Below are 41,296 nucleotides of genomic sequence, written 5' to 3'. Positions count from 1 at the left end.
CCTCCCCCCCCCCCCCCGCCCCTATCCTTTACCGCTTCACCACGATCGGCTTGATCCCGAGACCCGACGGCAAGCCGCGCGCCGCTTCCTGCGCCGCCGCGCGGCTCTCGAACGGCCCGCCATACAACCGGTTCACCGACCCGCTCGGCACCACTTCGATGTCGCCCAGCGCCAGCCCGGCGTCGGCCAGCAGGCGGCCCATTTCCTGGGCCTTGTCGGCCTGGCTGAAGGACCCGAGCTGCAGGTAGAACTGGCCGGAGGCCTTGCCCGCCTTGGCTGCTGCCGCCACCGCCGGCAAGGCCTGCGCCACGGCCGCGCTGTCGGACTGCATGCGGTCTTCCAGCATCAGCGCCGCAATCTCCGGCGGCACATCGGCAGCGGGCACGGCGGCCTGCGCCGCCGAAGTGGCGGCGCGCCGTTCCGACGCCAGGCGAATCTCGTCGCCCGGGAACAGGCGCTCGATCTCGACTTCGTGGCTGCCCTTGCCCAGCAGGCCCAGTTTCAGCGCGGCGGTGTAGGACACGTCGACCACGCGGCTGGCGTGGAAAGGCCCGCGGTCGTTGATGCGCACCACCACCGAGCGGCCGGTGGCCACGTGGGTGATGCGCGCGTAGGAAGGAATCGGCAGCGTCGGGTGGGCCGCCGTCATCTTGTACATGTCGTAGGGTTCGCCCGAGGAGGTCTTCTGGCCGTGGAACTTCACGCCATACCAGCTGGCCACGCCCTTCTGGACGAAGGGCTCCTCGTTCAGGAGCGGGGTATAGCTCTGGCCGAACACGGAATACGGCCGGTTCGCCCACTTGGCGTAGGGCTCGGCCTTGACCACGGCGTCGGGGGTGAATTCCAGGCCGTCCGGGATGTCGGTACCGGGGCCGTCGTCCTTGTAGTAGCCGCCGCGGCCGGAGTTGGCCGGCGGCAGCTTGGGGTTGATCGCCCCCGGCTTGGTGACCTTGTGCTTCCACGGTAACGGGACCAGAGTCTTGTTTCCCTCGGTCGTCCCGCAGCCGGTCATCAACGCTGCCAACGCGATGACCACTGGGAGAGATCTCTGAGCGGTCATGCGCGCCATTCTTTCTCCTTAGGTCTGCACCAGCTTGCGGTGCCTTTGTATGCTCATCAATATACCAGCGCCGAGCCCCAGGGTAATGAACGCCGTTCCGCCATAGCTCATGAAAGGCAGCGGAACCCCGACCACGGGCAGGATCCCGCTCACCATGCCCATGTTCACAAAGGCATACGTAAAGAAGATCATCGTGATCGCGCCGGCCAGCAGCCGGGAGAACAAATTCGGGGCGTTGGCCGCAATCATCATGCCGCGGCCGATCAGCAGCAGGTAAATTACCAAAAGAAATAGGTTGCCGACAAGTCCAAATTCTTCCGAATAGACCGAGAACAGGAAATCGGTAGTTTGTTCCGGCACGAATTCGAGCTGGCCCTGGGTGCCCTGGTGGTAGCCCTTGCCGGTCATGCCGCCGGAGCCGATCGCGATCACCGACTGGATGATGTGGAAGCCCTTGCCGAGCGGGTCCGAGGTCGGGTCGATCAGCGTCATCACCCGCTCGCGCTGGTAATCGTGCAGCATCGACCAGGCCACCGGCAAACTGGCCGCGCCCGCCAGCGCGAGGCCGACCAGCATCTTCCAGGACAGTCCGGCCAGGAAGATCACGTAGAAACCGGAGGCGCCGACCAGCAGCGCCGTGCCGAGGTCGGGCTGGCGCGCGATCAGCGTGAACGGAATGATCAGCAGTACCGCCGCCACGACGAAGGACTTCCAGTCGCCCAGCCTGGCCCTTTGCTGGAAATACCAGGCGATCATCAAGGGCGTGGCGATCTTCATGATCTCCGACGGCTGGATGTCCACGCCCACGTGCAGCCAGCGCCGCGAACCCTTCTTGATGATGCCGAACACCGCCACCGCGACCAGCAGCGCCACGCCGAAGGTGTACACCGGCACGGCCAGGCGCATCAACGTCTGCGGCGGCACCAGGGCCGCCATCCACATGACGACGAAGGCGAGCAGGAAGTTGCGCATCTGCGCCTCGACCCGGCCCGGGAATTCGTGGCCGGCCGAGGACATGGTGATCACGCTGGTGGTGAGCAGCATGAACAGCACGAGCGCCAGCGGCCAGTCGAAGACGGTGAAATACGGTTTCAGGCGGCGGCTCAGCGAGCGCCGCTCGGGATAATAGGCCATGTCATTCCTTGATGGTGGCGGCCGCTGCCGGCGCGGCGGCGATCACGGCCGGCCTGGCCGGCGCTGCTGCCGGCGCGCTTGCCGGCGCCGCTGCCGGCTTGGCCGCAGCCGTCACCGGAGCGCCGGCCGCCGGTGCGCCGGCCGGCGGCGCAGGCGGCGTCGGGCGCTTGCCGAGCAAATAGTAGTCGAGCGCCTTGCGCGCGATCGGCGCCGCCGAGGCCGCGCCGAAGCCGGCGTTCTCGACCACCAGGGCGATCGCGATCTTCGGCTGGTCGGCCGGCGCAAATGCCGTGTACAGCGCGTTGTCGCGGTGCCGTTCGTCGATGGCGTGGGCGTTGTACTTGCCGCCCTTCAGGCCGATCACCTGCGCGGTGCCGGTCTTGCCGCCCGAGATATAGCCGGCATTCGCGAATGCGCGGCGGCCGGTGCCGTAGGATTCCTGGGTCACGCCGACCATGGCGCGCTTGATGAAGTCGATGTTTTCCTGCTTCAGCGGGATGCGCCGGCTTTCCTTCGGCGTGGTCAGCGTGCGCTCGCGCGTGGCACCGTCCTCGATCAGTTTCACCAGGTGCGGTTTCATCACGACGCCGTTGTTGGCCAGGTTGGCCACCGCGTGCGCCAGCTGGATCATGGTGTAGTTGTTGAAGCCCTGGCCGATCGAGATCGAGATGGTGTCGCCGCCGACCCACTTCTGGGCCGCGCGGCTGCGCTTGAAGCGGTCCGCCTTCCATTCCTTCGAGGGCAGCACGCCTTTCTTCTCGTGCTCCAGGTCGATCCCGGTGGGCGCGCCGAAGCCGAACGGCGCCATGAACCTGGAGATGTTATCGATGCCCATCTCGTTGCCGAGCTGGTAGTAATAGGTATCGCAGGACTCGACGATCGAGCGGTACATGTCCACATACCCGTGGCCGCCCGGCTTGTCGTCGTTGAAGCGGTGCCCGCCGAGCATGAAGAAGCCGGCGTCGCGGATGCCCTGCTCCGGGCGGCGGAAACCGAGTTCCAGCGCGGCCAGCGACATGAAGGGCTTGAAGGTCGAGCCGGGCGGATAGGTGCCCGACAGCGGGCGGTTCATCAGCGGCCGGTCGAGCGAGGTATTCAGCTCGTTCCAGCTCTGGCTGTCGATGCCGTCGACGAACAGGTTGGGGTCGAAGCCCGGGCGCGAGACATAGGCCAGCACGTCGCCGGTTTCCGGTTCGATGGCGACAAAGGCGCCGCGCTGGTCGCCGAAGGCCTCCTCGACCACCTTTTGCAGCTCGATGTCGATCGAGAGGATCAGGTTCGAGCCCGGCACCGGCGGGCGGCGCGACAGCGTGCGGATCGCGCGGCCGCCGGCCGAACGCTCGACTTCCTCGTAGCCGGTGGTGCCGTGCAGGTAGCGCTCGTACTTCTTCTCCAGACCTTCCTTGCCGATGTGGTCGGTGCCGTTGTAGTTGGCGGCGTCGTCGCCCTCTTCCAGTTCCGCCGCTTCCTTGGCGTTGATGCGGCCGATGTAGCCGACCACGTGCGAGGCGACTTCGCCCAGCGGGTACTGGCGGAACAGGCGCGCCTGCACCTCGACACCGGGGAAGCGGAAACGCTGGGCGGTGAAGCGCGCCACCTCGTCGTCGGTCAGGCGGGTGCGCAGCGGCACGCTGGCAAAGCTGCGCGACTCTTCCAGCAGGCGCCTGAAGCGCTTGCGGTCCTTGGGTTCGATGCTGACGACCTTGGCCAGCTCGTCGATCACAGAGTCCAGGCTGGCCTGCAGTTTCGAGGGCGTGATCTCGAGCGTGTAGGCCGAATAGTTCTGCGCCAGGACCACGCCGTTGCGGTCGACGATCAGGCCGCGGTTCGGCACGATCGGCACCAGCGCGATGCGGTTGTCCTCGGCCTGGGCCATGTAGCGGTCATGGTGGATCACCTGCAGCCAGACCAGGCGCGCTACCAGCAGGCCGAAGCAGACGAACACCAGCACCGCCAGCGCGGTCATGCGCATGCGGAACTGGTGGATCTCGCGGTCGCTATCTTTGATTTCAGTCATCTAGCCAAACTCAGATCGGGCGGGTATGGTCCCGGTCGACGGCGCGGCGCTGCGGCGCCAGCAGCAGCCAGGAGATCACCGGCCACAGGGCCACGGCCACGGCGCTTTCGACGAAGTGCAGCCAGCCGCCGAAGCGGCCGGTGGCGAACACGTGCACCAGCGACTGGATCGCCTGGGCCAGCAGCAGCAGCGGGAATACGTGCAGGGCCTGGGTCAGCACCGGGAACCACAGCACGCGGCGGTGGATCATGATCGCCACGTAGGACAGCAGCGTGTAGGCCAGCGCGTTTTCGCCCAGCAGCGAGGCATCGTGGACGTCCATCAGGAGGCCCATGCAGAAGGCGACGCCGATGCCGACCTTGCGCGGCTGGTGGATGCCCCAGAAGACCAGCACCAGCGCCACGAAATCGGGCGCGCCGATCCAGCTGCCCCAGGGCAGCAGGTTGAGCATGAAGGCGCAGGTCAGGCTGAAGGCGATGAACAGCGGGCTGACCGGCAGCAGGATGTAATGGGGACGGTTGGCTGGCATTTACGCGCCCTCCTTCTGGGTGGCCGGCTGGGCTGGCCGGTTGACGGCGGGTGCGGCGCCGGAGCGGGCCGCGCCCTGCGCTGCGGGCGCAGTGGCCGGCGCAGTGGCCGGTGCCCTGGCTGGCGCCGTGGCCGGACGCTGGGCCGCCCCAGGCGCCGTTGCGGCGGGGCGCCCGGCCGCGCCGGCGGCCGGCGCCGTGCCCGTATTACCCGCGTTCGGCGTGGCGACGCCCGGCACCTGCGGCAGGCCTGCCGTTGCGTTCGGATTGGCCGCCGCCGGCGCCTGGGCCGGCAGCGGGGTGGCGGGCAGCGGCGGCAGCGGCACCGGGTCCATCTTCGGCAGGTTGCGGCGCGCCCCGCCCTGGGCCGGCACGTGCGGCACGTCGGCCGGGCGCGGCTCGCGCGCGGCCTGCGACATCACGATCAGCAGCTGGCGGTTGCGGTCGATGCCGGCCAGCGGCTGGCAGACCACGCGCCCGAAGGCGCCGGCCGCCACGCTTTCCACCTGCACCACCTTGGCCACGGCCAGGCCGGCCGGATACATGCCGTCCAGGCCCGAGGTGATCAACACGTCGCCAACCTGGATATCGGCGTTCGGCGCCACGAAGCGCAAATCGAGCATGCCGGAGTGGCCGCGGCCATAGGCCACGCTGCGCAGGCCCGAGCGCAGCACCTGCACGGGAATCGCCTGGTCCTTGTCGGTCAGGAGCGTGACTTCGGACGTGAACGGGAAAACGCGGGTGACCTGGCCGACCACCCCAAGGTTGTCGATCACCGGCAGGCCGAGCTGCACGCCGTTGCGCGTGCCGCGGTCGAGCACGATGCGGCGCGTCGACGGGTCGCGTGCGTCGTACAGGATCTCGCCCATCATGGCTTGCACCGGCAGGTGTTCCTTCGCATCGAGCAGGCGCCGCAAATGGGCGTTCTCGGCCATCTGGAGCTGGGCCTGCTGCATGGCCTGGGCCTGGGCCACCTGCTGACTCTTGAGCGCCACGACTTCCTTTTGCAGGCTGGCGATCGAGGAAAAATAATCGCCCATGCCGTACAGGGCGTCGCGCGGCATCAGCGCGGCCATCTGCAGCGGGTAGAGCACGGTGGCGGCCACCTGGCGCGCGGCGCCGAGCAGGTGCATGCGCGCATCGACCACCAGCAGCACGATCGACAACAGCGCGAACACGGTGACCTTGACCCGCGCGGGAGCGCCTTGTTTGAAAAGCGGCGGAGGACTGTATTCCATGACTTTCGATTAAGACGGGCCGGGCCCGGATAGCCGCGTGGGCAGGCGCCCGACTGTTACGCCGTCCGCCTGCCCACGCGTGCTGTTGACCACTTTCGCGGCCGCTGCGGTTGCCTTACTCGTACGAGAAGATCGAACCCAGCTTGTCGTTGTGCTCCAGCGCCATGCCCGAGCCGCGCACCACGCAGGTCAGCGGGTCTTCGGCCACCAGCACCGGCAGGCCGGTCTCTTCCATCAGCAGGCGGTCGAGGTCGCGCAGCAGCGCGCCGCCGCCGGTCAGCATCATGCCCTTCTCGGCGATGTCGGCGCCCAGTTCCGGCGGGGTCTGTTCGAGCGCGTTCTTGACGGCCGAGACGATGTTGTTCAGCGGGTCGGTCAGCGCTTCCAGGATCTCGTTCGACGAAATCGTGAAGGCACGCGGGATGCCTTCGGACAGGTTGCGGCCCTTGACTTCCATTTCCTTGACTTCCGAGCCCGGGAAGGCCGAACCGATGGCCTTCTTGATCGCCTCGGCGGTCTGTTCGCCGATCAGCATGCCGTAGTTGCGGCGGATGTAGTTGACGATGGCTTCGTCGAACTTGTCGCCGCCCACGCGCACCGAACCTTTATACACCATGCCGCCCAGCGAGATGATGCCCACTTCGGTGGTGCCGCCGCCGATGTCGACCACCATCGAGCCGGTGGCGTCCGAGACCGGCAGGCCGGCGCCGATCGCGGCGGCCATCGGCTCTTCGATCAGGTAGACCTGCGAGGCGCCGGCGCCGAGCGCCGATTCGCGGATCGCGCGGCGCTCGACCTGGGTCGAACCGCAAGGCACGCAGATGATGATGCGCGGCGACGGGCGGAAGAACTTCGAATCGTGCACCATGCGGATGAACTGCTTGAGCATCTCTTCGGTGACGGTGAAGTCGGCGATGACGCCGTCCTTCATCGGGCGGATCGCTTCGATGTTGCCCGGCACCTTGCCCAGCATCTGCTTGGCCTTCTTGCCGACCGCCTGGATCGTTTTCTTGCCGTTCGGGCCGCCCTGCTGGCGGATCGCCACGACCGACGGTTCGTCCAGCACGATGCCCTGGCCGCGCACATAGATCAGCGTATTGGCGGTGCCCAGGTCGATGGCCAGGTCGTTCGAGAAGTAACTGCGTAAAGAACCAAACATGTGTGTCCTGATGCGCGTTAACCGCGCCTAACAATTAATCGGGAGTGTTCTTGCCGCGTCGGCCCTGCCAGCGCCCGGCGGTCTTGGTATACGCGTTGGGCCGCGCTCATTCGGCGCCGACCACGCATTAGCCCGCCATTCTACCTTATAATTTACCGATTAAACGCTGAAAACAGGTGGTTTTACCCCCTGGTTCCCGAAGCGAGATCGACGGTATTAGCAAGGTTTTATCGACCGTAGCACGCTGTTCAACATCGCGTGCCGCCATATCGTTATTCGCCCAACCACACTTTGAACGCGGCCCCGGCCGCGCCCTTTGCCATGTCCCTGACTCTTTCAGACGTAAAACGGATCGCCAATCTGGCCCAGCTCGATATGGACGATGCCCACGCCGAGACCGCGCTGTCCGAGCTGAACGGCATCTTCGCCCTGGCCGAACAGATGCAGGCGGTCGACACCACCGGCGTCGCGCCGCTGGCCCACCCGCTGGCCGCCATCCTGGCCCTGCCGCTGCGCCTGCGCGAAGACGTGGTCACGGAAGACAACCGCCGCGACGCCTACCAGGCGCCGGCCCCGAAGGCCCAGGACGGCTTGTACCTGGTGCCGAAGGTGATCGAGTAATCCGGCATTCCCTTCCGCTTCCACGAACAGAACACGCATATGCATAACAAGACTATCAAAGAGCTGTCGGCGCTGCTGCACGCGAAGCAGATCTCGAGCACCGAGCTGACCCGCCACTACCTGTCGCGCATCGAGGCAAGCGGGCACAACGCCTTCCTGCACATCGATCCGGAGCTGTCGCTGGCCCAGGCCGCCGCCGCCGACGTGCGCCTCGCCGAAGGCACGGCCGGCCCGCTGACCGGCGTGCCGATCGCCCACAAGGATATCTTCGTCACGCGCGGCTGGCGCACGACTGCCGGCTCGAAGATGCTGGCCAACTACGTCAGCCCCTTCGACGCCACCGTGGTCGAGCGCTTCAACAATGCCGGCATGGTCACGCTGGGCAAGGTGAACCTCGACGAATTCGCGATGGGCTCGTCGAACGAGAACTCGGCCTTCTCCCCGGTGAAGAACCCCTGGGACGGGAACGCGGTGCCGGGCGGCTCCTCGGGCGGCTCGGCCGCCGCGATCGCCGCGCGCCTGGCGCCGGCCGCGACCGCCACCGACACCGGCGGCTCGATCCGCCAGCCGGCCGCCTTCTGCGGCGTCACCGGCATCAAGCCGACCTACGGCCGCGTGTCGCGCTTCGGCATGATCGCCTTTGCTTCCTCGCTCGACCAGGGCGGCCCGATCGCCCAGACCGCCGAAGACTGCGCCCTGCTGCTGAACGACATGGTCGGCCACGACGTGCGCGACTCGACCAGTCTCACGCCCGAGCAAGGCAACCTGCACGAGGACTTCACGCGCGAACTGAACCAGCCGCTCACCGGCCTGCGCATCGGCGTGCCGAGCGAATACTTCGGCGAAGGCCTGGCCTCGGATGTGGAACAGGCTGTCCGCGCGGCCCTCGAACAGTTCGTCAAGCTGGGCGCGACCCTGGTCGACATCTCGCTGCCGAAGACGTCGCTGTCGATCCCGACCTACTACATCATCGCCCCGGCCGAGGCTTCGTCGAACCTGTCGCGCTTCGACGGCGTGCGCTACGGCCACCGCGCCAGCGAGTACAAGGATCTGCAGGACATGTACAAGAAAACGCGCGCCGAAGGCTTCGGCCGCGAAGTCCAGCGCCGCATCATGGTCGGCACCTATGTGCTCTGCCACGGCTACTACGACGCCTACTACGTCCAGGCGCAAAAGATCCGCCGCCTGATCGCCGACGACTTCCAGGCCGCCTTGCTTGAGAAGTGCGACGTGATCATGGGCCCGGTGGCGCCGACGGTGGCCTGGGACCTGGGCGACAAGACCAACGACCCGGTCGCCAACTACCTGGCCGACATCTACACGCTGTCGACCAGCCTGGCCGGCCTGCCGGGCATGTCGATCCCTTGCGGTTTCGGCAGCGGCGAAAAGAACGCCAAGCGCCCGGTCGGCCTGCAAATCATCGGCAACTACTTTGCCGAAGCCAAGCTGCTGAACATCGCGCACCAGTACCAGCAAGTCACCGACTGGCACCAACGCGCCCCCGAAGGCGTCTAACGGACAACCGATACGTGCCGCTGCGGCATCGCGTAGGGTGGACGGCTCCGCCGTCCACGCGTTCAACCGGCACTGGCACAACGAATACAAAGAGAGAACACCATGCAATGGGAAGTCGTCATCGGTCTTGAGAACCACGTCCAGCTCACGACCAACTCGAAAATCTTCAGCGGCAGCGCGATCCAGTTCGGCGCCGAGCCGAACACGCAGGCCAGTCCCGTGGACCTGGCCCTGCCGGGCGTGCTGCCCGTGATGAACAAGGGCGCCGTCGAACGCGCCATCCGCTTCGGCCTGGCGGTCGGCGCGAAGATCGCGCCGCACTCGGTCTTCGCGCGCAAGAACTACTTCTACCCCGACCTGCCGAAGGGCTACCAGATCAGCCAGTTCGAGGACCCGGTGGTCCAGGGCGGCACGATCACCTTCGGCTACGAGAAGGATGGCAAGCTGGAGACGAAGACCGTCAACCTGACCCGCGCCCACCTGGAAGAAGACGCCGGCAAGTCGCTGCACGAAGACTACGCCGGCATGACCGGCATCGACCTGAACCGCGCCGGCACGCCGCTGCTGGAAATCGTCTCCGAGCCGGAAATGCGCAGCGCCGCCGAAGCCGTCGCCTACGCGAAAGCCCTGCACGGCCTGGTGATGTGGCTGGGCGTTTGCGACGGCAACATGCAGGAAGGTTCCTTCCGCTGCGACGTCAACGTCTCCGTGCGTCCCGTCGGCCAGAAGGAATTCGGCACCCGCTGCGAGATCAAGAACCTGAACTCCTTCCGCTTCATGGAAGAGGCGATCCACTACGAGGTGCGGCGCCAGATCGAGCTGATCGAAGACGGCGGCAAGGTCCAGCAGGCCACCCGCCTGTGGGACCCGGACAAGAAGGAAACCCGCGCCATGCGCTCGAAGGAAGATGCGCAGGATTACCGCTACTTCCCCGATCCGGACCTGCCGCCTTTGACCATCTCGGAAGACTGGATCGAGCGCGTCCGCGCCGACATGCCGGAACTGCCGGCCGCGATGCGCGCACGCTTCACCGGCGACTACGGCCTGCCGGAATACGACGCCCTGATCCTGACCGCCTCGCAGGGCATGGCCAACTACTACGAAGCCGTGGTGGCGAAAGCCGGCAAGGAAAACGCCAAGGTCATCGCCAACTGGATGATGGGCGACGTGGCGTCGACGCTGAACCGCGAAGGCGTCGAGATCACCGCTTCGCCGGTGGAAGCCTCGCAGCTGGCCCTGCTGGTCAAGCGCATCGCCGACGGCACCATCTCGAACAAGGCGGCCAAGGAAGTGTTCGCGGCGATGTGGGAAGCCAAGTCGACCGACGAGCACCTGGCCGACACCGTGATCGAGCAAAAGGGTTTGAAGCAGATCTCCGACACGGGCGCGCTGGAAGCCATCGTCGACGAAGTGCTGGCGGCGAATGCCAAGTCGGTCGAGCAGTACCGCGCCGGCAAGGAAGCGGCGATCAATGCGCTGATCGGCCAGGCCATGAAGGCCTCGAAGGGCAAGGCGAATCCGGCCCAGGTGACCGAGCTGCTGAAGAAGAAGCTGGCGGGTTGAGGCTTTTCTTGAACGCATAAAAAAAACCGGAGCATGCTCCGGTTTTTTTTTCGTCTGGCAGATGTCAGGCCATCAGAACGCTGCCGCGCCGATCCGCTCGACACCTTGCGCGATGTTCTTCTTGATCGCACCGGCAATCGACATCTTCACGCGCTCGGCGCCGACAAAGGCTTCGCCGCCGCCGGTGGTGTGCTCGGTGTTGATCGACTGCTGCCACACCACGGCGCCGGTATCGGCACGCTTCAGGGTCCAGCCCATTTCGACCTTCGAGGTCATCGAGATGCCAAAGGCCGGCGAATTCACGCTGAATACCTGCACCGTCAGCTGGTAGTCGCCGCCATTGCCCTTGACCTCGGCAAATGCCCTGGAAGCGGTGATGGCATTGCTGACCGCCGTGCGCAGCTCGGCCATGTCGGCCGCGGCTGCGGCTGCGTCGGCATTCGGCGCCGGCAGCGCCGTCACGGTGACCGAGCCGGCATGCTGCTTGGCGACGGCGACCGGCGCCGGCGTCAGTTCCTGGTTGGTGATCTGGGAAGCGCAACCGGTCAGGGTGGCGACGGCCACGACAGCCGGCAGCAGGAAGACACGGCGTACCAGGCTAAGCATATTCTTGTTCATATTCGACCTTGTAAAGTGGGTGGTTTATTTCTTCGGCGATGCCTGGATATTCGTGAGGACTTCCTCGACCATTTCTTCCGGCGATTTGCGGGTCAGCGAGGTGTGCAGGGAATTACCGGTGGCGATCGGGAAATTCGTTTTCGGATCGCGGAAATTCACCGTCAATTCGATCATGTACATCGTGATATCCCACATCCATTTATCGACATAGGTCACCGACATATCCGTGGCATATGGCGCCGGCATTTCCGGGCCGGTGGTCACGACATAACCCTGCTTTTCGAGCTTGGTCTTGATGAGTTGATTGACGTTGTTCTTGTCCTTGTCGTGCTTGACCACATAGGCGGTCTTGACTTTCGACAGGTCCGCGCCCGGGCTCAGGCTGGCGGTGGCGCGGTTGACGGCGCAGCCGCTGGTCAAGACCATGGCGCCGACGATGGCCATGAATGGAAGGATCCGCTTCATTGTTGAAAACATGTTTTTCTCTCGAATAGGAGCCCGGTGGCCGGGCGATTGTTGTCGTCGTCGCCGTTAATAACAGGACAACAATCAATTATATTCGTTGAGCAACACTTTTTATCATTCATCGGAATAATATTTTCTCAATGTAAATAAGCAAAAAAAAAGGGACGTGCATAAAGCCGTCCCTCCTGTTTACTGCCCAGTTACCGATAAAGCAGTGCTTCAGACTCCGTAACGCGTGCGGTAGGCCGCCACAGCGTCCTTGTGCGCGCCGAGCTCAAGCCCCGCCGCTTCGTTCGACAGGTAGCTGAACAGATCGTCCAGGTTGGCGATCGAAATCACCGGAATGCCGAACTCCTGGGCCACCTGCTGTACCGCCGAGTGCTCGGACAGCGCGCCGTCCTTGCCTGAGCGCTCCATGCGGTCGAGCGCGATCAGCACGGCGGCCGGTTCGGCGCCGGCGGCGCGGATCATGTCGACCGATTCGCGCACCGAGGTGCCGGCCGAGATCACGTCGTCGACGATCACGACCTTGCCGGCCAGCCTGGCGCCGACGATGGTGCCGCCTTCGCCGTGGTCCTTGGCTTCCTTGCGGTTGTAGGCGAAGGCGGTGTTGCGGCCCTCTGCGGCCAGCGCCACGGCGGTGGCCGAGGCCAGGGTGATGCCCTTGTAGGCCGGACCGAACAGCATGTCGAATTCGACGCCCGAGGCCAGCAGGGTCTGGGCGTAGAAGCGGGCCAGGCGGCCCAGGGTGGCGCCGTCGTGGAACAGGCCGGCGTTGAAGAAATAAGGCGAGAGGCGCCCGGCCTTGGTCGTAAACTCACCGAATCGAAGGACTTCGGTCTCGACCGAAAACGCAATAAACTCCTGGCGCAGATTGCTCACGCTGTTCTCCCTGTATGCGAAAAGCGGTATTGTAATCTGTGGCGGGGGTGCTGGCTTTGGTAGCGGGCCGGGAGGCGTGGGTTGAACGCGTGGGCGGCGCATGCTTTGCGTATGCGCCGCTTTTCCGGGGGGAGCCGACCACCCTACGCAGCATCAAGGCAGGGTGGCCAGTTGCGCCACCTGTTCCGGGCCGATCGGCTTGACCAGGTGCTGCGCGAAACCGGCCTGCTCGCTGCGCAGGCGGTCGCCCTCCTGCCCGTAGCCGGACAGCGCCACCAGGCGGCAGGGGTGGGTTCCCAGCACGCTGCGCAGGCGCGTGGCCAGCTCGTAGCCGTCCATGCCCGGCAGGCCGATGTCGAGCACCGCGAGGTCGGGGCGCAGGCGCGGCGCCGCCTCCAGCGCGGCGGCCGGATCGTGGAACACCGCGACCCGGTGCCCATGCGCCGTCAACAGCTGGCCGAGCAGGTCGGCCGCATCGACGTTGTCGTCGACCACCATGATGCGCTGGCCGCCCGCCGCGGGCGCCGGCTCCTCGGCCGGCTCGGCGGCGTCGAGGGCTGCGCCGCCGCTCTTCAAGGGCAGGCAGACCACGAACTCGCTGCCCTGCCCCAGCCCGGCACTGTGGGCCTCGACTTCGCCGCCGTGCAGTTCGACGATATTGCGCACCAGCGCCAGCCCGATGCCGAGCCCGCCCTCGATGCGGTCGACGCTGCGTTTGCCCTGGAAGAACAGGCCGAACACCTGCTCCAGCATCTCCGGCGCCAGGCCGATGCCGTTGTCGGCCACGCCGATGCGCAGCCAGCCGGGATTGCCGCGGCGCGCCTGCAGCTTCACCTCGCCGCCCGGCTCGGTGTAGCGCGCGGCATTCGTCAGCAGGTTCGACACCACCTGGGCCAGGCGCATCGCATCGCCCTCCCACAGGATGCCGGGTTCGATCTCGACCGCGAGGCGGTGGCCGCGCTGGGCCAGCAAGGGGCTGGCCATCTCGACCGCCTTGTTCACTGGGACCGAGACGTCGACCTGCTCGAACTTGAGCTCGATCTGGCCGCGCGTGGCGCGCGCCACGTCGAGCAGGTCGTCGACCAGGCGCACCAGGTGCTCGACCTGGCGCTCGATGATCTCGCGCTCGCGCAACGCGGCCGATTCGCCGCGCATGCGCATCAGCTGCAGCGCGGTGACGATCGGCGACAGCGGGTTGCGCAGCTCGTGGCCGAGCATGGCCAGGAATTCGTCCTTGGTGCGGTTCGCCGCCGTCAGCTCTTCCAGCAGCCCCTCGCGCTCGGCGTGGGCGCGCTCCAGGCTGCGCCGGCTGTGCACCTGTTCGGTGACGTCGGCCGCGACCAGGATCACGCCCTGCTCGTCGCCCGCGCTGCCACTTTGGACGTCGGTCAGGGGCTCGAGGCTAAGGCGCAGGAAGCGTTCGTCGACGCCGCCGTCGGCGCGCGCCAGCATCACGCACAGTTCCTGTTCCGCCACCGGCTGGCCGCTGCGGTAAACCTGTTCGATCAACACGGCCATGGCGCTGCCCTGCCAGTGCGGGAAGGCGTCGCCAAAGGCCTGCGCCTCCAGGTCGCTGCGGCCGACCAGTTCGCAGAAGCGGCGATTGGCCAGGCGGAAGCGCAGCTGCGGCCCGGTCAGCAGCGCGGTGGCGACCGGCGCGTTGAGCAGCATGCGGTCGCGCTGGGCCAGGGCCGCGTCGCGCTGGTGGCGCTCGGTGGCGTCGCGCGTGAAGCAGCGCGTGTAGCGCAGCTGGCCATCCTCGAAGTAGCCGTTCGAATGGATCACCACGTGCTTGATCGAGCCGTCCTTGCAGCGCAGGCGCGCCGGCTGGTCGTACAGGGTGCCGCCGGTCGAGAGCGTGGTGAGGATGTGCTCGATGACGGGCGCATCGACGTGGAAGTCGGCGATGTGGCGGCCGACGTATTCTTCCCAGCTGTAGCCGAGCATTTGCAGCTCGGCGCGGTTGGCCCACAGGATGGTGCCGTCGCCGGCCACGCGGTGCAGGCCCTCGGCGGCGTTCTCGACGAAGTCGGCGAATTCCTTTTCGCGCCGGCGCAGGGTCTGCTCGGCTTCCTTGCGGCGCGCGATCTCGGCTTCGAGCTGGCGCGCGCGCTGTTCGTGGTGTACGCGCGTGGCGGCACCCCCCTCCTCGCGCACCGGCTTGTGGGTAAAGCTGTCGCCGGATGCCGCCACGTCCGTCGGTATGGCGTGGAACAGCGAAAAATGGTATTCGTCGCCGAGCGCGGTCCAGAGCTGCTCGAGGCGCATGGCGGCCTTGTAGTTGCCGCGCGCGGACAGCAGCGCCACCATCTCGGCAAACACATGCAGCGGGCCGCCGGCGGCGATCGCGCTTGTCAGCGCCGGTCCGACGGCGGCGCGGAAGCGTTGCGGGTCGGGCTGGCCATCGGCCATGAAGGCGGCCAGCGTGGCCTCGGCGTCGAGCACCACCAGGCTGCCCGGATACCAGCAGGCGCCGCCTTCGGCGCTGCCGAAACCGGCCAGGCGCCGGCGCAACTCGGCCACGTGTTCGGGAGTGGCGATCACGAGGCCGGTACCGCCGGCGCGCAGGGCCGCGTCGACAAAGTCGGCGGCTTCGTCGAGCAGGACGGCATCGTTGTCGTAGAAGTGCACGCCATGGGTGCGCTCGCCGGAAGCGCCTTGCGGCGTTTCAGCGGGAATGATCGGCAAATCGGACTCCAGTCGAACCGGAACAGAGGTGGGATGCAGCAGGATACTTCGCATGCGTAGCAGTCTAACAGATTGCCCCTGTGCATTTCCGGCACTGTAAAAACACGTTACACTATTGACCCGCATACGTTGCGGCAGCGTCACACTCCTCCGTCTTTCCTTATTTCTCTACCAATGCCACGAATTATTTCCGCCAATTTGAACGGGATCCGTTCAGCCCACAAGAAGGGTTTTTTCACCTGGCTGGCCAAGCAGGACGCCGACTTTATCTGCGTGCAGGAGCTGAAATGCCAGGAAGCCGACATGACCGAGGAGCTGTTCAAGCCGCACGGTTACCACGGCCACTTCCACTACGCCGAAAAGAAGGGTTACTCGGGCACCGGCGTGTATAGCCGCAGCGTACCCGACGCCAAGCTGATCGGCTTCGGCTGCCCGGAATTCGACGCCGAGGGCCGCTACACCCGCTGCGATTTCGGCAACCTGACCGTGATCTCGCTGTACGCGCCGTCGGGTTCGTCCTCGCCCGAGCGCCAGCTGGCCAAGTTCCGCTTCATGGAAGTCTTCCTGCCGCATCTGCAGCAGCTGAAGGCGGAAGGCCGCGAAGTCGTGATCTGCGGCGACTGGAACATCGCGCACAAGGAAATCGACCTGAAGAACTGGAAGAGCAACCAGAAGAACTCGGGCTTCCTGCCGGAAGAACGCGCCTGGATGACGCGCATCTTCGACGAACTCGGCCTGGTGGACGTGCACCGCGTGGTGGCGCCGGAAGCGGCCGACTACACGTGGTGGAGCAACCGGGGACAAGCCTGGGCGAACAACGTGGGCTGGCGCATCGACTACCATGTGGCGACGCCGGGCATCGCGTCCACGGCGCATGCGGTGTCGGTGTACAAGGACGAGCGCTTCTCGGACCACGCGCCGCTGATCATCGACTACAAGTTGTAAGTTAGCTTCAATAACGTAGGGTGGGCGCCCTGTGCCCACGCGTGACGTTCGCATGACGCATGCTTAACGCGTGGGCACGGGGCGCCCACCCTACCTATCAAACAATTCGGCCAGAAGTCTTACGCGGGCCAGTCAAGCAAGCGTTCGCTTTCGAACCTGCGCGTCTCTCCCGTCAGCGGATCCTCGAAACTGATCGCGCGCGCCAGCAGTTGCAGCGGCGCGCTGAAGTCGTCGCCCTTGCAGGGCAGCGCCACCGGATAGAAGGCGTCGTTCAGGATTGGGGCACCCAATGACGACAGATGCAGCCGCAGCTGGTGCTTGCGCCCCGTGTGCGGATGCAGGCGGTAGCGCACCACATCACCACGGCGCTCGATCATCTCCACCACCGTTTCCGAATTCGGCTCGCCGGGCACTTCTTCGCTGACAAAAAACTGCTCCGCATCCTGCATGCGGCTGCGGTAGGTGAAGGGGAACGCACGCCCCTCGATCGGTCCGGCCAGCGCTTCGTACACCTTCTTCACCACCCGCTTCTGGAACATCGACTGGTAGGTGCCGCGCGTGTCCGGGTTGTGCGAAAAGATCACCACGCCGGCCGTTTCGCGGTCGAGGCGGTGGATCGGCACCAGGTGCGGCAGTTCCAGCTGGGCTTTCAGCCGCACCAACAAGGTCTCGTGCAGGAAGCGGCCGGTCGGGATCATCGGCAGGAAGTGCGGTTTGTCGACGATGAGCAGATGCGCATCCTGGAACAGGATGCGTTCCTTGAACGGGATCGGCGTTTCAAGCTCGTCGAGCTCGCGGTAATACCAGATGCGCATGCCCTGGCGGACATGGCTGTCCGGTGCCAAAGGCTTGCCCTGCGCATCGACGACTTCGCCGCGTTGCAAACGAGCCGCCCACGATTCCACCGACACGTCCGGGAAGCGCTCGCCCAGGAAGCGCAGCATGCCGCCGGCGCGCGTTTCGGTCAGCCACAAGTAGCTGGGTGCGACGCCGTTGCGGACCGGCAGCGGCACATACGCATTGGCTTCTGCCTGGCGGCCCATGGATTACTTCAGCGCGACGTTGGCCCGGTAGGGCGGGAGCTTGTTCACCGTCGTGCCCTTGGCGCGCGCGTACAGCGGCAGCAGCACGTTCATGTGGTTTTCCATGTCGCGGATGCGGGTGTCGCCGCCCGGGTGGGTCGACAGGAATTCCGGCGGCGCGCCCTTGTTCAGCATGGCCATCTTGCGCCACAAGACGATGCCGGCGCGCGGGTCGTAGCCGGCGCGCGCCGCGATGTCGAGACCGACCAGGTCGGCTTCGCGTTCTTCGTCGCGCGAGAATTTCAGCACCACGCCCTGCCCCACCAGGCCGGTGACGGTGTTGGTGATGCTCGGATCGATGCCGAAGATGGCCGAGCCGAGCGCACCGGCGCCGCGCGCCACCAGCGAGGTGATGCCGGATTTGGCCGTGCGTTCGCGCCCGTGCTCGCGCAGCGCGTGGGCGATCTCGTGGCCCATGATGGCGGCCATTTCGTCGTCGCTCAGCTTCAGCTGGTCGATGATGCCGGTGAAGAAGCCGATGCGCCCGCCCGGCATGCAGAAGGCGTTCACCTGATTCGAGTTGAACAGGTTGACTTCCCACTGCCAGTTCTTCGCCGACTGGTTCCAGCGCGGGGTGTGCGGGATGATGCGCTGGGCGACGGTGCGCAGGCGTTTGACTTGCGGATCGGTCGACGCGACCAGGGCGCCCTTTTGCTGGGCCTGGGACAGCATCTCGCGGTACTGCTGGGAGGCGGCCTCGTTCATCTGCTCTTCCGGCACCAGCACGCGTACGCGCGAGAGCGGCTTGACGGCGATGCCGTCCTGGACGACTTTTTCCTGGGCCTGCACCGTGGCCGTGCCGAGGCTGGCCAGCATGGCGGTGCAGAGGGCGATGTGTTTGAGTTTTTTCATGGCAATAAGTGGCGTGCTGTTTTTGTCAACAGCATCGTCGCAGAAATGCGCGGATGGGGTACGCACGATAACGCGGGCATGATGAGGCATGACGCCGATCGATGCAACCATTGGGATCACGCGGCGTTGCCGGAGATGGCGGCCTCAACCGTACGGTGGGGGTTAAGAGGCCGGGGGCCTCTTAACCCCCACCGTACGCTCATGGCCGCAGGCCGCACGAAGGCCGCACGAAGGCCACAAGCCTCATCATGGCCGCAGGCCACACGAAGGCCGCAGGCGCCGCTCAGGCCGCAGGCGCCGCTCGATGCGTCGGTCTTTTATGCGCGCCTGGCTTTTTTGCGTAATCTGAACACCGCCAGGCTCCCGCGCAAATTCGGCAGGAAGCTCACCGGCTTGCCCTCCGCCAGCGCCACGTACTCCAGCACCTCCAGCCCGCACTCCTCGGCCAGTTCCTTGAAGTCGGCTATGGTGGCATAGCGCACGTTCGGCGTGTCGAACCACTGGTAAGGCAGCGTGCGCGACACCGGCATGCGGCCCTTCAGCAAGGCCACCCTGTGCGGCCAGTAGGCGAAGTTCGGGAACGACACGATGGCCTCGGTACCGACGCGCACGATGTCGCGCAGGCGCGCCTCGACGTGCAGCATCATCTGCAGCGAGGACAGGCAGAGCACGGTGTCGAAGGCGTTGTCGCCGAACAGATCCAGCCCCTGCTCCATGTCGTGCTGGATGACGCTGATGCCGCGCCGCGTGCTCTCGAGCACCTTGTCGTCGGCGATCTCGATGCCGTAGCCGGTGCAGCGCTTGCCGGTCTCCAGGTAGCGCAGCATGGCGCCGTCGCCGCAGCCGACGTCGAGCACGTGCGAACCTTCACCCACCCAGTCGGCGATGAAGGCCAGGTCGGGGCGCAAGGTGGTCAAGTCTTCGAATTTCATGCGCCCTCCTTGGCTTCTTCCCAGATGCGGTCGTAGTAGGCCCGCACCACGCCCATGTAGCGCGGGTCTTCCAGCAGGAAGGCGTCGTGGCCGTGCGGCGCGTCGATCTCGGCGTAGGTCACCTTGCGGCGGTTCGAGATCAGGGCCTCGACGATCTCGCGGCTGCGCTCGGGCGAGAAGCGCCAGTCGGTGGTGAAGGAAGCGATCAGGAACTGCGCCTTTGTCGACGACAGCGCCTTCGTCAGGTCGCCGCCGTGCTCGCGCGCCGGGTCGAAGTAGTCGAGCGCCTTGGTGATCAGGAGGTAGGTGTTCGCGTCGAAGTATTCCGAGAACTTGTCGCCCTGGTAGCGCAGGTAGGATTCGATTTCGAAGTCGATGCCGAAGTCGAATTTGTAGTCGTTCGTCTCTGCCGCATTGCGGAGTTTACGACCGAACTTCTCCGCCATGTCGTCGTTCGACAAATAGGTGATGTGGCCGACCATGCGCGCCACCTTCAGGCCGTTCTTCGGCACCACGCCGTGTTCGTAGAAGTCGCCGCCGTGGTAGTCGGGGTCGGTCAGGATGGCCTGGCGCGCGACGTCGTTGAAAGCGATGTTCTGGGCCGAGAGCTTGGGCGTGGACGCGATCACGATGCAGTGGCGCAGGCGCGCGGGGAACAGGATGCTCCACGACAGCGCCTGCATGCCGCCCAGCGAGCCGCCCATCACGGCCGCGAACTGGTCGATGCCGAGGCGGTCGGCCAGGCGTGCCTGGGCCGCGACCCAGTCTTCCACCGTCAGCAGCGGGAACGCCGCGCCATAGGGCTTGCCGGTGGCCGGATTAGCGTGCATCGGGCCGGTCGAGCCGAAGCAGGAGCCGAGGTTGTTCACGCCGATGACAAAGAAGCGGTCGGTGTCGACCGGTTTGCCCGGCCCCACCATGTTGTCCCACCAGCCGGCGCTTTTCGGTTCGCCCGCGTAGGTGCCGGCCACGTGGTGCGAGGCGTTCAGCGCGTGGCAGATCAGCACCGCGTTGGAACGCTCGGCGTTCAGCGTGCCGTAGGTTTCATACATCAGCGTGTAGTCGCCGAGCTGGGCGCCGCTTTGCAGGCGCAGCGGCTCGGCGAAATGCATCGCCTGGGGAGAGACGGTTCCTAGGGATCCCATGAGACTTTCTTGATTGGTGGTGTTGGCGGCGTTAACGGCCGCCTTGGTACTAAATGAGTTGGAGCTGTTCGACCGCTTCCGCGATCTCGTTCGGTTCCATCGAGCGCATGATGCGTCGCATTCGCGGGGCGATCTGGGCCAGGTCGGCGCCGAGGATTTCCTGCTTCACCGACAGCAGCTGGGCCGGGTGCATCGAGAATTCGCGCAGGCCCATGCCGAGCAGCAGGCGCGTCAGCTTGATGTCGCCCGCCATCTCGCCGCACACAGCGACGTCGATGCCGGCTTTCTGGCCGGCGGCAATTGTCATGCCGATCAGCTGCAGCACCGCCGGATGCAGCGGGTTGTACAGGTGCGCGACCTCGTAGTCGACGCGGTCGATCGCCAGCGTGTACTGGATCAGATCGTTGGTGCCGATCGACAGGAAGTCCATGCGCTTGACGAACATCGGCAGCGCCAGGGCCGCGGCCGGAATCTCGATCATGGCGCCGACTTCCACCGCCTCGTCGAACTTGATGTGTTGCTCGCGCAGCTGGGCCTTGGCCTGCTCGATCATGCTCAGGGTCTGGTCGATCTCGAAGGCATGCGCCAGCATCGGAATCAGGATGCGCACTTTCCCAAAAGCGGATGCACGCAGGATCGCGCGCAGCTGGGTCAGGAACAGCTGGGGCTCGGCCAGGCAGTAGCGGATCGCGCGCAGGCCCAGGGCCGGGTTCAGCGCCGTGTGCTCGGTCGGGTCGAGCGGCTTGTCGGCGCCCACGTCGAGCGTGCGGATCGTCACCGGACGGCCCTTCATGGCCACCACGGCGCGCCGGTACTGCTCGAACTGCTCGTCCTCGCTTGGGATCTTCAGGCCATCGGCGCCGCGCGCCATGAACAGGAATTCGGAGCGGAACAGGCCGACTCCGTTGGCGCCCGCCTCCAGCGCGTGCGGGCAATCGTCGGGCAGCTCGATATTCGCCAGCAGGCGGATCGCGGTGCCGTCCTTCGTCACCGCCGGGGTCTTCTTGAGTTTCAGCAGGCGCTTGCGTGCCTTCACCAGCGCGGCCTGGCGCGCGCGGTACTGCTCCAGCACCAACTGGCTCGGATTGCAGATCACCACGCCGGCGTCGCCGTCGATGATGATCCAGTCGTCCTGCTCGACCAGGCGCGAGGCCTGGCTCATGCCGACCGCCGCCGGGATGTCGAGCGATCTCGCGACGATCGCCGTGTGCGAGTTCTGGCCGCCGACGTCGGTGACGAAGCCGATGAAGGAGCGGTCGCGGAAGGCCAGCATGTCGGCCGGCGAGATGTCGTGGGCGACCACGATCATCTGCGGGTGGTAATCGTCGTCGCCGGCCAGCACCGGCGGCACGGAGAGCGCCGTGCCCATCAGGACCTTCAGCACGCGCTCGGCGACCTGCTGGATGTCCTGCTTGCGCTCGCGCAGGTACTCGTCCTCGATCTCGTCGAACTGGGCCGAGAGCTCGTCGATCTGCGTCACCAGCGCCCATTCGGCGTTGTAGTGGCGCATGCGGATGATGTCGAGCGGCGCTTCCGAGATCAGCGGGTCGGACAGGATCAGCGCGTGCACGTCGATGAAGGCGCCCAGTTCGGTCGGCGCATCCTTCGGCAAATCGGTCCACAGTTCCTGCAGGTTGCGGTGCACGGCGGCGATCGCGTCCTGCAGGCGTTTCACTTCCGCTTCGACCTGCTCCTGCGGAACCAGGTAGTGCTTGACGTCCAGCGCGGCAGGCGTGAGCAGGTGCGCGCGGCCGATCGAGATGCCGCGCGAAACCGGAATGCCGTGGAGCGTGAACGAAGCCATCGATGGTCCCGAACGGTAGCGGCCAGCGTCGGGCATTTATTCGCCTTCGCCGAATTTGTCGTTGATCAGGCCAGTCAGGGCGGTGACCGCATCGGCTTCGTCCGGGCCATCCGCTTCCAGGGTCACTTTCGCGCCCTTGCCGGCGGCCAGCATCATCACGCCCATGATGGACTTGGCGTTGATGCGGCGGCCGTTGCGGGTGAGCCAGACGTCGCTTTTGTACTTCGCGGCCAGCTGGGTGAATTTGGCGGATGCGCGGGCGTGCAGGCCCAGTTTGTTGATGATTTCAAGTTCTTGCTGAATCATGTTTTATCTTTTTTCAAACCGCGTTCGGAACTGCGCTAAGCCGGAAGGACGCCTGGCGCCCTCGTCTACTACAAAAAATTCAGGAACCGACGCGAATGCGGTTATCCACCCGCACCGCGCCGTTCTGGGCGCCCGCCAGCGCCATTTCCACCACCACGTCGAGCGTGTCGCGGCGGTAGGTGATCGCCCGCAGCAGCATCGGCAAACTGATGCCGGCAATGACTTCCACGTGGCCGGCATCGTGCAGCGAATTGCAGCAGTTCGACGGCGTGCCGCCCTTGATGTCGGTGATCACCAGGACGCCGTCGCCGTCGTCCAGGCGCGCGATCGCTTCCTTCGCCTTGCAATTGACGGCGCGCGTGTCTTCGTCGGCCGCCACGTCGATGGCCTCGAAGCGCTCGGTCGGTCCGCGAAACACGTGCGCAACCGCCGCAATGAATGCCTGTCCCAATGGTGCGTGGGTCAGGAGCAAAATCCCTACCATGATTATCTTTCAGTCACCTGCTGTTCGACCGCGTCGATGAACATCGCGGCCACGTCGAAACCAGTCTGGTCGGTGATCTCCTGGAAGCAGGTGGGGCTGGTGACATTTACTTCGGTCAGGAAATCGCCGATCACATCTAATCCTACCAGCAACAGGCCACGCTCGGCCAGCACCGGGCCCAGGGCCTCGGCGATCTGGCGGTCGCGCTCGGTGATCGGCTGGGCCACGCCGATGCCGCCGGCGGCCAGGTTGCCGCGCACTTCGGTGCCCTGCGGGATGCGCGCCAGGGCGAATGGCACCGGCTTGCCGCCGATGACCAGGATGCGTTTATCGCCCTTCACGATCTCGGGAATGTACTTTTGCACCATAATGGTGCGCTTTCCGTTATCGCTCAGGGTTTCGATGATCGCGCCCAGGTTCATCGCATCGGCCTTCACGCGGAAGATGCCGGTGCCGCCCATGCCGTCGAGCGGCTTGAAGATCACGTCGCCGTGCCTGGCGTGGAAGGCGCGCAGGCGTTTCTCCGACGACGACACCAGGGTCGGCGAGGTGAATTCGGCAAACTGGCCGATGGCCAGCTTTTCGTTGTGGTCGCGGATCGCCGCCGGGCTGTTGAAGACGCGGGCGCCCTGCTTTTCCGCCAGCTCGAGCAGATAGGTGCCGTAGACATACTCCATGTCGAAGGGCGGATCCTTGCGCTCGATGATGGCGTCGAAGGTCGAGAGGCGCATTTCCTCGGCCGGGTCGGCCGTGTACCAGACATCGGGGTCGCCGGTCAGGTGGATGCGCGCGACTTCAGCTGTAACGATGCCTTCTTCCAGCGCCATGTCGCGCTGCTGGAAGGCGTAGACTTCGTGGCCGCGCCGCGCCGCTTCGCGCATCATGGCGAAGGTCGAGTCCTTGTAGATCTTGAAACCGGTGAGCGGATCGGCGAGGAAAGCGATTTTCATGGGTAAGTCCAGCTAAGGTAATGCCACCAATTTTAGCTGGAAACCCGAAACCCTGCGGCCGGGCGCCTTTCCTCGGCCAATGCTGAAAATAATGCTGTGGGGCACATAATGCTGCTGAGCAAATTGATCTGTATCGCGCATGTGCATGAGCGCGCGCAAACCCGATGCGGTTAGCCTGCGCGACGATGGCTGCATGGATGCCCAACTCGATCATCACGACAATCAGCAAAGCGAACAGGAACGCGAGCAGGAACGCATTGCGCGCGTCTACCGCGGCTGGCATGGCGGCGCTGCATTGGCCCGTTATGCCTGGCACCGGCCCGACATCGTGCTGCAGCACGCCATGCGCGCGCGGGTGCTGTCGCGCATGCTGTCCACCACCGTCGGCACCGATCTGGCCAACGTGCAGGCGGTCGATGTGGGCTGCGGCACCGGCGGCTTCCTGCGCCAGCTGATCGACTGGGGCGCCACGCCGGCCAACCTGGTCGGCACCGAACTCCAGCAAGACCGGCTCGACCTGGCCGCGCCGCGCACCGCAAACGGCGTGCGCTGGCATTGCGGTTCCCTGTCGGCCCTGTCCGCTGGCAGCGCCGACCTGATTGCGGCGAATACCGTGTTCTCTTCCATCCTCGACCAGGAAGTGCGCCAGCAACTGGCGGCCGACATGTGGCGCGTCTTGCGGCCCGGCGGCTGGAGCCTGGTGTTCGACTTCCGCTACAACAACCCGAAGAACCCCCACGTGCGCCGCGTCACCCGCAGCGAGCTGGATAGTTTCTGGCCCGGCGAACGCCAGCAATACCGCACCCTGCTGCTGGCCCCGCCCATCAGCCGCGCACTGGCCGGATTACCGGCCCTGGTCACCGAAACCCTGGCCACCGTGGCGCCGCCCTTGCGCTCGCACTTTATCTACATGGTGCAAAAGAAAGCCTAATCACCATATCGCCGTAGGGTGGACGGCTCACCTGGCAGGCCGCGCTCACGCGGCGGCTACGCCGTCCACGCGTCCATCCAGCGCCAGGATGGCCGCACAGACCCGCATCAATTAAGCCATCATCAATCAAGCCATCATCAATCGATCATCCCAGCAATCGATCAATCTCAGCAACTGATCATTGACCGATCAACCCATCATCCTGCTTTTCGGCCGCATACCGCCCTCGCCCCCCGCAAACCCGTCTCGAGAAAACGCAGCACCCGCTCCTCGTACGGCCCCGGTGCAAACGCATGCAAATCCTGGTGCACCGCGCCCTGCACCACCCACAACTGCTTCGGCTGCGCGGCAGCGCCATACAGCCGGCGCGTCTCGGCAAGCGTCGTATGCATGTCCCGGTCGCCCGAGGCCACCAGAGCCGGCGCCCGGATCGCGGCCATGTGGTCGATCGGCCGCAACTGCCGGGGCGCGATGTCCAGGCGCAGCGGCAACTGCCACAACAGCAGCTTCGACAGCGGCACGCCCAGCGCGCCAAGCCGCATGCGCAAGCGGTCCTCGACCGCTTCCTCGATGGTCGGATACATTGATTCCAGCACCACCCCATCCACCGGCCCGCAATCCTTGCACAGCACATACGACGCCGCGCCCAGCGACACACCGATCAGGCCCAGTCCCTGCCCCGGCGCCTGCCGCCGCAGGTAAGCCAGGGCCGCCTTCACGCCCGCCGCCTCTGTCAGCCCGAAGGTCAATTGCGGCGCGGTGCTGGCGCCATGCCCCGGCAAGTCGATCAGCAGCACGCTATAGCCCGCCGCGTGAAGAAAACGCGCCCGCCCCAGCATTTGCCGGCGGTCGGCGCGGATGCCATGCAACAGCAAGACCGCACCCTTTCCGCTTCCACGCAGGAACCAGCCCTCGACCGTGCGCCCCGCTTCGGTCGGCAACGTGACCGTTTGCGCAGGCAATCCATCGGGTAGCGCGATCGCGTAATGCGCGCCCGCAACCAGTTCACTCCCGGCAAGCCAGGCCAGCACCAGGCCGCCCGCGAGCAGCAGGCACAAACCCATTACCAATCGACGCAGACGCATGCGCTTCCCCACCAATCATGTCAATGAGACATTATTGCTGAGTAGAGAGTGCATGTGCCAAAGAAATAAAAAAAGGGGCCTCCGAAAAGGCCCCTGCGTATTGCGACACGATCCGCGGAATCAATACACTTCCGGATTCGGATCGGTACGTTCCATCTCCAGCGATGCCGCCAGCAAGCCCAGCCGCGCCACCACGCCATACACATAGAAACGGTTCGGCGCCGCCGTGCCCGGCTTGGCCTTCAGATCCGGCACCGCGTGCTGCTGGGCAAACGCCAGCGGCACGAACTGCGAGCCCGGCGCATTCAGATTCTGGTCGACGCCGCGTTCGGCGTGCACGCGGTAGAAGCCGCCCACGACGTAGCGGTCGATCATGTACACCACCGGCTCGGCCACGGCATCGTCGATGTTTTCAAACGTCGGCACGCCTTCCTGCACCACGAGGTCGGTGACCGCCAGGCCATCCTTGATGACCGACATCTTGGCGCGCTGCTTCAGCGACAAGTCGCGCACTTCACTGGCATCCTTGATCGTGGTCACGCCCATGCCGTAGGTGCCGGCATCCGGCTTCACGATCACGAAGGGCTTCTGCTCCTTCATGCCGTATTCCTTGTACTTCTTCTTGATCTTCGAGAGCAGGCTCGACACCGCATCGGCCAGCGCCTCGGTGCCCTGGTCGTGTTCCAGGTCGACATCGCTCACCTTCGCATGCAGCGGATTCACCATCCAGGGATCGATGTCGATCAGCTTGCCGAACTTTTTCGCGACTTCGTCCAGGGCCTTCATGTGATTGCTCTTGCGGCGCAGCGCCCAGCCGGCGTGCAGCGGCGGCAACAGCGATTGTTCGTGGACATTTTCCAGCACCGAAGGAATACCCGCCGACAAGTCGTTGTTCAACAAGATCGTGCACGGATCGAAATCGGCCAGGCCCAGGCGGCGGCCGTTGGCCGAACGCACCATCGGCTCGACCACCAGCATGTTCCCGTCGGGCAGCGCCAGCGGCGTCGGTTCGGTGACATCCGGCGACAGCGACCCCAGGCGCACGTGCAGGCCGGTCTGGCGGAAGATCTGCATCAGGCGCGCGACGTTCTGCAGGTACTGCGGGTTGCGCGTGTGGACTTCCGGCACCAGCAGCAAATTGCGCGCATCCGGACAATACTTGTCGATCGCGGCCATGGCGGCCTGCACGGTGAGCGGCAGCATTTCGCTGGCCAGGTGGTGGAAACCGCCCGGGAACAGATTGGTGTCGACCGGCGCCAGCTTGTAGCCGGCATTGCGCAGGTCTACCGAGCAGTAGAACGGCGGCGTGTGCTCCTGCCATTCCAGGCGGAACCAGCGTTCGATGGCCGGCGTGGCATCGAGAATTTTCTTTTCCAGGTCGAGTAGCGGGCCGGTCAGGGCGGTGGCGAGGTGCGGAACCATGAATGGACGTCCTTATTGGCTTCTTGATGAATGCCTTCTTGGCAATGAGCCCCATTATCTTGGGGCAGTCTTGCCATTTTAAAGCCTTCCGCCGATCCGCTCCGCATACAAAAAAGGCGCCCCGCAGGGCGCCTTCGGTTACAGCCTCGTGCCGATCACGAATGGTAGGCGCGTTCGCCGTGGCTGGTCAGGTCCAGGCCCTCGCGTTCCTGCTCTTCCGGCACGCGCAGGCCGATCACCATGTCGACCAGCTTGAAGGCGACGAATGCCACGAATGCCGACCAGACGATGGTGATGCCGATCGCTTCGGCCTGCACCAGCAGCTGGTGGCCGATCGAGTAGGCGTCGGCCGATGGTTTGTTGGTGACGTAGTCCCAGACGCCCTGGCCGCCGAGTTGCGGCGCGGCGAACACGCCGGTCAGCAGTGCGCCGACGATACCGCCGACACCGTGCACGCCGAACACGTCGAGCGAATCATCCACGCGCAGCATGCGCTTCAGGCCGTTCACGCCCCACAGGCAGACGATGCCGCCCACCAGGCCGATCACCAGCGCGCCCATCGGACCGACGAAGCCGCAGGCCGGGGTAATCGCCACCAGGCCCGAGACGGCGCCGGAAGCGGCGCCCAGCATCGATGGCTTGCCCTTGGTCGCCCATTCGCCGAAGGTCCAGGCGACGGTGGCGGCAGCGGTGGCCAGCAGGGTGTTCACGAAAGCGAGGGCGGCGACGTCGCCCGCTTCCAGCGCCGAGCCGGCGTTGAAGCCGAACCAACCCACCCACAGCAGCGAGGCGCCGATCATGGTCATGGTCATCGAGTGCGGGGCCATGGCTTCGCGGCCGTAGCCGACGCGCTTGCCGATCACGTAGGCGCCGACCAGGCCGGCGACTGCCGCATTGATGTGCACCACGGTGCCGCCCGCGAAGTCGAGCGCGCCCTGCTGCCACAGCCAGCCGGCGTCGGCGGTCACGGTGGCCAGCGAAGCGGCGTCGCTGATCGCGTCCGGACCGGCCCAGAACCAGACCATGTGGGCGATCGGCAGGTAGCCGAAGGTGAACCAGATCACGACAAAGGCCAGCACGGCCGAGAAGCGCGCGCGCTCGGCGAAGGCGCCGACGATCAGGCCGCAGGTAATCGCGGCAAAGGTGCCCTGGAAAGCAACGAAGATGAACTCGGGGATCATCGTTTCCTTGCTGAAGGTGGCGCCCATGCTGAACACGCCGGTGGCGGCATCATAGATGCCGTTCAGGAAGGCGCGATCGAAGCCGCCGATGAAGGGGCTGCCGCCGGTAAACGCCAGCGAGTAACCGTACAGGCACCACAGGACAATGATCAGCGAGAAGATCATGAAGATCTGCAGCAGCACCGACAGCATGTTCTTGGCGCGCACCAGGCCGCCGTAGAACAGGGCCAGGCCCGGGATCGACATCATGATCACGAGGATGGTGGCGATGAACATCCAGGCGGTGTCGCCCTTGTTGATGGAGGGCGCGGCCATGGCCGGCAGGGCCAGGCCCAGGCCGAGCGCGGCGCAGAAGAGTTTGGACGTTATTGATTTCATTGGAATCCCCTTACAGTGCGTCGTTGCCGGTCTCGCCGGTACGGATACGGATGACCTGGTTCAGGTCGGACACGAAGATCTTGCCGTCGCCGATCTTGCCGGTGCGGGCGGCGCCCTGGATGGCGTCGATCACCTGGTCGACCAGCACGTCGTCGACGGCCGCCTCGATCTTGATTTTCGGGAGGAAGTCGACCACGTACTCGGCCCCGCGATACAGCTCGGTGTGGCCCTTCTGGCGGCCGAAGCCTTTTACTTCGGTCACCGTCATGCCCTGCACGTTGATTTCGGAGAGCGCCTCACGCACTTCGTCGAGCTTGAAGGGCTTGATGATGGCGGTAATCAGTTTCATGGTGATACCTCTTTCAGAAAGTTTTGGAGACCGACAGCACGGCTGCCGACTTGCCGAGGTTCTTACCGCGCGGGCTGAGGTAGCTGTCGGTATTCGCCTTGACCCAGGCCAGCGACGCGCTGGCAAAACCGAAGTCCTTGGTCACGCCGACCTTGAAGTCGTTGTAGGTGAAATCGTCGTTGTTCTTCACGCGCTGGCGCCCGGCGTGCAGGTTCAGCACGAAGCCGCTGCCGACGTCGACGTTCGCGCCGATGTCCAGGTAGCCGCTGCCCTTGCTGTCGGCGGTGCCGAACAAATTGCTGGTGGCGTGCGAGTACTTGATGTAGGCCGGGCCGAAGCCGAGCTGGCCATAGAACTCGAAGGTATTCGCATTGGTCGGCAAGCCGTTCGACGGGTAGACGTAGTACAGGCCGCCGACGTCGTAGCTGATGCTGTCGTTGACCTGGCCGCGCTTGCCGGCGTACAGGTCGACCTCGACGTTCGAATCGCCGCCGGCATCGTCGATCCACTTGATGGTCGACAGCCAGGTGCCGGCGTAGAAGCCGCTCGAATGGGTGTAGTCGGCGCCGCCCTGCAGGGCCGGCTCGAAACGGGTTTGCGCCAGGCCGCGGTAGCGGTATTCGCTGGTGAGCGTGGCGTTGTAGCTGACCTGGTGTTCCGGCGTCGGTGCTGCCTGTTCCTGCGCCTGGGCCAGGCTGCCGATTCCCATCACCAACGTGAATGCCGCGCTTGCTGCGATCCTGCTTTTCATGACGATTCCCCTGTTATTGAATGAATGGTTCTGATGCGGTTTACAATCTGCGTCTTGCAATCTTTTGATCACGGCTTACCTTTCCCTTAGCAGATTGCGTGCCAGGTATTAACATGGCATCCGTGTGCCGCAGTTTCGGCACAGCTGCCACACTTCGGGTTTCAATAATCACAAACAGGCGCACTGCCGTTGTGCAGCACGCCAGGACGCACCAAAGCAGGCCATTTTGTAAAAATCGCACCACCTTGGTGCAACGGCCGGAACACTAGGACTGACTGAAATGAACAATTTTTTCAATGATTTGCAGGGCAAGATCAACCAGGCCATCGAAAGCTCGCCGGCCAAGGACATCGAACGCAACGTCAAGGCCATGATGACCCAGGGCTTTTCCAAGCTCGACCTGGTGACCCGCGAGGAATTCGATATCCAGGCCCAGGTATTGGCCAAGACCCGCGCCAAGCTCGAAGCACTCGAACTGCGCGTGGCCGAGCTGGAAGCGCGCCTGACGGAGCAGGCGCCGAAAGTCTGACCGCTTCCGCATTCATGGAAGCCGACCACGGAGGAAGCGACATGAATGCGAACGACAAACTGCTCGGCACGGTACTGCCTCCCCAGGAGGTATCGATCGACGTGCTGCGCGAGAAGTACGCGAAGGGCGATGAATCCACCATCGCCGACGTGCGCCGGCGCGTGGCCCATGCGCTGGCGGCGCGCGAAGCGCCCGAGCAGCAAGACGCGTGGGCCGCACGCTTCCTCTGGGCGCAAGAACAGGGCTTCGTCCCGGGCGGGCGCATCAACTCCGCCGCCGGCCTGCACATCAAGGCCACCCTCATCAACTGCTTCGTGCAGCCGGTCGGCGATTCCGTCACCGGGTTCGAAGACGGCCTGCCCGGCATCTACACCGCCCTCTCGGAAGCTGCCGAAACCATGCGCCGCGGCGGCGGCGTCGGCTACGACTTCAGCGCCATCCGCCCCTACGGCAGCCTGGTACGCGGCACGCAATCGCGCGCGTCCGGGCCGGTGTCGTACATGGAACTCTTCGACGCCTCCTGCAAGACGGTCGAATCGGCCGGCGCCCGCCGCGGTGCGCAAATGGGCGTGCTGCGCATCGACCATCCCGACATCGAACGCTTCATCGCCGCCAAGGACGGAGGCGGCCTGTCGAACTTCAATATCTCGGTCGGCGTGACCGATGCCTTCATGCGCGCGCTGGAGGCCGACGCCAGCTTCGCGCTGGTGCACCGCGCCGCGCCGGGCGACCCTGCCGGCGCCCACCAGCGCGCCGACGGCCTGTGGGTCTACCGCGAACTGCCAGCCCGCGCGCTCTGGGACAAGATCATGCTGTCGACCTACGACCACGCCGAGCCGGGCGTACTCTTCATCGACCGCATGAACGAGGAAAACAACCTCTGGTATGCCGAGCAGCTGCGCGCCACCAATCCCTGCGGCGAACAGCCCCTGCCCGCCTACGGCTGCTGCGACCTCGGCTCGCTGAACCTCACCTGCTTCGTCGAGCAGCCTTTTACCTCCGATGCCGGCTTCGATTTCGCGCGCCTGCGCGAGGTGGCGACGCTTGCCGTGCGCATGCTCGACCTGGTGCTCGACGCCACCGAATGGCCGCTGCCACAACAGGCGGCGGAGGCGCGCGCCAAGCGCCGCATCGGCCTTGGTTTCCTCGGCCTGGGCAGCGCCCTCGTGATGCTGGGCCTGCGCTACGATACCCACGAGGGCCGCGCCATGGCCGCGCGCATCGCCGAAGCCCTGCGCGACGCCGCGTATGCCGCCTCGATCGAACTGGCGCGCGAAAAAGGCGCCTTTCCCCTGTTCGATGCGGCGCGCTACCTGGAAGGGAATTTCGTCGGGCGCCTGCCCGAGACGCTGCGCGCGGCCATCCGCACCCACGGCATCCGCAACTCGCACCTGCTGTCGATCGCGCCCACCGGCACCATCTCGCTGGCCTTTGCCGACAATGCCTCGAACGGCATCGAGCCCCCCTATTCCTGGACCTACGAACGCAGGAAGCGCATGCCCGACAATACGATGCGCGCGTATGCGGTCGAGGACCACGCCTGGCGCCTGTACCGGCGCCGCCATCCGGAACCGGAACCGCTGCCGCCGCAGTTCGTCACCGCGCTGGAAATGCGCGCCGACGACCACCTGCGCATGCTGGAAGCGGTGCAGCCCTTCGTCGACACCGCGATCTCGAAGACGGTGAACGTGCCGGCCGATTATCCGTACGACGACTTCCGCGACCTGTACAGCGAGGCCTGGCGCGCGGGGCTGAAAGGGCTGGCCACCTATCGGCCGAACGCGGTGCTCGGCCAGGTGCTCGGGGCGAGCTCGCGGGAAGAAGCGCCAGCCCTGCTGGAGGAGGACCCGCTGCGCAAGCGCTTCGACAACCGCCCGCTGGGAGAACTCGATTCGGTGACCTCGAAGGTCGAATACTCCACCCAGGAAGGCCGCAAGACGTTCTACCTGACGGTCAGCTTCATCCGCGTGGAAGGCACTGTCGACGGCGAACCGGTGATCATCGAGCGGCCTTTCGAATTCTTCATGCCGGCCGGCCAGCGTACCGATGGGCAGCAATGGATCACCTCCTCGATGCGCTTGCTGTCGATGCTGGCGCGCGCCGGCGGGCCGATCGCCAAGGCCCTGGCCGACATGCGCGACGTGGTCTGGGAAAAGGGACCGGTGCGCTGCGGTACGCTCACGCGCGAAGATGGCGTGCAGGTGCCGGTCTTCCACGATTCCGAAGCGGCGGCGGTCGGCTTCATGCTGCAGCGGATCCTGATCAACCGCGGCTTCCTCGACAGCCAGGGCAATGGCGTGCCGGTGGCCCAGCTGGCGCGTCAGCTGGCGGCGCGAATGGATGCGGGCGATGTGCCGGTTGTTGCGCCGACTGTTGCGCCGACTGTTGCGCCGACTGTTGCGCCGGCGTTGGCGCCGGCTGCAGCGCCGGTATCCCACGCCGCCGCCAAATGCCCGGAATGCGGCGCCCGCGCCCTGCGCAAGCTCGACGGCTGCACCCGCTGCGAGAATTGCCAGTATGTGGGGGAATGCGGCTGAGGAATATCGCGGGCACGGGGTTCTGGCGGGCTGGTGCGGTGTTACCATTGTGCTATCCAGCTAATGAACGACCTGAATGGCAATCGAGCGAATTTCCTGCGCACCCGGCAACGGCATCAATGAAGACCTCGTGGCCGTCTTCGAACACGACGGCGTCACCGACCTCCTCGTCCTCGACGGCGCGACCTCGGTGGCCGACCTCGACTACGCCGACGAGCAGCAGGGCGATGTCGCCTGGTTCGTGCAGGCCTTTGCCGCCGCGCTCGGCCGCGTGCTCGACGCCGCGCGCTCCCAGGCCGACAGCGTACAGCTGGCGATCGAGGACGTGCGGCGCGATTACCGCGCGCGAACGGCCGGCCGCGATGTGCCGCTGTACGCCTATCCGCTTGCTGCCCTCACCTGGATCCGCCTGCGCGACGGCGGCGGCCAGGTATCCGCATCGCTGTACTGCCTGGGCGACTGCAAGGCCTTCGGCATCGACGCCGATGGGGTGGTGACCGACCTCGATCCCTACGTGAACCCCTTCGAGACCGTGGTGCAGGATGCGGTGGCGGCGCTGGCGCAGGAAGGCGTGCACGACCCGGCGGTGCGCCGGACCCGCCTGCTGCCGCTGCTGCGTGCGCGGCGCGAGGACCAGCATGCATCGCCCGCGCCGACTGTCCTGTGCCTGGCGCCGCAAGGACCGCTCAAGGCGCGCACCGCCAACCTGCATCTGCCGCGCGGCAGCGCCGTGCTGGCCATGAGCGACGGCTTCAACCGCCTGGCCGACACCTACCGCCTGTACACCCAGGAAGACCTGGTGCGCCGCTGCCGCGCGGACGGCCTTGCCGGCCTGGCGCACGAGCTGCGCGCCTGGGAGACGGCGCAGGCGACGGCCGCGCTGGCAGTGAAGAACGCGGATGACGCCTCCGCGCTCATGTGGACGCCGGATGGCGTAGACTCGAACGACAACCCTTCCATTCGTCCCGTCCCGGCAAGCGCCAGGGCTGCAGAGGAACAAGCTTGAAAACCTATTCGACATACCTGGCAGCGGGCTGGCTGTGCCTGGCGCTCATCGGCGTGACGCCGCTGCCGGCTGCGGCGCAAGACGGCAGCCGCGGCGCGCGCATCGCGGTCGTGAACGTCGAGCGCCTGCTCAGCGAGTCCCCGCGCGCCCAGGCGGTGGCGGCGAGGATCGACGCCGAATTCGCGCCGCGCCGCCAGCAGATCCAGGCCGAGGTGCGCCGCCTGCGCGACTTGTCCGAGAAGCTGGCGCACGACGCCCCGCAGTTGTCGGACCGCGAACACCTGGAGCGCTCGCGCGAAATCGGCGACCTCGAACGCGCGGTGCGGCGCGACCAGGCCGTGCTGCAGGAAGACCTGTTCGAGCGCAGGATGGAAGAACGCAGCCGCATGGCGGAGCGCATCAGCGCCATCATCGCGTCGCTGCGCGCGCAACAGGGCGTCGACCTGGTGCTGACCCGCACCGTCTGGCATCGGCCGGCGCTGGACATTACCGACCAGGTGTCGCGCATGCTCGACAACTAAGAACCTATCCCAGTAGGGAATGAGTCGTTGCTGACGCGCCTGGAAAGCGGGGGCGGCGTTGCTCGTCCCGCAGTTGGCAAACCCGTGGCTCGCCATGCGGCGTCCTCGCGCCTAGCCCGCGCTTCCCAGTCATCGCCAGCAACTTCCTCCTCCCTACTGGGATAGGTTCTAAGCCGCCAAGCTTAGACAAGCTCGACAATTTCACCCGGGTGTTATTGCGCTCCCGTTTTTATCCGGGTAATATCTGCGGCATGCACACCTCCGTGCATTTTCTTCCATTGGAGAAGTCATGCTGCCCTCTCACTGCATCGCCTTTCTTGGCACCGAGCTGCTGGCCAAGGGACCACTCACCGAGGTCGTCAGCGCCGTCAAGCGCGCGCTCGACAGCGGAACCGAACGCTCCATCGCGATTCTCGACCTGGTCACCAGCCGCCCGGTCGAGATCAATTTCACCGGCACCGAAGAAGACGTCCTGCAACGCATTCCGCGTATGCAGCCGCGCAGCGCCGGCCGTCCCAAGCTGGGCGTGGTGGCGCGCGAAGTGACCTTGTTGCCGCGCCATTGGGAATGGCTGTCCTCGCAGCCGGGCGGCGCCTCGGTGGCGCTGCGCAAACTGGTGGAACATGCCTCGCGCGATGCCCGCCAGACCGACCTGATGCGCGAAGCGCGCGATTCGGCCTACCGCTTCATGCACGAATTGGCCGGCGACGAACCGGGCTTCGAGGAAGCCTCGCGCGCCCTGTTCGCGGGCGATGCGGCGCGCCTGGAGCAGGTGGTGGCAAGCTGGCCAGTGGGCGTGCGCGAACACTTGCTGGCGCTCGCAGGGCCGGCCTTCGCGCCGCCGGCGGAGGCGCCGGAGGCCGCCTCCTGATTTCCTCGTTGTCCGTGTCCGCCGGGCGGCGCCAGCGGCGAGCGCGGCGCCACCTTTGCGCAGACCGCCGATAATCGTCGTACACTCACGCGCTTTACCACCACGAGCTATCACCCACATGAACGATTTCGACAGCGTTCCGCTGGAATTTTTCCAGGATTACCCAGAACCGGGCGTGAATTTCATCGACGTCGGCTGCATCTTCGACAATCCCGAGCACTGGCGCCTCGCGATCGACACCCTCCACGCGCAGACCGATCAATTGCATTTCGACTTCATCCTGGCCATGGACGCACGCGGCTTCATGATCGCCGGCGCCCTGGCCCTTGAGCACAAGGTCGGCTTCGCCATGGCGCGCAAGGCCGGCAAGTTGCCCGGCCACGCGATCAGCATCGACTACAAGCGCGAGTACGGCAGCGCCACCATCGAGATCCAGCCGGAACGCATCAAGGGCCAGCGCGTGCTGATCGTCGACGACGTGCTGGCCACCGGCGGCACCATCGAAGCGGCTGCCGCCCTGCTGCGCCAGCTCGGCAAGGAAGTGGTGGGCGCGGCGGCGCTGTTCGATATCGCTTTCTTCAAGGACAAGCGCGCGCTGACCATGCCGGTGGTATGCCTGCGCGACGTCTGAGGCTTCCTGCACGCGCCTGAGTCGACCTGCCGCACGCTTGGGTGCGCTCAACAAGTGCCAGCCAAGGCGGTGCCACCATCCTGCGAGTCCTCATTTCTCCGGAAAGCCCATGAGTCTCGCCGTGTTACGAAGCCGCGCCCTCGCCGGCATGGAAGCCCTCCCCGTCAGCGTTGAAGTGCACCTGGCCAATGGCCTACCCAGTTTCACCATCGTCGGCTTGCCCGATGCCGAAGTGCGCGAAGCCAAGGACCGGGTGCGCGCCGCGCTGCAAAACGTCGGCTTCGAAATCCCGGCACGGCGCATCACCATCAACCTCGCACCCGCCGACTTGCCGAAGGAATCCGGCCGTTTCGACTTGCCCATCGCGCTCGGCATCCTGGCCGCTTCCGGCCAGATTCCTTCGAAAGAGCTCGACAAGTACGAATTCGCGGGGGAATTGTCGCTATCGGGCCAGCTGCGGCCGGTGCGCGGCGCGCTGGCCATGACCTTCGCCATCCAGCGCAGCGGCCGTGGTGCGCGGCGCGGTTTCATCCTGCCGAAAGCGAATGCCGACGAAGCCGCACTCGTGCTCGATGCGCGTGTATATCCGGCCGATACCCTGCTGCAGGTGTGCGCCCACTTCTCTGCCGTGGCAGAAGACGCGCGGCTGGAGCGCTACAGCAATCCCGGCCAGGCGCAGGCGCCGAGCTATCCCGACTTTTCCGACGTCAAAGGCCAGATCCACGTCAAGCGCGCCCTCGAAATCGCGGCCGCTGGCAACCACTCGATCTTGCTCGCAGGCCCGCCAGGCGCCGGCAAGAGCATGCTGGCCTCGCGCTTTCCCGGCCTGCTGCCGCCGATGACGGACGAGGAGGCACTGGAAGCGGCGGCCGTGCATTCGCTCACCGGGCGTTTCTCCGCCCAGCAATGGCGGGCGCGGCCCTTCCGCAGCCCCCACCATACGAGCTCGGGCGTGGCCCTGGTCGGCGGCGGGAATGTGCCGCGCCCTGGCGAAATATCGCTGGCGCATTGCGGCGTCCTCTTCCTGGACGAACTGCCCGAGTTCGACCGCAAGGTATTGGAGGTATTACGTGAGCCGCTGGAGTCGGGCCGCATCACGATTTCGCGCGCCGCCAACCAGGCCGACTTTCCGGCCCGCTTCCAGCTGATCGCGGCCATGAATCCCTGTCCTTGCGGCTGGTATGGTCACCCTTCCGGCAAATGCCATTGCACAAGCGAGACGGCGCAGCGCTACCAGGACCGCATCTCCGGCCCCCTGCTCGACCGCATCGACATGCAGGTCGAAGTGGCGGCGATGGCGCCCGAGGCCATGAGCGCCCAGGCCGACGGCGAGAGCACGGCCGAGATCGGTGCGCGTGTGGCTGCAGCCCATGCGCTGCAGCTGGAGCGCCAGGGCAAGGTGAACAGCCGCCTGAGCACGCGCGAGATCGATCGCTATTGCGAACTCGACGACGCCAGCGAGCGCACCCTGCGCGGCGCCATGGCGCTGATGCACTGGTCGGCACGGGCCTATCACCGGGTACTGAAGGTGGCGCGTACCATCGCCGACGTGACGGGGTCGCCTACCATCACCTCGGAAAACATGGCCGAGGCGATCGGCTACCGGCGCGGGCTGCGCGAGCGTTGAGCCGGGCGACCGGCGCCTGTAGCCTGCGTGGCGGCGCCCTGCTACCATCAAGGCATGCAAAAACATAAACTTGCCACAACACTCGTTCTTGCAGCCACGCTGCTGGCTGGCTGCAATCCTACCTACAACTGGCGCGACTACAGCAGCCCGGATGCGCCCTATCGCGTGATGTTTCCGGCCAAGCCGGCCAGCCACACGCGCAGCGTCGACCTGGACGGCGTCAAGGTCGAGATGACCATGACCGCTGCCGAGGTCGAGGGCGTGATGTTTGCGGTGGGCACCGGCGTCGCCCCGGATGCGGCGGGTGCACAGGCCGCGGTCGATGCCATGAAGACCGCCATGCTGCGCAACATCGACGCGACCGTCCAGCGCGAAAGCGCAAGCGCGGCCAGCAGCGGCGACCTTGACAACGCGCGCAAGAGCATCGACATCGATGCCACCGGCTCCGGCAACGGCGGGCCGATGAAGCTGACCGGCCACTTCGAATCGCGCGGCAAGCGCTTCTACCAGGTCATTGTGCTGGGCAAGGACAAGGCCGTCCCGGCCGAGCAATCCGAACAATTCATGAAGTCCTTCACGCTGCTATGAAAATGGAATCGCCTTCCCTGCTGGTCTCCGGCCTGCGCAAGCAGTTCGCCCGGCCCGCCGTCGACGGTCTCGACCTCACGATTGCGCGCGGCGAGCTCTACGCACTGCTGGGTCCGAACGGCGCCGGCAAGACCACGACCTTGCGCATGGTGTCCGGGCTGCTGGCGCCGGACGAGGGCCGCATCGAAGTCAACGGCATCGACCTGGCGCGCGACCCGGCCGGCGCCAAGCGCAGCATGGCTTACCTGCCGGATGATCCCATGCTGTACGGGAAGCTCAAGCCGACCGAGTACCTGGAGTTCGTTGCCGGGCTGTGGGGCGTGAATGGCGCCACGGCCGAGCCGCGTGCACGCCAGCTGCTCGACTGGCTGGACTTGACGAAGCATGCGCACGAGCTGACCGAAGGCTTTTCGCGCGGCATGAAGCAGAAGCTGGCCCTGGCCGGCGCGCTGATCCACGAACCGCAATTGCTGATCCTGGACGAGCCGCTGACCGGCCTGGACGCCGGCGCCTCGCGCCAGGTCAAGGACTTGCTGCTGTCCCATGTCGCCAAGGGCGGCACGGTCATCCTGACCACCCATATCCTGGAAGTGGCGGAGCGCCTGGCCCAGCGCATCGGCATCATCCAGCATGGCCGCCTGATCGCCCAGGGCACGCTCGATCAATTGCGCCAGGAGACAGACGCGGACACGCTCGAAGACATGTTCCTGCAACTGACGGGGCAAGCGTGAACGCCCGACCGGGCAGCGCACTCTGGCTGCTGCGTCACGAAGTACGCATGTTCTGGTACACCACGCTGTCATCGAAGAGCGGCAAGGAGCCGCGCGGCTTCCACTGGAAGCTGGTGGGGGTCTGGCTGCTGGTGTGGTTGATGGTGCATGCCGGGGCCTGGTACGTGGTCGGCAAGCTATCCGGCGGAGACGGCGACCTGCCCCGGCAATTGGTGCTGGCGGCCAGCGTGCTGCTGGTGGCCACGTTCACGTTCATGCTGTCGAGTGCGCTGAAGTCCAGTGTCGAGGTCTTGTTCGACCGTGGCGACATGGACTTGCTGCTGTCCTCGCCCCTGCCCTCGCGCAGTATTTTCACGGTCCGCCTGGCCGGCGTCGTCCTGGGCGTCGCCTTGATCTACCTGTTCTTCCTGGCGCCGCTGGCGCACGTGGGTGTGCTGCAAGGACACCCACGCTGGTTGGCGCTGTATCCGGTGCTGCTCGGCATGGCGGCGATCGCCTCGGCCGCTGCTATGCTGCTGACGCTGGCGTTGGTGCGCTGGCTGGGCGCGCGCCGCACGCGGGTGGTTGCGCAGGTGCTGGGCGCGCTGGCGGGTGCCGCCCTGTTCATCCTGTCGCAGTTGCCGAACCTGGCGGTGCAGACCGGCGCAAGTGAAGGCATCCTGGTGCGTGCAGCCAGGAGCAGCGCGGCGATCAGTGCGGACAGTCTCGTCTGGCTACCGGGCCGGGCACTGCTGGGCGATCCGCTGGCAGCCACGACTGTGGGCGTGGTGGCGCTGCTGGCGTTTGCCTTGACGGTGGGGCTGACGCACCGCAGCTTTACCCGCGGCCTGCAGCTGACTGGCGGAGTCGCGAAGACGTCGCGGCGGCCGGCAGGCGCCTTGCGCTTCCGTTTCCACAAAGGTCTTGCGTCGACCTTGATCAGGAAGGAATGGCGCCTCATCCTGCGCGATCCGCAATTGATTTCCCAGGTGCTGTTACAGCTGCTCTACCTGATTCCTGTGCTGTTCCTCGTTTTCAGGAAAGACGGCGCGCCGGCCCTCGCGGTCGGCACCGGCCTGACGCTGCTGTGCGGCTCGTTGAGTTCGTCGCTGGCCTGGATCGTCCTGCTGTCGGAGGAGGCGCCGGACCTGCTGCAATCGTCTCCGGCCAACGCGCGCATGGTGCGCCGTGCCAAGCTGGCGGCGGCGATCGGCCCGGTACTGGCCCTGATCTGCGTGCCGGTACTGTGGCTGACCTGGCGCGCACCGGTCAGCGGCCTGCTGGCCGCATTTACCATCTGTGGCGTCACCCTTGGTTCGACGCTGATTGTCATGTGGACCGGCAAGCCTGGAGAGCGCAGCGCCCTGGCACGGCGCGCACAGGGCAACGGCGCCAGTGCCATCTTCGAGCTCAGCCACCTGTTCAGCTGGGGTGCGCTGGCGTTCATGTTGCCTTACGCGGCGAGCCAGGCGCACACTGGTATCGGCCTGGCCGCCGGCATCGGCGCCGCCGGCGCAGTCGCCCTGGGCATGCCCCTGCTGGCCTGGATCTTCCGCCGCCGTCCGCACTAGCGGACGCGCGCGGGATGACCCATTTTGGGCAGACGTGTTATCGTTTAGTTACGAAGCCAAACAATAAGAGAACGCATATGTTAATCACTTTTAAAAGCAAAGCTTATCCTGATGTGATGATGTATCAGGAGCACGCCAAGCGCATCCTCGACCTCCTGCACAAGGAGCCGGACATCGGCGTCATCACCTCCGAAGAGGCAACCCGCGCCGTCCAGCTGCTCGAGCACGAGATCGAAGAAAGCCGCAAGCACCCTTCCACCGACGAAGTGGAGCGGGACATCAAGGCCCACCGCGTGGACGAGGACGATCCCGAGCATGAGCAGGCCGAACTGGTCAGCTTCTCGACCCGTGCTTATCCGATGCTGGAAATGCTGCGTGCAGCACGCGACCAGCAGTGCGATATTCTCTGGGGTGTGTAAATCGTCGGGCTGGGCTGGCAGCAATGCCGCTCAGTGCGGCCGATGTGATGTCGAAAAAGGAAGCGCTTGCGCTTCCTTTTTGTTTGCGCCCTGCTCGTTGACGTAGGGTGGGTCGGTCCGCGTACGGCTCGAACCCACCGGTTTTTGTGTTGATGGCATAGCGGTGGGGACGAGTCCCCACCCTACTTCCATGCACAGCCGT

General features: G+C 65.6%; 39 protein-coding genes. 16 read left to right on the top strand and 23 right to left on the bottom strand.

Annotated elements, in window-relative coordinates; all coding sequences use genetic code 11:
* Positions 1-28: 28 nt before the first annotated feature.
* The 6 genes from QPK31_RS21130 to QPK31_RS21105 form a co-directional block, all read right to left on the bottom strand.
* A complete protein-coding gene (locus tag QPK31_RS21130; RefSeq protein WP_290424856.1) occupies positions 29-1,060 on the bottom strand; it encodes a septal ring lytic transglycosylase RlpA family protein in 1,032 nt (343 codons plus the stop codon).
* Positions 1,061-1,078: 18 nt separating this feature from the next.
* A complete protein-coding gene (gene rodA / locus QPK31_RS21125; RefSeq protein WP_290424855.1) occupies positions 1,079-2,194 on the bottom strand; it encodes a rod shape-determining protein RodA in 1,116 nt (371 codons plus the stop codon).
* Position 2,195: 1 nt separating this feature from the next.
* Positions 2,196-4,211, bottom strand: a complete 2,016-nt coding sequence (mrdA, locus tag QPK31_RS21120) for a penicillin-binding protein 2 (RefSeq protein ID WP_290424854.1) — start codon at positions 4,209-4,211, stop codon at positions 2,196-2,198.
* 10 nt (positions 4,212-4,221) lie between these two features.
* Positions 4,222-4,740: a rod shape-determining protein MreD gene (gene mreD, locus QPK31_RS21115; RefSeq protein WP_290424853.1), complete on the bottom strand. Its 519-nt coding sequence runs from the start codon at positions 4,738-4,740 to the stop codon at positions 4,222-4,224.
* Complete coding sequence (mreC, locus tag QPK31_RS21110) at positions 4,741-5,976, bottom strand: rod shape-determining protein MreC (RefSeq protein ID WP_290424852.1); 1,236 nt, start codon at positions 5,974-5,976, stop codon at positions 4,741-4,743.
* A 115-nt stretch (positions 5,977-6,091) separates the two neighbouring features.
* Positions 6,092-7,135, bottom strand: coding sequence for a rod shape-determining protein (locus QPK31_RS21105; protein ID WP_056338938.1), 1,044 nt, complete (start codon positions 7,133-7,135; stop codon positions 6,092-6,094).
* Between the two features lie 321 nt (positions 7,136-7,456).
* Here QPK31_RS21105 and gatC point away from each other — a divergent pair, with 321 nt between their 5' ends.
* The 3 genes from gatC to gatB all read left to right on the top strand — a co-directional run bounded on the left by gatC (position 7,457) and on the right by gatB (position 10,834).
* Positions 7,457-7,756 carry an Asp-tRNA(Asn)/Glu-tRNA(Gln) amidotransferase subunit GatC gene (gene gatC / locus QPK31_RS21100; RefSeq protein ID WP_290424851.1) on the top strand — a complete coding sequence of 100 codons (300 nt, stop codon included), beginning with the start codon at positions 7,457-7,459 and terminating at the stop codon, positions 7,754-7,756.
* A gap of 39 nt (positions 7,757-7,795) precedes the next feature.
* Positions 7,796-9,271 carry an Asp-tRNA(Asn)/Glu-tRNA(Gln) amidotransferase subunit GatA gene (gatA, locus tag QPK31_RS21095; RefSeq protein WP_290424850.1) on the top strand — a complete coding sequence of 492 codons (1,476 nt, stop codon included), beginning with the start codon at positions 7,796-7,798 and terminating at the stop codon, positions 9,269-9,271.
* A gap of 84 nt (positions 9,272-9,355) precedes the next feature.
* Positions 9,356-10,834 (top strand): Asp-tRNA(Asn)/Glu-tRNA(Gln) amidotransferase subunit GatB, encoded by a 1,479-nt coding sequence (gene gatB, locus QPK31_RS21090; RefSeq protein ID WP_290424981.1) that lies wholly within the window; start codon positions 9,356-9,358, stop codon positions 10,832-10,834.
* Positions 10,835-10,906: 72 nt separating this feature from the next.
* On the opposite strand, the gene QPK31_RS21085 is transcribed toward gatB, so the two are convergent.
* The 4 genes from QPK31_RS21085 to QPK31_RS21070 form a co-directional block, all read right to left on the bottom strand.
* Positions 10,907-11,452 (bottom strand): hypothetical protein, encoded by a 546-nt coding sequence (locus QPK31_RS21085; protein WP_290424849.1) that lies wholly within the window; start codon positions 11,450-11,452, stop codon positions 10,907-10,909.
* Between the two features lie 24 nt (positions 11,453-11,476).
* Positions 11,477-11,917 (bottom strand): hypothetical protein, encoded by a 441-nt coding sequence (locus QPK31_RS21080; RefSeq protein WP_290424848.1) that lies wholly within the window; start codon positions 11,915-11,917, stop codon positions 11,477-11,479.
* A 219-nt stretch (positions 11,918-12,136) separates the two neighbouring features.
* Positions 12,137-12,799 carry an orotate phosphoribosyltransferase gene (pyrE, locus tag QPK31_RS21075; protein WP_290424847.1) on the bottom strand — a complete coding sequence of 221 codons (663 nt, stop codon included), beginning with the start codon at positions 12,797-12,799 and terminating at the stop codon, positions 12,137-12,139.
* 153 nt (positions 12,800-12,952) lie between these two features.
* Positions 12,953-15,487 carry an ATP-binding protein gene (locus QPK31_RS21070; RefSeq protein ID WP_290424846.1) on the bottom strand — a complete coding sequence of 845 codons (2,535 nt, stop codon included), beginning with the start codon at positions 15,485-15,487 and terminating at the stop codon, positions 12,953-12,955.
* A 174-nt stretch (positions 15,488-15,661) separates the two neighbouring features.
* Here QPK31_RS21070 and QPK31_RS21065 point away from each other — a divergent pair, with 174 nt between their 5' ends.
* Complete coding sequence (locus QPK31_RS21065) at positions 15,662-16,432, top strand: exodeoxyribonuclease III (RefSeq protein WP_290424845.1); 771 nt, start codon at positions 15,662-15,664, stop codon at positions 16,430-16,432.
* Between the two features lie 119 nt (positions 16,433-16,551).
* Here the strand turns inward: QPK31_RS21065 and QPK31_RS21060 are convergent, their stop codons facing one another.
* The 8 genes from QPK31_RS21060 to gshB all read right to left on the bottom strand — a co-directional run bounded on the left by QPK31_RS21060 (position 16,552) and on the right by gshB (position 23,987).
* Positions 16,552-17,475: a pseudouridine synthase gene (locus QPK31_RS21060; RefSeq protein WP_290424844.1), complete on the bottom strand. Its 924-nt coding sequence runs from the start codon at positions 17,473-17,475 to the stop codon at positions 16,552-16,554.
* A gap of 3 nt (positions 17,476-17,478) precedes the next feature.
* Positions 17,479-18,366 (bottom strand): M48 family metallopeptidase, encoded by an 888-nt coding sequence (locus tag QPK31_RS21055; RefSeq protein WP_290424843.1) that lies wholly within the window; start codon positions 18,364-18,366, stop codon positions 17,479-17,481.
* A 317-nt stretch (positions 18,367-18,683) separates the two neighbouring features.
* Entirely contained in the window at positions 18,684-19,298 is a 615-nt protein-coding gene (gene metW, locus QPK31_RS21050; RefSeq protein WP_290424842.1) for a methionine biosynthesis protein MetW, read from the bottom strand.
* The gene (locus QPK31_RS21045) at positions 19,295-20,443 is read right to left on the bottom strand and encodes a homoserine O-acetyltransferase (protein ID WP_290424841.1); all 1,149 of its coding nucleotides are present in this window, start codon (positions 20,441-20,443) and stop codon (positions 19,295-19,297) included. The genes metW and QPK31_RS21045 overlap by 4 nt, the downstream gene beginning before the upstream one ends.
* A 49-nt stretch (positions 20,444-20,492) precedes the next feature.
* A complete protein-coding gene (ptsP, locus tag QPK31_RS21040; RefSeq protein WP_290424980.1) occupies positions 20,493-22,247 on the bottom strand; it encodes a phosphoenolpyruvate--protein phosphotransferase in 1,755 nt (584 codons plus the stop codon).
* Positions 22,248-22,283: 36 nt separating this feature from the next.
* Positions 22,284-22,553 carry an HPr family phosphocarrier protein gene (locus tag QPK31_RS21035; RefSeq protein WP_290424840.1) on the bottom strand — a complete coding sequence of 90 codons (270 nt, stop codon included), beginning with the start codon at positions 22,551-22,553 and terminating at the stop codon, positions 22,284-22,286.
* Positions 22,554-22,632: 79 nt separating this feature from the next.
* Positions 22,633-23,037, bottom strand: coding sequence for a PTS sugar transporter subunit IIA (locus QPK31_RS21030; protein ID WP_229438214.1), 405 nt, complete (start codon positions 23,035-23,037; stop codon positions 22,633-22,635).
* 2 nt (positions 23,038-23,039) lie between these two features.
* Positions 23,040-23,987: a glutathione synthase gene (gene gshB, locus QPK31_RS21025; protein WP_290424839.1), complete on the bottom strand. Its 948-nt coding sequence runs from the start codon at positions 23,985-23,987 to the stop codon at positions 23,040-23,042.
* Between the two features lie 145 nt (positions 23,988-24,132).
* Between gshB and QPK31_RS21020 the strand changes: the two genes are divergently transcribed.
* Complete coding sequence (locus tag QPK31_RS21020) at positions 24,133-24,918, top strand: class I SAM-dependent methyltransferase (protein WP_290424838.1); 786 nt, start codon at positions 24,133-24,135, stop codon at positions 24,916-24,918.
* A gap of 197 nt (positions 24,919-25,115) precedes the next feature.
* Here the strand turns inward: QPK31_RS21020 and QPK31_RS21015 are convergent, their stop codons facing one another.
* From QPK31_RS21015 to QPK31_RS20995, 5 genes are all read right to left on the bottom strand, one after another.
* Positions 25,116-26,003: an alpha/beta hydrolase gene (locus tag QPK31_RS21015; protein WP_290424837.1), complete on the bottom strand. Its 888-nt coding sequence runs from the start codon at positions 26,001-26,003 to the stop codon at positions 25,116-25,118.
* Positions 26,004-26,123: 120 nt separating this feature from the next.
* Entirely contained in the window at positions 26,124-27,425 is a 1,302-nt protein-coding gene (gene gshA, locus QPK31_RS21010) for a glutamate--cysteine ligase (RefSeq protein WP_290424836.1), read from the bottom strand.
* 155 nt (positions 27,426-27,580) lie between these two features.
* Positions 27,581-28,984, bottom strand: a complete 1,404-nt coding sequence (amt, locus tag QPK31_RS21005) for an ammonium transporter (RefSeq protein ID WP_290424835.1) — start codon at positions 28,982-28,984, stop codon at positions 27,581-27,583.
* 10 nt (positions 28,985-28,994) lie between these two features.
* Positions 28,995-29,333, bottom strand: a complete 339-nt coding sequence (gene glnK, locus QPK31_RS21000) for a P-II family nitrogen regulator (protein WP_229438220.1) — start codon at positions 29,331-29,333, stop codon at positions 28,995-28,997.
* 13 nt (positions 29,334-29,346) lie between these two features.
* Complete coding sequence (locus tag QPK31_RS20995; RefSeq protein WP_290424834.1) at positions 29,347-30,084, bottom strand: TorF family putative porin; 738 nt, start codon at positions 30,082-30,084, stop codon at positions 29,347-29,349.
* Positions 30,085-30,364: 280 nt separating this feature from the next.
* Between QPK31_RS20995 and QPK31_RS20990 the strand changes: the two genes are divergently transcribed.
* From QPK31_RS20990 to QPK31_RS20940, 11 genes are all read left to right on the top strand, one after another.
* Entirely contained in the window at positions 30,365-30,613 is a 249-nt protein-coding gene (locus QPK31_RS20990) for an accessory factor UbiK family protein (RefSeq protein WP_290424833.1), read from the top strand.
* A gap of 41 nt (positions 30,614-30,654) precedes the next feature.
* Entirely contained in the window at positions 30,655-33,150 is a 2,496-nt protein-coding gene (locus QPK31_RS20985) for an adenosylcobalamin-dependent ribonucleoside-diphosphate reductase (RefSeq protein WP_290424832.1), read from the top strand.
* Between the two features lie 76 nt (positions 33,151-33,226).
* Positions 33,227-34,156: a protein phosphatase 2C domain-containing protein gene (locus QPK31_RS20980; RefSeq protein WP_290424831.1), complete on the top strand. Its 930-nt coding sequence runs from the start codon at positions 33,227-33,229 to the stop codon at positions 34,154-34,156.
* Positions 34,153-34,677, top strand: a complete 525-nt coding sequence (locus QPK31_RS20975; protein ID WP_290424830.1) for an OmpH family outer membrane protein — start codon at positions 34,153-34,155, stop codon at positions 34,675-34,677. Before QPK31_RS20980 ends, QPK31_RS20975 begins: the two co-directional genes overlap by 4 nt.
* A gap of 289 nt (positions 34,678-34,966) precedes the next feature.
* Complete coding sequence (locus QPK31_RS20970; protein WP_290424829.1) at positions 34,967-35,548, top strand: DUF2239 family protein; 582 nt, start codon at positions 34,967-34,969, stop codon at positions 35,546-35,548.
* Between the two features lie 118 nt (positions 35,549-35,666).
* Positions 35,667-36,179 carry an adenine phosphoribosyltransferase gene (locus QPK31_RS20965; protein ID WP_290424828.1) on the top strand — a complete coding sequence of 171 codons (513 nt, stop codon included), beginning with the start codon at positions 35,667-35,669 and terminating at the stop codon, positions 36,177-36,179.
* 109 nt (positions 36,180-36,288) lie between these two features.
* The gene (locus QPK31_RS20960; RefSeq protein WP_290424827.1) at positions 36,289-37,806 is read left to right on the top strand and encodes a YifB family Mg chelatase-like AAA ATPase; all 1,518 of its coding nucleotides are present in this window, start codon (positions 36,289-36,291) and stop codon (positions 37,804-37,806) included.
* Positions 37,807-37,860: 54 nt separating this feature from the next.
* Complete coding sequence (locus QPK31_RS20955) at positions 37,861-38,394, top strand: hypothetical protein (RefSeq protein ID WP_290424826.1); 534 nt, start codon at positions 37,861-37,863, stop codon at positions 38,392-38,394.
* A 2-nt stretch (positions 38,395-38,396) separates the two neighbouring features.
* Positions 38,397-39,125 carry an ABC transporter ATP-binding protein gene (locus tag QPK31_RS20950; protein WP_290424825.1) on the top strand — a complete coding sequence of 243 codons (729 nt, stop codon included), beginning with the start codon at positions 38,397-38,399 and terminating at the stop codon, positions 39,123-39,125.
* Positions 39,122-40,675 carry a hypothetical protein gene (locus tag QPK31_RS20945; RefSeq protein ID WP_290424824.1) on the top strand — a complete coding sequence of 518 codons (1,554 nt, stop codon included), beginning with the start codon at positions 39,122-39,124 and terminating at the stop codon, positions 40,673-40,675. Before QPK31_RS20950 ends, QPK31_RS20945 begins: the two co-directional genes overlap by 4 nt.
* A gap of 77 nt (positions 40,676-40,752) precedes the next feature.
* Entirely contained in the window at positions 40,753-41,094 is a 342-nt protein-coding gene (locus QPK31_RS20940; protein ID WP_290424823.1) for a DUF1840 domain-containing protein, read from the top strand.
* Positions 41,095-41,296: the final 202 nt, after the last annotated feature.

Source organism: Massilia sp. YIM B02769, assembly GCF_030411995.1.
Classification (GTDB): Bacteria; Pseudomonadota; Gammaproteobacteria; order Burkholderiales; family Burkholderiaceae_D; genus Telluria.
Note: the sequence above shows the minus strand (reverse complement) of the source record. Positions and strands in the feature narration are given on the sequence as shown.

Coding starts and splice junctions, on each gene's coding strand:
- QPK31_RS21130 (WP_290424856.1), bottom strand. CDS start 1,060: ATGACCGCTCAGAGATCTCTCCCAGTGGTCATCGCGTTGGCAGCGTTG.
- rodA (WP_290424855.1), bottom strand. CDS start 2,194: ATGGCCTATTATCCCGAGCGGCGCTCGCTGAGCCGCCGCCTGAAACCG.
- mrdA (WP_290424854.1), bottom strand. CDS start 4,211: ATGACTGAAATCAAAGATAGCGACCGCGAGATCCACCAGTTCCGCATG.
- mreD (WP_290424853.1), bottom strand. CDS start 4,740: ATGCCAGCCAACCGTCCCCATTACATCCTGCTGCCGGTCAGCCCGCTG.
- mreC (WP_290424852.1), bottom strand. CDS start 5,976: ATGGAATACAGTCCTCCGCCGCTTTTCAAACAAGGCGCTCCCGCGCGG.
- QPK31_RS21105 (WP_056338938.1), bottom strand. CDS start 7,135: ATGTTTGGTTCTTTACGCAGTTACTTCTCGAACGACCTGGCCATCGAC.
- gatC (WP_290424851.1), top strand. CDS start 7,457: ATGTCCCTGACTCTTTCAGACGTAAAACGGATCGCCAATCTGGCCCAG.
- gatA (WP_290424850.1), top strand. CDS start 7,796: ATGCATAACAAGACTATCAAAGAGCTGTCGGCGCTGCTGCACGCGAAG.
- QPK31_RS21085 (WP_290424849.1), bottom strand. CDS start 11,452: ATGAACAAGAATATGCTTAGCCTGGTACGCCGTGTCTTCCTGCTGCCG.
- QPK31_RS21080 (WP_290424848.1), bottom strand. CDS start 11,917: ATGAAGCGGATCCTTCCATTCATGGCCATCGTCGGCGCCATGGTCTTG.
- QPK31_RS21065 (WP_290424845.1), top strand. CDS start 15,662: ATGCCACGAATTATTTCCGCCAATTTGAACGGGATCCGTTCAGCCCAC.
- QPK31_RS21060 (WP_290424844.1), bottom strand. CDS start 17,475: ATGGGCCGCCAGGCAGAAGCCAATGCGTATGTGCCGCTGCCGGTCCGC.
- QPK31_RS21055 (WP_290424843.1), bottom strand. CDS start 18,366: ATGAAAAAACTCAAACACATCGCCCTCTGCACCGCCATGCTGGCCAGC.
- metW (WP_290424842.1), bottom strand. CDS start 19,298: ATGAAATTCGAAGACTTGACCACCTTGCGCCCCGACCTGGCCTTCATC.
- QPK31_RS21045 (WP_290424841.1), bottom strand. CDS start 20,443: ATGGGATCCCTAGGAACCGTCTCTCCCCAGGCGATGCATTTCGCCGAG.
- ptsP (WP_290424980.1), bottom strand. CDS start 22,247: ATGGCTTCGTTCACGCTCCACGGCATTCCGGTTTCGCGCGGCATCTCG.
- QPK31_RS21035 (WP_290424840.1), bottom strand. CDS start 22,553: ATGATTCAGCAAGAACTTGAAATCATCAACAAACTGGGCCTGCACGCC.
- QPK31_RS21030 (WP_229438214.1), bottom strand. CDS start 23,037: ATGGTAGGGATTTTGCTCCTGACCCACGCACCATTGGGACAGGCATTC.
- gshB (WP_290424839.1), bottom strand. CDS start 23,987: ATGAAAATCGCTTTCCTCGCCGATCCGCTCACCGGTTTCAAGATCTAC.
- QPK31_RS21020 (WP_290424838.1), top strand. CDS start 24,133: ATGAGCGCGCGCAAACCCGATGCGGTTAGCCTGCGCGACGATGGCTGC.
- QPK31_RS21015 (WP_290424837.1), bottom strand. CDS start 26,003: ATGCGTCTGCGTCGATTGGTAATGGGTTTGTGCCTGCTGCTCGCGGGC.
- gshA (WP_290424836.1), bottom strand. CDS start 27,425: ATGGTTCCGCACCTCGCCACCGCCCTGACCGGCCCGCTACTCGACCTG.
- amt (WP_290424835.1), bottom strand. CDS start 28,984: ATGAAATCAATAACGTCCAAACTCTTCTGCGCCGCGCTCGGCCTGGGC.
- glnK (WP_229438220.1), bottom strand. CDS start 29,333: ATGAAACTGATTACCGCCATCATCAAGCCCTTCAAGCTCGACGAAGTG.
- QPK31_RS20995 (WP_290424834.1), bottom strand. CDS start 30,084: ATGAAAAGCAGGATCGCAGCAAGCGCGGCATTCACGTTGGTGATGGGA.
- QPK31_RS20990 (WP_290424833.1), top strand. CDS start 30,365: ATGAACAATTTTTTCAATGATTTGCAGGGCAAGATCAACCAGGCCATC.
- QPK31_RS20985 (WP_290424832.1), top strand. CDS start 30,655: ATGAATGCGAACGACAAACTGCTCGGCACGGTACTGCCTCCCCAGGAG.
- QPK31_RS20980 (WP_290424831.1), top strand. CDS start 33,227: ATGGCAATCGAGCGAATTTCCTGCGCACCCGGCAACGGCATCAATGAA.
- QPK31_RS20970 (WP_290424829.1), top strand. CDS start 34,967: ATGCTGCCCTCTCACTGCATCGCCTTTCTTGGCACCGAGCTGCTGGCC.
- QPK31_RS20965 (WP_290424828.1), top strand. CDS start 35,667: ATGAACGATTTCGACAGCGTTCCGCTGGAATTTTTCCAGGATTACCCA.
- QPK31_RS20960 (WP_290424827.1), top strand. CDS start 36,289: ATGAGTCTCGCCGTGTTACGAAGCCGCGCCCTCGCCGGCATGGAAGCC.
- QPK31_RS20955 (WP_290424826.1), top strand. CDS start 37,861: ATGCAAAAACATAAACTTGCCACAACACTCGTTCTTGCAGCCACGCTG.
- QPK31_RS20950 (WP_290424825.1), top strand. CDS start 38,397: ATGGAATCGCCTTCCCTGCTGGTCTCCGGCCTGCGCAAGCAGTTCGCC.
- QPK31_RS20940 (WP_290424823.1), top strand. CDS start 40,753: ATGTTAATCACTTTTAAAAGCAAAGCTTATCCTGATGTGATGATGTAT.